Raw genomic sequence first — 57,146 nt, forward strand, 5'->3', positions numbered from 1 at the left:
GTCGCGTCCTGCACCGTCGTGGCGGGTCGCGCAGTTCCCCGCGCCCCATTCGGGCGGCGCCGGAGATTCCGGCGAGCTGAGCGCTGCGCTGGGCCTGTCGAGCCGTGCCATCGGTCGCGTCCTGCACCGTCGTGGCGGGTCGCGCAGTTCCCCGCGCCCCATTCGGGCGGCGCCGGAGATTCCGGCGAGCTGAGCGCTGCGCTGGGCCTGCCGGGCCGTGCCATCGGTCGCGTCCTGCACCGTCGTGGCGGGTCGCGCAGTTCCCCGCGCCCCATTCGGGCGAGGAGACCGAGCAGGCCACCGGGACCGCCGGCCCCCGGGCGCCCAAAAGCGGGAGACTGACCGGAGGCCCGCCAAGGCCGCCGGGGGCGGCCGGAGCTATCGGGGGCGCCAACGCCGACAGCCCACCATTGCCACCAGCCCCCAGGGCATCCGACAGCCGGAGACCGCCGGGGCGCCCGGGGCAGCCGGGGTCGCGGAGACCGCCAAGACCGGAGACGGTTCCTGAAACCCACCACGGCCGCCGGCCCGGGGTCGGGCCACCAGGCCACCAGGCCGGAGCGGACCGCCAGGCCGGACCCCGGGCCATCCAGGCCGGACCCCGGGCCGCCGGGCCGGAGCCGGGACCGCCGGGCCGGAGCCGGGCGGGTCGGGGGCCGGGCGTCGGCGGGGCTGGGGGCTTGGGGTGGGGTGGGGGAGATCGGGTGACAGCGGGGGTGGAATCGGAGGGTGACCGCGCGGGGGGAGCGGGGTTGAGGCGATTCGCAGAGGGATCGCCCATATGATACTCACTCATGGGAGATGCCCGAATTGCCCCGCGGCGAGCGGCCGCGTTCGCCGTCTGGTACCTGCGGGCCGTAGCGTTCGTCAACTTCCTCAGTGCGGTGTGGGTCTCCCTGGGGCAGGACGTACGGCGGCACAACCAGGAGAACCTCTTCACGCCGTACCTGCTGACCGCCGGCTTCGCCTCCGGGGTGTTCACCGCCTTCCTGGCGATCACCATGCGGCGGCGCAAGCGGGCCGCGTGGATCCTCAACCTCGCCCTGGCCGGCCCGTTCCTCGCCCTGTTCGTCCTCGCCATGTCGCTGGAGGAGGTCCGCCGGTACGCCCAGAACTGGGTCTCCCTCGGCCTCACCGCCGCGTTCGTCGCCGCGCTGCTCGTCGGGCGGCGGGAGTTCTACGCCAAGGGCGACCGGTCCAACCCGAAGCTCGCCGCCGCCGTCGCGGTCGTCGGCACGCTGGTCTGCTCACTGCTCGCCGCGCTGCTGGTGACGGTCACCAACCAGGATCCGGACGCCGCGCGTTCGACGTTCGCGGAGCGCTGGCACTACGGCGCGCTCCGGCTGGTCTCGGTGGCCGTGGACGAGTCCCGCTTCCCCGGCATCGACGCGCCGAACTGGGCCAACGTCGCCATCAACGTCCTGAGCACCGCGCTGGTGCTGGCTGTCTTCTACGCCGCGTTCCGCTCCCGGCGCGCCGTCGACCCGCTCACCGAGGACGACGAGACGCGGCTGCGGGCGCTGCTGGACCGGTACGGTGAGCGGGACTCGCTCGGATACTTCGCGCTGCGGCGGGAGAAGAGCGTGGTGTGGTCGCCGACGAAGAAGGCGGCCGTCGTCTACCGGCTCGTGGGCGGCGTCTCGCTGGCCTCGGGCGACCCGATCGGCGACCCCGAGGCGTGGCCCGGCGCCATCGAGCCGTGGCTCGCCGAGGCGCGCGCGCACGGGTGGATCCCGGCGGTGATGGGGGCGAGCGAGGAGGCCGGGACCGTGTACGCGCGGCACGGGCTCGACGCGCTGGAACTCGGCGACGAGGCCGTCGTCGAGGTGGCCGAGTTCACCCTCGACGGACGGGCCATGCGGACCGTGCGCCAGGCGTTCAACCGGGTCCGGCGCGCCGGGTACACGGTGCGCGTCCGGCGGCACGGGGACATCCCCGAGGACGAGATGGCGTACCTGATCGAGCGCGCGGACGACTGGCGGGACGGGGCGACCGAGCGCGGGTTCAGCATGGCGCTGGGGCGGCTGGGGGACCCGCGGGACGGGCGGTGCGTGATGCTCGAGTGCGCGGACGCCCAGGGGGAGCTGCGGGCGCTGCTGTCCTTCGTGCCGTGGGGGCCCAAGGGGCTGTCCCTCGATCTCATGCGGCGCGACCGCGACAGCGACAACGGGCTGATGGAGTTCATGGTGATCGAGCTGCTGCGCCGCGCCGGGGACATCGGCGTCACGCAGCTCTCGCTGAACTTCGCGATGTTCCGGTCCGTCTTCGAGCGCGGCTCGCGGCTCGGCGCGGGACCGGTGCTGCGGCTGTGGCGGTCGCTGCTCAGTTTCTTCTCGCGGTGGTGGCAGATCGAGTCGCTGTACCGCGCCAACGCCAAGTACCGGCCGGTGTGGGAGCCGCGGTTCCTGCTCTTCGAGAAGAGCGCGGACCTCCCGCGCATCGCGCTGGCGTCGGCACGCGCGGAGGGCTTCCTGGAGGCGCCGGGCCTGCCGAAGTGGCTGCACCGCAAGCACCTGGAGACACGCGGATGACGGCTCCCGCCCGCTGGGCCCGCGCCGAATGGGGACGGCTGTACGTCGCCGTACGCGAGCCGCTGCGGGAACGGCGCGGGCGGGCGGTGCCGATGACCGTGGGGGCGGTGTGCCTGACGGGACTGCTGCACTTCGCGCAGAACCGGTCGTGGGGGTACGGGCTGGTGCAGGACGCCGGGGCCGTGCGCGCCGCGGACCCGCTCTGGGCGGCCCTCCTGCGCACCCCCCTGTCGCTGTTCGTGCCGGCCCTCGACCTGCCCGCGTGGGGGGCGCTGGCACAGGTCCTGGTCGTGTTCGGGCTCGCGGAGATCTGCCTGGGCCGGTGGCGGACGCTCGTCGTCGCGTACGCCACCACGCTCGCCGGCACGCTGTACGCGCGCGTGGGCATCGCGCTCGGCCCCGGCGGCCCGCTGGGGCTGCCCCGCTCCGACGCCCAGGTCGTCGACACCGGCCCGTCGGCGGCGGTGGTCGGTCTCGCCGTGTTCCTGGGCAGGCGCTACGGCGCGCGCGTCACGGTCGGTGCGGTGGTGTGCGCGATAGTGCTGGAGGTCGCCCTGAAGGAGAACCTCGCCGGCAAGGAGCACCTCGCGGCGATCGCCGGGGCCCTGCTCCTCCCGCGCGGCCCCGCCTCCCCGCCGGAGCCGGAGCCGGAGCCTCAGCCCCAGCCGCGCGGTGCGGACGCCCGCGGTGTGCCGCGGTCACCGGCGCTCCAGGGCCCGGGTGGGCTCGGGGCCGGGTTTGCCGCCCAGCCAGTCCTGGAACGCCCGGCTCGGGCCCGCCCAGCGGCGGTCGTGGTGGTAGGCGCGCAGGAGGGCGCGGGCACGGGCGCGGGGACGGTCGCGGTAGAAGCGGCGGGCCCACGGGGAGCCGGGGCGCGCCAGCCGGACGAAGCCGATCACGCCGACGAAGGGCACGATCACGCTGAAGACCGCCATGCGGACCTTGCCCTTGAGCAGGACGGCCAGCGAGAACAGGAAGTCGATCACGACGGCCGTGATGACGGCGCCGCGATTGTTCAGCTCCTGCTGGCTCATGTCGTTGACGCCGAACGGCGCGAAGCCCGCGAGCACCAGCCCGACCACGGCCGCGGTGAGCACGACGACCTCGACGCTCTGGCGGCCCTCCTCGGTCCAGTAGACGTCCTGGAGATGCAGGATCAGCGCGAACTCGTCGAGGACCAGGCCCGCGCCGATGCCGAACAGCACCGCGCAGGCGGCCGCCCCGAAGCCGTACCGGCCGCTGGTGACCGCCCCGAAGCCGCCGACGACGGTGAGGACGACGCCGGGGACGACGTGGTGGATGTGCAGTCCGCCGGCCTTGACGTTGCCGAAGGGCCCCCGGCCCGCCCGGATGAGGCGGGTGATCGTCCGGGTGATCAGGAACGTCAGGACGAACGCGGTCAGGGCGAGGAGCAGCGGCAGCTTGCCGGGCTCGATGATGTTCCGCTCCCACCAATGTCCCATATGGGAACTTTATCCACGGCCGTCTCCCCCGCTCTCCCGACCGCCGGGTAACCTGCGCCGGTGTCCGCACCCTCCACCACTCCCGCCTGGCCGGACGGCCTCCGCTTCGCCTTCGGCACCCTCACCGCGCTACCGGTCCGGGTGACCCGCTGGGACCGGGACGCGGCGCGCGCCGGCATGCTGTGCGCCCCGGTCGCCGGGGCGGCCGTCGGAGTGGCCGCGGCCGCGGCCGGCGTGCTGCTGCTGCGGGTGGGCGCCGGCGCGCTGCTCGCCGCCGTCGCCTCCGCCGCCGTGCCCGCCGTCCTCACCCGCGGCCTGCACCTGGACGGTCTCGCGGACACCGCGGACGGGCTGGGCAGCGGGAAGCCCGCCGAGGACGCGCTGCGGATCATGAAGCAGTCGGACATCGGTCCGTTCGGAGTGATCACACTGGTCCTGGTCCTGCTCGCGCAGGTGGCGGCGCTGGCCCAGGTGTACGGCGGCTCGTGGGCCCGGGGCGCGCTCGCCGCCGCCGTCTCCGCGGCCGCGGCCCGGCTGGCGCTGACCCTGGCCGCGCGGACCGGCGTGCCGGCCGCGCGGCCGGAGGGGCTGGGGGCCGCGGTCGCCGGCGTGGTCCCGGTGCGCGGCGCGGCGGGCGCCGCCGCCGTGGTGACCGGCGCGGCAGCCGCGGCCGGCGCGTGCTTCGGGGCGTACGACGCCGTCCGCACGGCCCTCGCGGTGCTCGCCGCGGCCGGGGCGGGCGAACTCCTGCTGCGCCACTGCACGCGCCGCTTCGGCGGGGTGACCGGCGACGTCTTCGGGGCGCTCGCCGAGACGGCCGCGACGGTTTCGCTGCTGGTGCTGTGCCTGGGGCGCTAATCTCTTCCGCCGTACACGGACACGGGATCGTGATCGGGGGACGACTGTGCCGAAACTCCGTCGTGCCATGGCCTGGCTGATCGACTTCGCGCTGGTGGTCGCGGCGGCCACCGGGCTCGGCGTGCTCACCTTCAACCGGATCTCCGCGCTCGTCGCCGACGTGCCCGACCTCGCCACCCGCGGCGGCTTCGACCTGCTGACCGCGCGCGGGGACGTCATCGGCGCCTCGGAGGCCCTCGGGCTGTCGCTGTGGGGCAAGGCGGTGCTGTACGTGGAGGAGGCCTTCGGGCTGCTGGTCCTGGTCACGTTCCTCTACCAGTGGGGCTGCCTGGCCCTCGCGGGGCGCACCGTCGGCAAGGGCCTGCTCGGCCTGAAGGTCACCCCGTGCCTGCCCCGCCGCGCCGCGCTGCGCGCCGCCGTCACCACCGCCGCCGACGTCGCGGTCTACGCCGTCGCCTGCGTGCTGCTGATCGAGGGGCAGTTCGTGCTGTCGGTGCTGGTGTGGGCGGCGGCCGTCGGCGTCTTCCTGCTCAACGCGCTGCCCGTCCTCCTCCCGGGCCGCCGTTCCCTCGCCGACCGGATGGCCGGCACCGCGGTCACCGGGGCCGGTGCCCCGTCCCTCGCCGCCGCTCCCTGAGGGGCCGGCGCCACCCGTACCCACGGAGGCGGGAGCGCCCCGGTCGCGCGACGGATGTCCAGGAGCCCGCCCCCGGGTGAACAATCGCGGGAACGAGCGGGCCCGCGCACGCGCGTAGGCTCGTCCGGAGTGTTCGCCGCACCGGGGAAGACCCCGCCGAAGCCGCACCCTCGGGCCGAACCGGGGTCGGCTTCCGGGCCCGGCCGGCCCACACCGCTCGACCCCAGCAACTTCACATCGGAAGCGAGATTTCACCACCGTGACTGCTCTCACTCTCAGCACCGCCGCGGCGCCCGGCCTGCGGGCCGACGCGATCGTGATCGGTGTCGCCAAGGGCGCCGAAGGCCCGGTCGTCGCACCGGGCGCGGAGGCCGTGGACAAGGCCTACGACGGCAGACTCGCCGGCGTCCTGGACACCCTCGGTGCCACCGGCGCCGAGGGCGAGGTGACGAAGCTGCCGGCGCCGTCCGGCTTCAAGGCCCCGCTCGTGGTGGCGGTGGGCCTGGGCGCCGAGCCCGAGAAGGACGCCGGCTACGACGCGGAGGCGCTGCGCAAGGCCGCCGGCGTCGCCGCCCGCGCCCTCGCCGGCGCCCGGAAGGCCGCCTTCGCCCTGCCCGTCGCCGACGCCGGCGACGTCGGCGCGATCGGCGAGGGCGTGCTGCTCGGCGCGTACTCCTTCGACATGTACAAGGAGAACGGCAAGGACGCCAAGGGCAAGGGCAAGTCCAAGGCGCCGCTCGCCGAGGCCGCGCTGCTCGGCGCCCGGCCCCGCGACAGGGAGCACAAGGCGGCCGTCGTGCGCGCCACCGCCGTCTCCGAGGAGCTCAACCGCGCCCGCGACCTGATCAACATGCCGCCGAACGACCTCGACCCGGAGGCGTTCGCCGCGATCGCGCAGGCCGCGGCCAAGGAGCACGGCATCAAGGTGCAGGTGCTCGACGTGAAGGCGCTGGAGAAGGGCGGCTACGGCGGCATCCTCGGCGTCGGCGCGGGCTCGGCGGCGGGTCCGCGGCTGGTGAAGCTGTCGTACACCTCCGCCAAGGCCGCCAAGCACCTCGCCTTCGTCGGCAAGGGCATCACCTACGACTCGGGCGGCATCTCGCTGAAGCCGGCCGGCCACAACGAGACGATGAAGTGCGACATGAGCGGTGCGGCGGCGGTCTTCGCCGCCGTGGTCGCCGCCGCGCGGCTCGGCCTGGAGGTCAACGTCACCGGCTGGCTGGCGCTGGCCGAGAACATGCCGTCGGGTTCCGCCACCCGCCCCGGTGACGTGCTGCGCATGTACAGCGGCAAGACGGTCGAGGTCCTCAACACCGACGCCGAGGGCCGGCTGGTGCTCGCGGACGCCCTGTGGGCCGCGTCCGAGGAGAAGCCGGACGCCATCGTCGACGTCGCGACCCTGACCGGCGCGATGATGCTGGCGCTGGGCAGCCGGACGTTCGGGATCATGGCGAACGACGACGCGTTCCGCTCCGCGGTGCACGAGGCGGCCGAGGAGGTCGGCGAGCCGGCCTGGCCGATGCCGCTGCCGGAGCACCTGCGCAAGGGCATGGACTCCCCCACCGCCGACATCGCGAACATGGGCGAGCGGATGGGCGGCGGCCTGGTCGCGGGCCTGTTCCTGCGCGAGTTCGTGGGCGAGGGCATCACCTGGGCGCACCTGGACATCGCCGGTCCGGCCTTCAACGAGGGCGGCCCGTTCGGTTACACGCCCAAGGGCGGCACGGGCACGGCGGTGCGCACGCTGGTGCGGCTGGCCGAGCTGACGGCGGCCGGCGACCTCGGCTGACGAGCGCCGTGCGCGACGGGGCCCCGCACGCGGGTAGAGCGGGGCCCCGTCGCCCTGCGCTCGGCCGAACGTGGGACGTCTCACACCCCGGCCCGGCGTCTCGTCGGGTCCCGACAAGTGCGAAGATGGGGCACGGCAGGACAGGGCCCCCAACCACAGGGCCGAAGCAACAGCGGCCGGACACCAGCCGCCGACCGGTCAGCGACGACCGGCGTGGCGCACATGCATGGAGGACGTGACGTGGCGAACGACGCCAGCACCGTTTTCGACCTAGTGATCCTCGGCGGTGGTAGCGGTGGTTACGCCGCGGCCCTGCGCGGGGCGCAGCTGGGCCTGGACGTCGCCCTGATCGAGAAGGACAAGGTCGGCGGCACCTGCCTGCACCGGGGCTGCATCCCCACCAAGGCCCTGCTGCACGCGGGCGAGATCGCCGACCAGGCCCGCGAGAGCGAGCAGTTCGGCGTCAAGGCCACCTTCGAGGGCATCGACGTCCCGGCCGTGCACAAGTACAAGGACGGCGTCGTCGCCGGCCTGTACAAGGGCCTGCAGGGTCTGATCGCGTCCCGCAAGGTGACGTACATCGAGGGCGAGGGCCGGCTGTCCTCCCCCACCTCCGTCGACGTGAACGGCCAGCGCGTCCAGGGCCGCCACGTCCTGCTGGCGACCGGCTCCGTGCCGAAGTCGCTGCCCGGCCTGGAGATCGACGGCAACCGCATCATCTCCTCCGACCACGCCCTCGTCATGGACCGGGTGCCGAAGTCGGCGATCATCCTGGGCGGCGGTGTCATCGGCGTCGAGTTCGCCTCCGTGTGGAAGTCCTTCGGCGCGGACGTGACGGTCATCGAGGGCCTGAAGCACCTCGTCCCGGTCGAGGACGAGAACTCCTCCAAGCTCCTGGAGCGCGCGTTCCGCAAGCGCGGGATCAAGTTCAACCTCGGCACCTTCTTCCAGAAGGCCGAGTACACCCAGGACGGTGTCAAGGTCACCCTCGCCGACGGCAAGGAGTTCGAGGCCGAGGTGCTGCTGGTCGCCGTCGGCCGCGGCCCGGTCTCCGCCGGCCTCGGCTACGAGGAGCAGGGTGTCGCCATGGACCGCGGCTACGTCCTGGTCGACGAGTACATGCGCACCAACGTCCCGACCATCTCCGCGGTCGGCGACCTGGTCCCGACGCTCCAACTGGCGCACGTCGGCTTCGCCGAGGGCATCCTGGTGGCGGAGCGCCTGGCCGGTCTGAAGACCGTCCCGATCGACTACGACGGTGTCCCGCGGGTGACCTACTGCCACCCGGAGGTCGCCTCCGTCGGCATCACCGAGGCCAAGGCCAAGGAGATCTACGGCGCGGACAAGGTCGTCGCTCTCAAGTACAACCTGGCGGGCAACGGCAAGAGCAAGATCCTCAACACCGCGGGCGAGATCAAGCTCGTCCAGGTGAAGGACGGTGCCGTGGTCGGCGTCCACATGGTCGGCGACCGCATGGGCGAGCAGGTCGGCGAGGCCCAGCTGATCTACAACTGGGAGGCCCTGCCGGCCGAGGTGGCCCAGCTCATCCACGCCCACCCGACGCAGAACGAGGCGATGGGCGAGGCGCACCTGGCGCTCGCCGGCAAGCCGCTGCACTCGCACGACTGACCCTCGGTCGACGAACGCGACGACTCAGACTTCCGCAATTCGTTAGGAGCAACCGAAACCATGGCGGTTTCCGTAACCCTTCCGGCGCTCGGCGAGAGCGTCACCGAGGGCACCGTCACCCGCTGGCTGAAGGCCGAGGGTGAACACGTCGAGGCCGACGAGCCGCTGCTCGAGGTCTCGACGGACAAGGTCGACACCGAGATCCCCTCGCCCGCCGCCGGCATCCTGGCCTCCATCAAGGTCGCCGAGGACGAGACCGTCGAGGTCGGCGCCGAGCTGGCCGTCATCGACGACGGCACCGGCGCCCCCGCCGCGGCCCCCGCCCCGGCCGCCGAACAGGCCCCGGCCCCCGCTCCGGCCCCCGCTCCGGAGCCGGCCCCGCAGGCCGCGGCGCCGTCCACCGAGCAGGCCGCCCCCGCCCCGGCGCCCACCGCCGAGGCCGCCGCCGGCGCAGGCACCGCCGAGGGCACGGACGTCGTCCTGCCCGCGCTCGGCGAGTCCGTCACCGAGGGCACCGTCACCCGCTGGCTGAAGTCGGTCGGCGACTCCGTCGAGGCCGACGAGCCGCTGCTCGAGGTCTCCACGGACAAGGTCGACACCGAGATCCCGGCGCCCGCCTCCGGCGTGCTGCTCGAGATCGTCGTCGGCGAGGACGAGACCGCCGAGGTCGGCGCCAAGCTCGCCGTCATCGGCGCTCCGGGCGCTGCCCCCGCCGCCGCTCCGGCCCCGGCCGCCCCAGCCCCGGCGCCCGCCGCCGAGGCCCCGGCCGCCCCGGCCGCCCCGGCCCCGGCTCCGGCTGCCGCGGCCCCGGCCGCCCCCGCCGCTCCGGCCCCGGCGCCCGCGCCCGCCGCCCCGGCCCCGGCCCCGCAGGCCCCCACGGCTCCGGCCCCGCAGCAGGTCACCGCCCCGGCCCCCGAGCCGGTCCCGGCCGCTCCGGCGCCCGCGCCCGCTCCGGTCGCCCCGGCCCCGGCCCCGGCCGCGATCTCCGGTGACGACGGCGCCTACGTCACCCCGCTGGTGCGCAAGCTCGCCGCCGAGAACGGCGTCGACCTGTCCGCCGTCAAGGGCACCGGCGTCGGCGGCCGGATCCGCAAGCAGGACGTCATCGCCGCCGCCGAGGCCGCGAAGGCCGCCGCCGCCGCTCCGGCCCCGGCCGCCCCGGCCGCCCCGGCCGCCCCGGCCGCCAGGAAGGCGCCGGCCCTGGAGGCCTCGCCGCTGCGCGGCCAGACCGTCAAGATGCCGCGCATCCGCAAGGTCATCGGCGACAACATGGTCAAGGCCCTGCACGAGCAGGCGCAGCTGTCTTCGGTCGTCGAGGTCGACGTCACGCGCCTGATGCGGCTGCGCGCCCAGGCCAAGGACTCCTTCGCCGCGCGCGAGGGCGTCAAGCTCTCCCCGATGCCGTTCTTCGTCAAGGCCGCCGCGCAGGCGCTGAAGGCCCACCCGGTCATCAACGCCCGGATCAACGAGGCCGAGGGGACCATCACCTACTTCGACACCGAGAGCGTCGGTATCGCGGTGGACTCCGAGAAGGGCCTGATGACCCCGGTCATCAAGCACGCCGGCGACCTCAACATCGCGGGCATCGCCAAGGCCACGGCGGAGCTGGCGGGCAAGGTCCGCGCCAACAAGATCACCCCGGACGAGCTGTCCGGCGCGACCTTCACCATCTCCAACACCGGTTCGCGCGGCGCGCTGTTCGACACGATCATCGTGCCGCCGGGCCAGGTCGCGATCCTCGGCATCGGTGCCACGGTCAAGCGTCCGGCCGTCATCGAGACCGAGGAGGGCACGGTCATCGGCGTCCGCGACATGACCTACCTGACCCTCTCCTACGACCACCGTCTGGTGGACGGCGCCGACGCGGCCCGTTACCTGACCGCGGTCAAGGCGATCCTGGAGGCCGGCGAGTTCGAGGTCGAGCTCGGCCTCTGACCCCCGGGAACACCCTGGGACACCCCAGGAGTACGTACGACGCCCCCGTCCGGGCCTTCCGGGCGGGGGCGTCGCGCGTTCCCGGGGGCGGCCGGGGGGACACCGCTGTGTAAGTCTCGTCTCACCTGCGTCAAAGCGCCCTCGTGCGCCTCTCCCGAAGCCGTTTCCGGCCTTATTGTCTAATCGTCGAACGCACCCGGGGTTCCGCCCGCCGCCCGATCGCCGTCCCTCCACCCGGCCCTCGGGCCGCAGCACCGGTTCGGAGCCCTCTCCTAAGGAGCACTCATGACCGCGCCCGTCGTCCACTCGCTGCGCGAACAGATCCGCGAGCACATCGTGGAAGGGATCGTCAGCGGGCGCTGGCAGCCGGGCGAGCGGATCGTGGAGCGCCGTATCGCCACCGAGCTGGAGGTCAGCCAGACGCCGGTGCGGGAGGCGCTGCGGGAGCTGGAGTCGCTGCGGCTGATCGAGTCGGCGCCCAACAAGGGCGTGCGGGTGCGCAACCTGACGGCGGCCGACCTGGAGGAGAGCTACCCGGTGCGGGCCGGTCTGGAGGCGATCGCGGCGGAGCTCGCGGCCGACCGGCTGGCGGAGGACTGCTCGGCGCTGGAGCCGCACGTCGCCGCGCTGTACGAGGCCGACCGCAATTCCGACGGGACGGCCCAGGTGCGGCACACGGTGGCCTTCCACCGGGAGCTGGTGCGGGCGGCCGGCAACTCGGTGCTGCTGCACACCTGGGAGGGCCTGGGCATCGAGGTCTTCACGGCGCTGTCGATCCGGTGGCTGGGGACGGTGCAGCAGTCGTACGCCGAGGAGCACGAGGAGCTGGTGCAGGCGTTCCGGCGGCGTGACCCGAGGATCGCCGAGCTGGTGAAGGCGCACGTGCTGGGCTGCGCTCCGCGCGCCTGACTCGACCGAGCGGCAACGCGCTCACCTGCGGAAACGGCCCGCCGACCCACCTCAAAACACGGCACCGGGTGCCTGTTCGAACGGCACCCGGTGCCTACTTTCTCGTCATCAAGAGTTTTTGCCTGTCACCCTTTGATCGATCATCGATCAGGGGGATACAGTCGCGGTCGGGCTCGAACCCGAGCCCCGCGCCCTGTCCTGCCAAAGACCAAGGGCACCCCCGAACCCTTACCGATGAGGGCACCCCCTTCGACTGAGGAAGGCGGCGACATGACCGACCCCAACGCCATCCAGCCCAGCGAGCTCGACCAGCTCCCGGACCGCGACCCGGAGGAGACCGCCGAGTGGCAGGCCTCGCTGGACGCGGTCGCCAAGGCGGCCGGCCCGCACCGTGCCGCGTACCTGATGCGCCGCACGCTGGAGCGCGCGGAGGGCGCCGGCGTCGCGCTGCCCAAGCTCCTCGAGACCGACTACGTCAACACCATCCCCACCGCCGCCGAGCCCGCCGTGCCCGGTGACGAGGCGATGGAGGCCCGGATCACCGCGTGGAACCGCTGGAACGCGGCCGCCATGGTCACCCGGGGCTCGAAGCACGGCGTCGGCGGCCACATCGCCACCTTCGCCTCCGCGGCCTGGCTGTACGAGACCGGCTTCAACCACTTCTTCCGCGGCAAGGAGGGCGACGGCTCGGGCGACCAGCTCTACATCCAGGGCCACGCCTCCCCCGGCATCTACGCCCGCGCCTTCCTCGACGGCCGCCTGAGCGAGACGCACCTGGACAACTTCCGCCAGGAGGCCGGCGGCAACGGCCTGCCGTCCTACCCGCACCCGCGCCGCCTGCCGTGGCTGTGGGAGTTCCCGACGGTGTCGATGGGCCTCGGCCCGCTGTCGGCGATCTACCAGGCCCGCTTCAACCGCTACCTCACCGCCCGCGGCGTCAAGGACGTCTCCGCGTCCCACGTGTGGGCCTTCCTCGGCGACGGCGAGATGGACGAGCCCGAGTCGACGGCGGCCCTCGCGCTGGCCGCGCGCGAGCAGCTGGACAACCTGACCTTCGTCATCAACTGCAACCTGCAGCGCCTCGACGGCCCGGTCCGCGCCAACTTCAAGATCGTGCAGGAGCTGGAGGCCCAGTTCCGCGGCGCCGGCTGGAACGTGATCAAGACGCTGTGGGGCTCGGCCTGGGACGAGCTGTTCGCCCTGGACACCACCGGCGCGCTCGTCCGGCGGCTGCGTGAGGTGCCGGACGCGCAGGTGCAGACGTACCAGACCCGCGACGCGGCCTACATCCGCCAGGACTTCTTCGGCGCCGACCCGGCGCTCGCCGAGATGGCGAAGCTGCTGAGCGACGACAAGATCCTGGAGTGCTTCCACCTCTCCCGCGGCGGCCACGAGCCCCGCAAGGTGTACGCGGCCTACCAGGCGGCCGTCGAGCACAAGGGCGCCCCGACGGTCATCCTGGCCCAGACGGTCAAGGGCTTCACCCTCGGCGAGGGCTTCGCGTCGAAGAACGCCAACCACCAGATGAAGAAGCTGACGGTGGACGAGTTCAAGGCGATGCGCGACCTGCTCGACCTGCCGATCAAGGACAGCGACTTCACCGACGGCGTGGTCCCCTACGGCCACCCGGGCGCCGACTCCCCCGAGGTGCGCTACCTCCAGGAGCGCCGCGCGGCCCTCGGCGGCCCGGCCCCGGCCCGCCGGGTGCACCCGGTGGCGCCGCTGCCCGCCCCCGCCGAGAAGGTGTTCACGTCCTTCGACAAGGGCTCCGGCTCCCAGAACGTGGCCACCACCATGGCGTTCGTCCGCCTCATCAAGGACCTGGTCCGCGACAAGGAGACCGGCCGGCGCTGGGTGCCGATCGTCCCCGACGAGGCCCGCACCTTCGGCATGGAGAGCCTGTTCCCGTCCCTCGGGATCTACTCCCCCAAGGGCCAGACGTACGAGCCGGTCGACCGCGACCAGCTGATGTACTACAAGGAGGCCAAGAACGGCCAGATCCTCAACGAGGGGATCACCGAGGCCGGTTCGATGGCCGACTTCATCGCCGCCTCGACGTCGTACGCGACGCACGGCGAGGCGATGATCCCGTTCTACATCTTCTACTCGATGTTCGGCTGGCAGCGCACGGCCGACCAGATGTGGCAGCTCGGCGACCAGCTCGGCCGCGGCTTCCTGGTCGGCGCGACGGCGGGCCGCACCACGCTCACCGGCGAGGGCCTGCAGCACGCCGACGGCCACTCCCCGGTCATCGCCGCCACGAACCCGGCCGCGCTCAGCTACGACCCGGCGTTCGCCTACGAGATCGCGGTGATCGTCCGCGAGGGTCTGCGCCGGATGTACGGCGAGGCGAAGCCGGGCGAGGACCAGAACGTCTTCTACTACCTGACCGTCTACAACGAGCCGCTGCCGCAGCCGGCGAAGCCGTCCGACCCGGGCGTCGACGAGGGCATCGTCAAGGGCCTGTACCGCTTCAGCACGGCCGAGTCGGCCGGGTTCGCCCCGGCGGCCGACGCCCCGCGCATCCAGCTGCTGGGCTCCGGCACGGCGATCCACTGGGTCGTCCGGGCTCAGCGGATGCTCGCCGAGGAGTGGGGCGTGGCCGCCGACGTGTGGTCCGCGACCTCCTGGACGGAGCTGCGCCGCGACGCCCTGGACGCCGACGCGGCCCTGCTGCGCGGCGAGGAGCGGGTGCCGTACGTCCGCCGGGCGCTGCACGGCGCCGAGGGCCCGGTGCTCGCGGTCTCCGACTACATGCGCCAGGTACCGGACCAGATCGCGCAGTGGGTCGAGCAGGACTGGTCCTCGCTCGGCGCCGACGGCTTCGGCCTCTCCGACACCCGTGAGGCCGCCCGCCGCCACTTCGGCGTGGACGCCGAGTCGGTCGTCGTCGCGGCCCTGGCCCAGCTGGCCCGGCGCGGCGAGGTGAAGGCGACGGCAGTGCAGGAAGCGCGCGAGAAGTACGGCCTGTAGTACATCGGTAGTACAGGCCGAATACGGCGCCCAGCGACCCGTGGCCCCTGCCGTGCGGCCGGGTCCCCGCCCCGGCGGGGGCCCGGCCCTGTGCATGATGACCGTATGCGTGCTGCCCGGCTGATCAGAATGGTGCTGCTGCTGCAGTCCCGTCCCTCGATGACCGCCGCCGAGCTGGCGCGGGAGCTGGAGGTGTCGGAGCGGACGGTCACCCGGGACGCGCAGGCGCTGTCGGAGGCGGGCGTGCCGGTGTACGCGGACCGGGGACGGGCCGGCGGCTACCGGCTGATCGGCGGCTACCGCACCCGGCTGACCGGACTGGCGCGCGACGAGGCGGAGGCGCTGTTCCTGAGCGGTGTGCCCGGCGCGCTGCGGGAGATGGGGCTCCAGGACGCGGCCTCGGCGGCCCGGCTGAAGGTGTCCGCGGCCCTCGGGCCGTCCCTGCGGGACGCGCCGCGGACGGCCGCCCAGCGGTTCCACCTGGACGCGCCGAACTGGTTCACCGAGCCGGCGACGCCCGAGCTGCTGCCCGCCGTGGCGCGGGCGGTGTGGGACGACCGGCGGATCACCGCGCGCTACCGCGGCCGGGAGGCGGAGGTCGAGCGGGAGCTGGAGCCGTACGGCCTGGTGCTGAAGGCGGGGGTCTGGTACCTGTGCGCGCGGGTGGCGGCCGGCGGGCCCTGCCGCGTGTACCGCCTCGACCGGTTCACGGCGGTCGAGGCGGACGGCGAGCGCTTCGAGCGGGACGAGGACTTCGACCTGCCCGCCTTCTGGGAGGAGCGGGCCGAGCAGTTCGCCCGGTCGATCCTGCGGGCCGAGGTGGTGGTGCGGCTGTCCGGCGAGGGGATGCGCAGGCTGCCGTACGCCGTCGATCCGCAGGCCGCCCGGGAGGCGCTGGCCGCGGCGGGCGCGCCCGACGGCGACGGCTGGGTGACGGTGACCCTGCCGGTGGAGTCCGAGGAGGTCGCCCACACCCAGCTCACGGCGCTGGGGCCGGAGGCGGAGGTGCTGGCGCCGGCGGCGCTGCGGGCGCGTCTCGCCGACGACGCGGCCCGGCTCGCCCTCCTGTACGGGGCGCGGCGGTCCGCCGCACTCCGCGTGCGCCCCGCCCGCCCAGGGCCGATGCTGGACCCGTGATGGACGAGACGGAGTTCTGGGAGCTGGTGGACGCCACCCGGGATGCCGCCGAGGGCGACCCCGAGGAGCAGGCCGAGCTGCTGGTGGAGCGTCTGCTGCGGCTCGACCCGGAGCTGGTGCTGGACTTCGCCCGTCACTTCGAGGCCCGCTACAACCGGGCGTACACCTGGGACCTGTGGGGCGCCGCCTGGGTGCTGCTGGACGGCGCGAGCGACGACGCCTTCGACTTCTTCCGCTGCTGGCTGATCGGTCAGGGCCGCGAGGTGTACGAGGGCGCGGTGCACGACCCGGACGCGCTGGCGGACCTGCTGGAGGACTTCGACGAGGAGGTCGACGGCGACGGCGAGGAGCTCGGCTACGCCGCGGACGAGGCGTACGAGCAGCTCACCGGCACCGTCGCGCCCGACCTGGGCATCCCTCCCGCGCCGCTCGAACCGGCGGGCGCCCCCGTCGACTTCGAGAACGAGCGGGCGCTGGCGGAGCGGTATCCCCGGCTGTGGGAGCGCTTCAGGGACTGACCGCACGGACGAGCAGCCGCTCCAGGAGGCGGACTCCCCGTCTCACCGGTGGCGTCCAGCAGCCGGCGAACGCGGTCGGGTCCGACGGCGCTCCCGGGCGAGGGCCGCACGGTGACCGTGTCCGGCGTGGACTTCCGCAGGCGCCGCGCGGCACGCCCAGCGCCGTCCGGCCCGCCTCCCGCAGCTTCCGCAGCTTCCGCAGCCGCTCCCCGCTTCCCCGCGGCCCGCGCGGGCGGCCGCGATCAGCCCGTTGGGACTGGGCTGGTGCACGCCACGCGCCACGGGCGCCCCTGCCGCTGAAGGACGCACGGACGTGCTGAGCGCGCCGACCGCACCGACGGCTCCGGCCGCTCAGGCGGCGGTGCGGCGGCGGCCCGTCGGTTCCGAGGGGAGGTACGCCTGCGTCTCGGCCGCCACCGCGTGGTGCAGCGGCGCCTTGTTGGCCTGGTCGAGCGCGGACGCCGTGGCGGCGGCCGGGCCGACGACGACGGCCGCGACCGCGCAGACCACCGTCCAGAAACGTCCCCTGCTGCTGATGTCGCTCATGTTCCCCACCTCCGGTCGGCTTGTGGTCACGACCGTAGACGGGCGGGATCTGCGTGCCCTGCGCGTCGGCTGTGGCCTCGCTGTGGGTGTGACGAGCGGCCCTGCAGCCGCGCCGCCAGCTCCCTGATCTCCGGCAGGCGGGCGGACAGCGCGGCGCCCGGGCAGCTCGTCCGGTAGCCGTCGTCGTGGCCGGCGATCGCGGGCAGCGCGGCGGAGGCGCCGGCGGGATAGCGGCTGAGGCCGCTGCTGGAGATCAGGTGGACGACGGTGCGCGGATCGACGCCGGCCAGGCCCAGCTTCCAGGCGGCGACGGCGGCGATCGCGTCGGTCATGGCCTTCGGGACGGTCATGCCGGCCGTGAAGGTGCCGATGGCGGCGACGCCGGCCGTGCGGTGGTTGAAGCCCTGGGTGTGGGCGCCGACGACGGGACGGTCGACGCCTCCGGCGCGGCCCTCGTAGATGGTGCCGCAGCGGTCGACGAGGAAGTTGTAGCCGATGTCGTCCCATCCCCGGACACCGGTCTGCTCCTCGTAGATGCGGCGGATGACGCGGGGCGCGTCGGCGCACGCGTACCCGTTGGGCGAGTCGGTGTGGTGGACGACGACGGCGATGACCTCGTCGGCGTAGCGCGGGGGCGGCTGGGGGTGCAGCCGCGCGGGGCCGAGCCAGACCGAGCGGGGCACGATGGGCGGCCGTGCGGCCGGGGGCTGGGCGGGGCGGGTCGCGGGGGCGGGCCGGGGGCGGTGGACGGCGGCCGGCCGGCCGGCGTCGCTCACGAACAGCGCCAGCACGAGGACGGCGGCCAGCGCGGGCAGGCAGACGAGCGTCACCCGCGTGGAGTGGGGCAGCCGGCGTATGCGCGCCACGGTTCGCCTGCGCGCCCTGCGCGCTCTTCGTAAGGCCGGTCGGAAGACACGCATGGTCCCACTGTCGGGCCGATCCCCCCGGTCCGCGATGTGTGGTGTGCCACCCGGTGGAACCATCGTCCCGGTCCGCGACGTTTTTTCGGATACACGCACGCGTGGCCCGGTTCCGGGCGCCGCACGCGCGGGTGACTGATCACCGGGCCCGTCCCGTCCGTACTGAGGGGTCCGAGAGAAAGGCGGCCTGGTGGACCTGCTCGACATCCTCCTGTTGCTGGTGGTCGCGGCCTACGCGGTGTCCGGTTACCGGCGCGGGCTGGTGGCCGGCTGCGTCTCGCTGGCCGGGTTCGTCGGCGGCGCGGTCGTCGGTGTGTGGGTGCTGCCGTCGGTGATGGGCCTGGTGACGCCGGGGACCACCCGGGCGACCGTGACCGCGGTGCTGACCGTGCTGGTGCCGGCCGTGCTGGGGCACGAGCTGGCGGGCAGGCTGGCGCTGCTGCTGCGCCGCGAGCTGGACCGGGGGCCGCTGCGGGTGGCGGACGGGGTCGGCGGGGCCGCGGCCAACACGGTGGCGGTGCTGATCGTGGCGTGGGTGGCGGCGAGCGTGCTGGGCGCGTCGTCGTCGCCGGTGGTCACGACGGCGATCCGGGACTCGGCGCTGCTCGGCACGGTGCAGGAGGCGATGCCGCAGACCACGCCGGCGTGGTTCTCGCGGGCGACGTCGGCGCTGGACCGGGCGGGCTTCCCGCAGGTCTTCAACCCCTTCGAGAACGAGTCGACGGCGCGGGTGGCCGACCCCTCCGGCGACAGCGTCACGGCGAGCGCGACGAACGCGGCGAAGCTGAGCACCGTGAAGATCGAGGGCGTCTCCGGGGACCAGGGCCGGGAGGGCAGCGGGTTCGTGTACGCCCGGGAGCACGTGATGACCAACGCCCACGTGGTGGCCGGGATCGACGCCCCGAGCGTGCGGGTGGGCGGGGTCGGGCCGTCGTACGAGGCGCGGGTGGTGCTGTTCGACCCCGAGCGGGACGTGGCCGTGCTGTACGTGCCGGGGCTGACCGCCCCCGTGCTCCGCTTCGACGACGGCGCGGCGCGCGGGGACTCGGCGGTGGTGGCCGGATATCCGCAGGACGGCGACCTGAACCTGCAGGCGGCGACGGTGGCGAACCGGGTGCGCGCGACCGGCCGGGACATCTACAACGAGTCCACGGTGACACGGGAGATCTACGCGATCCGCTCCACCGTCCGCCCCGGCAACTCCGGCGGCCCGCTGCTGACCACCGACGGCCGGGTCTACGGCGTCGTCTTCGCCCGCTCCACCTCCGACGACGCGACGGGCTACGTCCTGACGGCCACCGAGGTGGCCTCCGACGCCGGGCGCGCGGCCACGGCGACGGCGCCGGTGGACACGGGCGACCTGGTCAGTTCCTGAGGGCGCTCAGGAACCGACGGCCGCGGGAGCCCGGAGGCAGGAACCCGGGGTCACAGGAAGCGGCCCATGAGGACGTCGTCGACGTACGCGCCGTCCAGGCAGAACTCCTCCGGCTGTACGCCCTCGACGACGAAGCCCTCGGACTCGTACAGCTTGCGGGCGGCGGTGTTGTGGCCCAGTACCCGCAGGGTGATGCGGCGGGCGCCGCGGTCCCGGGCCTCTTCGACGGCGGCGCGCAGCAGCGCCCGGCCGACGCCCCTGCCGCGGGCCTCCTCGGCCACCGCCAGCCCGCGGATCTGCCGGACGTGCGCGTTGGACGCCAGTTCGGTGGGGAAGCCGAGGCGGACGTAGCCCACGACACGGCCGTCGGTCTCGGCGACCAGGTGGTCGCCGGGGCCCGCGGTCTCCCGGAAGAAGGGCTCGTACGGCTCCCGCGGGGGCAGGGTGACCGCGTGCAGGGGGGACCAGGTCGCCCGGTCGAGCAGGGACAGGGCGTCCTCGTCGGCGTACGTGGCGTGGCGTATGTGTGTGGCGGACATGACGGTCACTCTATGAGGAGGGCCCCGGAACCGGACCGGGGCCGGAAACGCCCGTACAGGATGGGGATCATGGAGAGTTCACGAATTGCGGTGGCCGGCGCCTCGGGTCTGATCGGCTCGGCGCTGGTGCGGTCCCTGCGGGCCGACGGGCACGAGGTGGTGCGGCTGGTCCGCCGGGCGGCGCGGGAGCGGGACGAGGTGCGCTGGAACCCCGAGGAGGGGTACGTGGACGTGGCCGGGCTCGCCGGGTGCGACGCGGTGGTCAACCTCGCGGGCGCCGGGGTGGGCGACCGGCGGTGGACGGAGGAGTACAAGCGGACGGTCCGCGACAGCCGGGTGCGCGGCACCTCGACGCTGGCGGAGGCGGTCGCCGCGCTGGAGCGCAGGCCGCGGGTGTTCGTGAACGGCAGCGCGATCGGCTTCTACGGCGACACCGGCGACCGCGCGGTCGACGAGAGCGCGCCGCCCGGGGAGGGCTTCCTGCCCGCGCTGTGCGTGGAGTGGGAGGGCGCGGCGGCACCCGCCCAGGAGGCGGGCGTGCGTACGGTGTTCGCGCGGACGGGGCTGGTGGTGGCCCGTTCCGGCGGGGCCTGGGCCCGGCTGTTCCCGCTGTTCAAGGCGGGGCTCGGCGGGCGGATGGGCGACGGGCGGCAGTACTGGTCGTACATCTCGCTGCACGACGAGGTGGCCGCCCTGCGGCATCTGATCGACACCGACGGCCTGTCCGGGCCGGTCAACCTGACCGCCCCCCATCCGCGGACCAACCGGGAGATCACCGCGGCGATGGGGCGCGTGCTGCACCGGCCGACGCTGCTGCCGGTGCCGGCGCCGGTGCTGCGGACGGTGCTCGGCGAGATGGCCGGGGACGTGCTGGGCAGCGCGCGGGTGCTGCCGGCCCGGCTGCTGGCGTCGGGATTCGCGTTCGCTTTCCCGGACATCGAGGAGTCGATCAGGGCGGCGGAAACGCAGCCGTAGCACCCACCGGGCGCGGCGACGGCCGGGCACGACGACCATCGAGCGGCGCCCGCCGAGCCCGGCGACGGCGGAGCACGGCGTCCGCCGGGCACGACGACGGCCGGGCACGACGGCGGCCGGGCACGACGACGGCCGGGCACGACGACGACCGGGCACGACGACGGCCGGGCACGACGACAGCGGAGCACGGCGTCGGTCAGGCACGGCGACGGCCGGGCGCGGCGACAGCCGGGCACGACGACGGCCGAGCACGGCGTCCGCCGGGCACGACGACGGCCGGGCACGGCGACAGCGGAGCACGGCGTCGGTCAGGCACGACGACGGCCGGGCACGGCGACGGCGCACGACGACCATCGAGCCCTGCACCCGCCGAGCCCGGCGACGGCGGAGCGCGGCGAGTGCCGGGGCACGACCGCATGCGACCGGTGTGCGACCGTGCCCTGTCCGTGCGCGACTGCCGACGGTCGGTCACGGCCCTAACCTCGACCCGAACTCGGGTATTCCCGGAGCCTGTCGGGGGCATCACGTCTCCACCGGCCGCGCAACCTCGAGGAGGGGCACGTGCTTGAGCCCATGTACCGGGCGGACGTCGTCATCGTGGGAGCCGGGGTCGCCGGGCTCTCCGCGGCGCACCGGCTGACCAGCGTAGGAGTGACGACCACGGTCCTGGAGGCCGGCCCGTGCGCCGGCGGCCGCATGGCCACGGAGAAGGTCGACGGGTTCCGGCTCGACCGCGTCGGACAGCTGCTGTCCACGGCCTATCCCGAACTACGTCTGACACCCGGTCTCGACGGGCTGGTCCTGCGGCCCTTCGCCCCGGGTGTCCTGCTGCACAGCGACGGGCGCAGGCACCGCGCCGGACTTCCCGCGACCACGGGGGGCGCACGGGGCGCACTCCACGCGGTGCGCGCGCTGGCGAGCACCCCCTCCCGGAGCGCTCCCCGGTCCGGCGCCCCGCTGGGCACCGCCGTAGACCAGGCCCGCCTGGGCACCGCCCTGGCACGCCTGGCCGCCACCCGCGCCGAACGGCTGCTGGCCCGGCCGGAGCTGCCCGCCGGGCAGGCCCTGGCGGCCCGCGGCCTGCCCGCCCGCACGATCGACGGGTTCCTGCGCCCGCTGCTCGCCGCGCTGCTGTGCGACCCGGAGCTGACCACGTCCAGCAGGGTCGCCGACCTCGCACTGCGCGCGTACGCGAGCGGGCGGCTGTGCCTGCCGGAGGGCGGCGCCGAGGCGCTGCCGGAGCTGCTCGCCCGGGGGCTGCCGCCGGGCACCGTGCACACCGGCGTCCGGGTCACCTCCGTCTCCACGAACGGTGTGACCACCGCCGAGCACGGCGAGATCCGCTGCCGGGCGGTGCTGCTGGCGACCGACGCGCGGGCCGCCGCGGAGCTGCTGCCCGGTCTGCGCGTGCCGGACTTCCACCCGGTGACGGTGGTGCACCACGCGACCGACGAGCCGCCCGGCACGGGCGCCTTCCTGCTGCTCGACGCGGACCGGAGCGGCCCGGTCGCGCACACCGCGGTGGTCAGCCGGGTCGATCCCTCCCGCGCGCCCGCGGGCCGCACCCTGGTCTCCTCGACGGTCCTCGGCCCAACCGAGCCGGAGCTGGACACGGCCGTGCGCATGCACCTGGCCCGGCTGTACGGCACCTCGACGGCGCGCTGGGAGACCCTCGCCGTGCACCACACCGCCGAGGCCGTGCCGGCCATGCGGCCCCCGCACGACCTGCGGCGGCCGGTACGCCTGCTGGCGGGCCTGTACGTGTGCGGCGACCACCGCGACACCAGCACGGTGCAGGGCGCCCTGCACTCCGGCCACCGGGCCGCCGCGGCGATCCTGGCCGACCTGGGCGCGGGCTCGATGCACCGGGCCGAACCGCCGGGCACCACGCTGCGGGAGGCTGCCTGAGGCGCCGGTCCGCGACGGGGCCGGCCCGAGGCAGGGCCGGTCCGAGGCAGAGCCGCTCCGAGGCAGAGCCGCTCCGAGGCAGGGCCGCTCCGAGGCGCGACCCGCCCGGGGCGGGGCCGGCCCGAGGTGGGGCCGGCCCGAGGTGGGGCTGGCCCGAGGCACGACCCGCCAGAGGCGGGGCCGGTCTACTGCAGTGCCGCGATTTTGTCGCGGTAGCCCCGCACCGGCGCCGCGTCCTTGTACGGCTCGAGCCGGCGCTCGAAGTCCTTGACGTACTCGACCGCCCGGACCGACCGCATCTCCGCGGACTGCGCGGCGGCCTCCACGCCGAGCCGGCAGGCCTCGTCGAGTTCGCCGAGGCCGAGCCGGGCGGAGGCGAGCACGACACGGCTGAACAGGCGGCTGCGCGCGTAGGAGGGCGCGCGCAGTTGCAGGGAGCGCTCGGCGTGCTGCGCGGCCGCGCGGAACTGCTGCAGGTCCCGGTGGCAGTGCCCGAACTCGTCGGCGAGCTGCGCCTCGTCGAAGGAGCGCGCCCAGGACGGGACCTCGTCGCCGGGGCGGGCCGTCTCCAGGGCGCGTTCGGCGCGCACCAGCGAGGCGGTGCAGTTGCGCACCTCGCCGAGCACGCCGTGTCCGCGCGCCTCGGCCGCGTGCAGCAGCGCCTGCACGAGCGGCGGGGCGCCGGTGCCGACGCCCTGCTGGGCCACCCGCGCGAGCTGCACGGCCTCGCGGCCGTGGCCCAGGTAGACGGCCTGCCGGCTCATGGTGACCAGGACGTAGCTGCCGTAGGCCCGGTCCCCGGCGGCCTGGGCGAGCCGCAGCGCCTGCACGAAGTAGCGCTGGGCGAGCCCGTGCGCGGCGATGTCGTACGACGTCCAGCCCGCGAGCCGGGTCAGGTCGGCGGTGGCGGCGAACAGGCGGCGGCCGGTCTGCTCGCCGTAGCTGCCGCGCAGCATCGGCTCGCACTCGTGCTCCAGGTAGCGCACCAGGGCCTGCCGGGCGTGGCCGCCGCCGTACATGTGGTCGAGGGCGCGGAACAGGTCGGCGACCGAGCGCAGCGCGGCGATGTCGCCGGCGGTGACCTTCTGGCCGGGTGCGCGTTCGGCGCCGCGCTGGCGGGGCACCACGGGACGGCCCTGGGCGGGGACGGTGGGGGTCCGGCCCGCCCGGGCGGCCTCGACGGCGGGGGACGGCTGCTCGCCGCGGGCGACGCGGTCGTCGGCGCGGCCGATCAGCCAGTCCCGGCTGGGCACCACGAGCCCCGCCGCGGTGAACGCGATCCTGCGCAGCTCGGCGTGGCTGCCGGAGTCCTTGCGCCACAGCCCGCTGACGATGTCGACGGCCTCCTCCGGGGTGCCGGCGAACTCCAGCCCCGCGTAGACCGGCGCGCAGGCGTCCAGGCCGAGGTCCTGGGCGGTGAGGCGGCGGCCGAGACGTCGGGTGAAGACCTCGGCGATGAGGGCGGGGGTGGTGCCGCGGGGCTGCTGGCCGCGCAGCCACCGGGTGACGGAGGTCTTGTCGTATCTGAGATCCAGGCCGTGTTCCAGGCCGAGCTGGTCCACCCGGCGGGCGAGACCCGCGTTGGAGAAGCCCGCTTCTGCGATGAGCGCGGCGAGCTGTCGGTTGGGAGTGCGCTGCGCGGGTCGTTCCGTCATCTGCGGTGCGGTCTCCTGCCTTTCGGGCCCCCAGCGGCCTCGAAGGAGTCCGTGGTGCCCGGATTGCCTGTGAGCAGCCCTTATGGCCTGGTGAACGGCGCGAATGTAGCGGAGCGTGAGCGCCCGGTCGCACATTTCGACCTTCATTCATCCGATCGTGTGAGGATTGACCGTGGAGCTGACGCGGTCCGGGCGGACGTACAGTGGCGTGGGCGCATGTCATGCCTTACGGATTCGAGGGAGGCGCTTGCCGTGAGCGAGTTGCGGTTCGTCCAGATGGGGTTCGGCGCACAGGCGGTCGAGTACCGGCAGGCGTGGGACGAACAGCGCCGGGTGCACGCGGCGCGCTTCGCGGACGAGATCCCCGACACCGTCCTGCTCCTGGAGCACCCGCCGGTCTACACCGCCGGCCGGCGCACCGCGGACGACGAGCGCCCCCTGGACGGCACCCCGGTCGTCGACGTCGACCGCGGCGGCAAGATCACCTGGCACGGCCCGGGCCAGCTGGTGGGCTACCCGATCCTGAAGCTGCCGCGTCCGGTGGACGTGGTGGCGCACGTACGCCGGCTCGAGGAGGCCCTGATCCGCACCTGCGCGGAGTTCGGCCTGGAGACCACCCGGGTCGAGGGCCGCAGCGGCGTGTGGGTGCTCGGCGACCCGGTGGAGCGGCGCCCCGCGCTCGGCGGGCTGTCGCTGGACTTCGACCCCCGGCTGCACGACGAGGAGTTCGACCCGCGGCTCAACGGCCCCGAGTACGCACCCTCCAACGCCGGCCAGCGCCGCGAGGACCGCAAGATCGCCGCGATCGGCATCCGGGTCGCCAAGGGCGTCACCATGCACGGCTTCGCCCTGAACGTGAACCCGGACAACCGCTGGTTCGACAAGATCATCCCGTGCGGGATCCGGGACGCGGGGGTCGCCTCGCTGGCCGGCGAGCTGGGCCGGGACGTCACGATCGACGAGGTGCTGCCGGTGGCGCAGCGGCACCTGAGGGACGTCCTGGAGAGCGCGGAGCCGAAGCCGCGGGAGATCGAGCGCGCTTCCGCGTAAGGGGAACGGGCCCCCACTGCCGGGGGTCGGCCCGGCCGGAAGGCCGTACACATCACGGGCGTACCCTGGTGTACGCCGAGGAATCGAAAGCTACAGGGAGCCGCTGTGTCCGCAGTCACCCCCGACGGACGCAAGATGCTGCGCCTGGAGGTCCGCAACAGCCAGACCCCCATCGAGCGCAAGCCCGAGTGGATCAAGACCCGGGCGAAAATGGGCCCCGAGTACACCAAGATGCAGAACCTCGTGAAGAGCGAGGGCCTGCACACGGTCTGCCAGGAAGCGGGCTGCCCGAACATCTACGAGTGCTGGGAGGACCGCGAGGCGACCTTCCTCATCGGCGGCGACCAGTGCACCCGGCGCTGCGACTTCTGCCAGATCGACACCGGCAAGCCCGAGGCGCTCGACCGTGACGAGCCGCGCCGCGTCGGCGAGTCCGTGGTCACCATGGACCTGAACTACGCCACCATCACCGGCGTCGCCCGCGACGACCTCGAGGACGGCGGTGCCTGGCTGTACGCCGAGACCGTGCGGCAGATCCACGAGCAGACCGCCGGCCGCGAGGGCGGGCGCACCAAGGTCGAGCTGCTGGCCCCCGACTTCAACGCGGTCCCCGAGCAGCTCCAGGAGGTCTTCTCCTCCCGGCCCGAGGTCTTCGCGCACAACGTCGAGACGGTCCCGCGGATCTTCAAGCGGATCCGCCCCGGCTTCCGCTACGAGCGCTCGCTGAAGGTCATCACGGCCGCCCGCGACTACGGCCTGGTCACCAAGTCCAACCTCATCCTCGGCATGGGCGAGACCCGCGAGGAGGTCAGCGACGCGCTGCGGCAGCTCCACGACGCCGGCTGCGAGCTGGTCACCATCACGCAGTACCTGCGCCCGTCCGTGCGCCACCACCCGGTGGAGCGCTGGGTCAAGCCGCAGGAGTTCGTCGAGCTGAAGGAGGAGGCCGAGCAGATCGGCTTCTCCGGGGTCATGTCCGGCCCGCTGGTGCGCTCCTCCTACCGCGCCGGGCGGCTGTACCGGATGGCCGTGGAGCTGCGCCAGTCGGCCGCTCCGCAGAGCGGGGACGCGCACGTCGCCCCGCAGGCCGTGTGACCTGCCTGACACTTCGTCAGCCGGCGCGCCCCGAACGGCGTGCGCCAAGCGTGTGAATTCGCGCACAAGATCCTACCGACCGGTAGCGACCGGATCGGCGCGGTCCCGGCCGTCCTCGCAGATGAGGGCTTCGGCCGGGGCCGCGTCGGCGTTCACCGCCCGCTCATCACCGCACATCGGCGCTTCATGGGCGTTTGACCGGTCAGTCACGCCCTGGTAACACCGAACAGTGACCCTGGAATCACGCCACGTACATCCGCACCCGGAGCCGTACCGAGGGGGACCTCCACCATGCAGGCAGCGCCGCCCGTCCGGGCAACCGTCATTCCGTCCTTCACCGACGCCCTGCGCGCCGTCGAGTCGCTGCTGATGAGCGGCGGCCAGCGCACCGCCCGCCGCAACGCCTGGACCTCCGTCCTGGAGGACCGCCGCCGAGCCAAGGACCGGGTCGAGGCCCAGCGCGTCCTCGAACAGACCGCCACCGCGATGCGCCTGCGCGCCCCTGCCGCGACCGAGAGCCCGCGCGGCTGAGCGACCGGGCCGAGCGGCCAGGCTGAGCGGGCCGGGCCGAGCGGCCAGGCCGAGCAGCCGAGCGGCCGAGCGGCTGAGCGGCCGGAGTGCATGAGGGGCCTCCCCGATCCTCCCGCGCCCCTTCCCCACCGGCACCGCCGTCGTCGACGCTCCCGGGGCCACGTAGACTTCGTGGCATGGCGAGGAAGGAAACCGCAGCGGACGCTGCGAACACCGGGCGACTGAAGCAGATCGCCCTGACTTACAAGATGACCCGCAGGGCCGACAAGAAGATCGGTCTTGTACTCGCGGCTGTCGGCATCATCACCTTCGGTGTCTTCCTCGCGATCGGTTTCTTGATCGGTCACCCCATCTATCTCGGGATCCTGGGCTTCCTGCTCGCTTTCCTCGCGACGGCGATCGTGTTCGGGCGCCGGGCCGAGCGAGCGGCCTTCGGGCAGATGGAGGGCCAGCCGGGCGCCGCTGCGGCCGTGCTCGACAACATCGGCCGGGGCTGGACGACGACCCCCGCGGTGGCGATGAACCGCAGCCAGGACGTGGTGCACCGGGCCGTCGGCAAGGCCGGCATCGTCCTGGTCGCCGAGGGCAACCCGAACCGGGTCAAGAGCCTGCTGGCCGCCGAGAAGAAGAAGATGAACCGCATCGTCGCGGACGTGCCGGTGCACGACGTGATCGTCGGCTCGGGCGAGGGCCAGGTCGAGCTGAAGAAGCTGCGGACCACGATGCTGAAGTTCCCGCGGGTGCTCACCGGCCCCCAGGTCACCGCGACCAACGACCGGCTGCGCGCGCTCGGCGACCTGATGAGCAACATGCCGCTGCCGAAGGGGCCGATGCCGCGGGGCATGAAGCTCCCGAAGGGCGGCCCGAAGGCCCGCTGAGCGCTCCGCCGGATGCGCCGCGTCGTGCCGTCAGCCGACTGCGGCGCCGTCGCGGCCGGTCGCGCAGTTCCCCGCGCCCCTTCGGGGCGTCAGTCGCAGCGCATACGACGGGGGCCGCCCGGAGTGATCCGGGCGGCCCCCGTCGTATGCGCCGGTGCCTCAGATCCGGACCTCGACCGTGCGAGCCAGGCGGTCGTGCAGGCCGCGGCCGTCGCGGTCCCAGATCAGGGCGGGGACCGCCAGGCACAGCAGCGCCGTGCGCAGCAGCGCGCGCAGCGGTTGCACACGGCCGGTGTCCTGCGCGACGACCCGGAGACCGAACAGGCGCTTTCCGGGAGTGAAGCCGACCGTGCCGACCGTCAGCGCGCCCAGCACGAAGAAGACGAGCAGCGCCCAGTTGCCGGTCGACCGGTCGTAGCCATGGGTGATGAGGCCGTATGCGATCAGCAGGCACAGGCCCCAGTCGACGGCCAGGGCGCCCAGGCGCCGTCCCGGGCGGGCGATCGAGCCCGGCCCCTCCTCCGGCAGGCCGAGTTGCTCGCCGCGGTATCCGAAGTCGACTCCGGCGTCCTCGGCGGCCGCGCGGGGGCCCGAGAGCCAGGATCCGATCGCTTCCCTCTTGTCCACGCGTCCACCGTACTGCCCGCGTTTCGCGATCCGGACAGGCGGGGTCGGAGCAGCCCGCGTCCGGTTAACTTGTGCGAAACAAATGGGTCACGCCTGAGAAATCACCCGTATCTAGTGTCGAGGGCACCGTGTGCCACCGCACTGGCCGCACGAAGGAACTACCACCCCGGCAGGACGGTCGGGAGTAGGAGGAGCTGGATGTTCCAGAACGCCGACGAGGCCAAGAAGTTCATCGCGGACGAGGACGTCAAGTTCATCGACGTCCGCTTCTGCGACCTGCCGGGCGTCATGCAGCACTTCTCGCTGCCTGCCGAGGCGTTCGACCCCGACGACGAGCAGGCGTTCGACGGTTCGTCGATCCGTGGCTTCCAGGCCATCCACGAGTCCGACATGGCGCTGCGCCCCGACCTGTCGACCGCGCGGCTGGACCCCTTCCGCCGCGACAAGACGCTCAACATCAACTTCTTCATCCACGACCCGATCACGGGCGAGCAGTACTCCCGTGACCCGCGCAACGTGGCGAAGAAGGCCGAGGCATACCTGGCCTCCACCGGTATCGCGGACACCGCGTACTTCGGTCCGGAGGCCGAGTTCTACGTCTTCGACAACGTGCGCTTCAAGACGTCCGAGAACGAGTCCTTCTACCACATCGACTCCGAGGCGGGCGCCTGGAACACCGGCGCCCTCGAGGACAACCGTGGTTACAAGGTCCGCTACAAGGGCGGCTACTTCCCGGTCCCGCCGGTCGACCACTTCGCCGACCTGCGCGCCGAGATCTCCCTGGAGCTGGCCAAGGCCGGCCTGCAGGTCGAGCGCCAGCACCACGAGGTCGGCACCGCCGGCCAGGCCGAGATCAACTACAAGTTCAACACGCTGCTCGCCGCCGCCGACGACCTCCAGCTCTTCAAGTACATCGTGAAGAACGTCGCCTGGCGCAACGGCAAGACCGCGACCTTCATGCCGAAGCCGATCTTCGGCGACAACGGCTCGGGCATGCACGTGCACCAGTCGCTGTGGAGCAACGGCGAGCCGCTGTTCTACGACGAGCAGGGCTACGCCGGCCTGTCGGACACCGCCCGCTACTACATCGGCGGCATCCTCAAGCACGCCCCGTCGCTGCTGGCCTTCACCAACCCGACGGTGAACTCGTACCACCGCCTGGTGCCGGGCTTCGAGGCGCCGGTGAACCTGGTGTACTCGCAGCGCAACCGCTCCGCGGCCATGCGCATCCCGATCACGGGCTCGAACCCGAAGGCCAAGCGCGTCGAGTTCCGCGCGCCCGACGCCTCCGGCAACCCGTACCTGGCCTTCGCGGCGCTGCTGCTCGCGGGCCTGGACGGCATCAAGAACAAGATCGAGCCGGCCGAGCCGATCGACAAGGACCTGTACGAGCTGGCTCCCGAGGAGCACGCGAACGTCGCCCAGGTCCCGACCTCGCTCCCGGCCGTCCTCGACTCGCTGGAGCGCGACCACGAGTTCCTGCTCGCCGGTGACGTGTTCACCTCCGACCTGATCGAGACGTGGATCGACTTCAAGCGCGCGAACGAGATCGCTCCGCTGCAGCTGCGTCCGCACCCGCACGAGTTCGAGCTGTACTTCGACGTGTGACAGGCGGGGTGATCCGGCGCTGATCGGACTTGCGCCGACGAGCACCGGATCGCCCTCCTGACCCGCGGAAACAGCCGCGAACAGTCGCGAACAGTCGTGGCAGAGGCCCAGCCGCTCACTACGGTGAGCGGCTGGGCCTTTGTGTTCTTCGCCTTTCGGCCGCCGGTGAGAATGGGGCGACGGCGAGGTGCGCGGAGCGAACGGCGGTGGCAGGTGTCGAGTGTGGCGGGCGACGGACGTCCGGTGACGTTGCAGGAGATCGCACAGCGGCTGGGGCTGCATGTCTCGACGGTTTCCCGGGTGCTGAACGGTCCGGCCCGGGAGCAGGGGCGCGCGGCGTCCGGCGAGACGGCCCGGCGGATCAAGGAGCTCGCCGACGAACTGGGCTACCGGCCCAACCCGCACGCCACCAGTCTGCGCACCCGGCGCGGCAATCTCATCGGCGTACTGTTCCCGCGGCTGGCGGAGATCGTGGTGGCGACCATCTACGAGGGGGTGGAGGAGGAGGCGACCGAGCACGGGTTCTCCACGTTCGTCACCAACACCCACGACGATCCGGCCGTGCAGCGCGACCGGATCGCGATGATGCTGGGCCGCCGGGTGGACGGGCTGATCATCGGTGACGCGCATCTGGACGGATCCGCGCTGGCCGGTCCGCCGCTCGAGCAGGTCCCCTTCGTCCTCGTCAACCGCCGGACCGGCACCGACCTCCCCGCCGTGACCTGCGACGACCATCTGGGCGGGCGGCTGGTGGCCGAGCACTTCCTGGCCCTGGGACACCGGCGCGTCGCCGTCATCGCCGGTGAGCCGTTCGCCAGCACCGGAGCCGACCGCACCGCCGGCTTCACCGACCGCTACCGCGAAGCCGGACTGCCCCTGCCCGCCCACCGCGTCCGCCACTGCCGCTTCGACACCACCGGCGGACATCGCGCCGCCACGGAGCTGCTCAGCCGCCCCGACCGGCCGACCGCGGTCTTCGCCGTCAACGACCTCGCCGCGATCGGCGCCGTCGGCGCCGCCCGGGATCTGGGCCTGCGCCTGGGTGAGGACCTGGCCCTGGCCGGCTACAACGACACCCCGCTCGCCGCCGAACTGCCCGTCCCCCTCACCAGCGTCCGCTCGCCCATGGCCGACCTCGGCCGGATCGCCGTACGCCGGCTGCTGCGGCTGATCGCCGGGGACGGTGCCACGTCCGAGCGGCTGCGCCCCGAACTGGTGACCCGCGCCTCCACCGGCTCTCCGGTCGGACCGGCCCTCGGCTGAGGCGCGGTGGGCGCCGTCCGCCCTCCGGGTCACCCCCCGCGCCGGCGCATTCCCCACGCCGCGCCGAGCCCCGCGGCCATCAGGGCCATCGCCGCCTCGACGCCCGTCTCCAGGGCGCGGCCCACCGCGGGAGTGCCGGTGCGGCGGCCCAGCGCGGGGGCGACCTCGCCGCGCGGATCGACGGTGACGGTCACCGCACGGCCCACCGCCAGGCGCCGCGCGCCGGTGTCCAGCCGGCCGGCCGGAGCCCCGCCGGGCAGCTTCAGGTCGTACGAGTAGGCGGCAGCGTCCAGGGCGCCCCTCTCGTACTCCGCCGTCACCACCGCCCGTTCCACCCGGCCCCGGTCGTGGAGGGCTTCCTGGTGCAGCACGTGCAGGCGCAGCATCGGCATCAGGCAGACCAGCGTGGCGAACAGCGCCGCCGTCCACATCCGTCGGCCGATGCCGAAGACGGCGAAGCCCGCCGCCGCGGCCACCAGGAGCCACCACACCACGAGCCGGTCATCGCGCTGGTCGTACGCCAGTCCGGCGAGCCCGCGCCCCGCGCACCGGAGCCCGACCGCGGCGACCGCACCCGCCATCACCCCCGACAGGACCACCGCCGCCCGTTCGCGCTCCCGCCCGACGGGTTTCACGAGCCGGACCCGGACAGCAGGTACGGCAGCGACACGGCCACGACGACCGCCGTGATCAGCGCGAGGATCCCGACGGTGAGCAGGAGCGTCAGCAGGTGGGGGTGCGCGAGGGAGAACGGCAGCCGCACGCCGGGATGGGCGGCCCGCAGGTCACGTGCCGTGCTCTGCCGGTCGGACCGGACGTCGATGACCACCCCCGCGGGCCGCAGCACCCTGTCCTGCAGATAACGCCAGTCCCAGTGCTCCAGACGCAGCAGCAGCGGAGCCTCCCCCTCGGCCCCGGAGACCACCAGCAGCACGCTCTGCCCGATGAACCCGCGCACCCCGTGGGCCACGGCTTCCACGGGCCGCACCGACGTGGACCGTCCGCGGCGGTCGGTGACGGTGAGTCTGCCGTCCGCGTACGTGAGCCGCTGGTTGCGCGACCGCTGCCGGACGTAGAGCCCCAGCCAGCCGGCGGCCGCGAGCACCAGCAGGACGACGATGAGCACGCCTCCCAGAACGCCGATGCCGTCGCGGTCGGTCCTGAGGACCACCCTGAGCGCCGCGCCCAGGAGGATCAGGGCACTCCCCGGAGCGGCGACGGCGAGGCGCCGGCAGGCGGGCAGTTCCCGCAGCGGTACGGGACGCAAAACCGTTGCGTGCGTGGCGTGTTCGGCCATCTCTCCCCCTTCAAGGATCCAAGCAGGATGCCCAACCCAAACGTTTGGGTCAACAGTGAACCCAAACGTTTGGCCTGTTTGTTCGCGCAAGGTGCCGTGCGTTCGACGAGCCGACGTGTCGCCGCCGTCGTATCCTTTCGTGCACAGCTGTTCGACAGCAGGTGACGGGGAGATACGGGGATGTCGGGACAGGACGACTTCCAGCGGGACTTCCAGCGGGAGTTCGACCTCCGCTGGGCGGACGAGGCCGAGCACAAGGAACCGTCGGCGCGGGCGCGGATGCTGGCCGCCCGGTGGAAGCACGACCCGCCCGGACCGCAGCCCTTCCGGGCCGGCCCGGACGCGGCGGGACCGCGCCGGTCGTCGTGGGTGTCGACGGCGATCGTGCTGGGCTGCGTCGCCGGGATCGTCCTGCTGCTGGGCTGGGCGCGGTTCCGGGCCCCGTACTGACCCGTTCCCGCAGGGACTCTCACTCAGCCTTCGCACAGGGACCTTTTGCGGCTCCCGGGGCCGATCGGGACCGTTTCATTGCGGCGGCCGGGTGCACACTTGCAGTGGGGCGAGTGCCCGACTGCGGGTTGACTGCGGGGTGATCCAAGATGCAGAGCCGCTTCCGGAGCGACCGACGGCTGACCGTGCGGATGACGGTCACGATGTTCCTGCTCGGGCTGTTGTACGTGGTCTTCGTCGCCGCGCTGATCGCGCTGCTGAAGTCCTGGGTGCTGGTCGTCGTGATCGCGGCCGCGCTGCTGGCCGCCCAGTACTGGTTCTCCGACCGGATCGCGCTGTTCGCCATGCACGGGCGGGTCGTGGAGCGGGAGGAGTACCCGGAACTGCACGGCGTGGTCGACCGGCTGTGCGCCATGGCGGACATGCCGAAGCCGGTGGTCGCCGTCTCCGATATGGACATGCCGAACGCGTTCGCGACCGGCCGCAATCCCGACAACGCCGTCGTCTGCGTGACGACCGGACTGCTGCGCCGCCTGGAGCCCGCCGAGCTGGAGGGCGTGCTCGCGCACGAGCTGTCGCACGTCGCGCACAAGGACGTCGCCGTGATCACGATCGCGTCGTTCCTCGGCGTGATCGCCGGGCTGATGGTCCGGTTCGCCTTCTACTCGTCGATGTTCCGCGGGCGCAAGGACCAGAACACCGTCGCCGTGCTCGCGGCCGTGATGGCCGTGTCCGCGGTCGTGTACGCGATCAGCTTCCTGCTCATACGGGCCCTGTCGCGGTACCGGGAGCTGGCGGCGGACCGGGCGGCGGCCCTGCTGACCGGGCGGCCCTCGGCGCTGGCGTCGGCGCTGACCAAGGTCACCGGGGACATCGCGCGGATCCCGACCAGGGACCTGCGCACCGCCCAGGCCTTCAACGCCTTCTACTTCACGCCCGCCACCGGCCGGGAGCCCGGCATCGAGCGGTACTTCTCCACCCACCCGCCCCTGCAGCAGCGGCTCGACCAGCTCGGGCGGATCTCCGCCGAACTGGGTGAGGCCGCCACCCCCGGAAAGGCGTGAGCATGGGTCTGCTGGACATCATCCTCGGCCGTACGAAACCGGTACCGCCGGACCTGGACCGGCTGTTCGGTCTGCCGTCGGCGGCCGTGACCCTGGAGGTCGCGGCCGGTTTCACGCCGACCGGCACCGGCGCGGTGTGCTTCGCCACGGTCGAGGGCGCGGCGTTCGAGCAGACGCACCGCGAGATCGAGGAGCTGCTCGACGCGGACGCCGGCCGGCAGGGGTCCCCCGGCGCGAGCGAGGCCGGGAACGCAGCGGGCTCCCCGGTGGAGCTGGTGCGCGACGAGTACGGCTACTCGTGGCTGGTCTCCCGCCGCTCCCCCGAGCAGCTGTCGGAGCTGGTCACGGACCTGCACGCGGTGAACACCTCGCTGGAGTCCAACGGCTTCGGCCCGCAGCTGCTGTGTTCCCTCGTCTCCTTCCGCGGCGAGGCAGACCGGCGGCTGGCGCTGGTCTACCTCTACAAGCGCGGCACGTTCTATCCGCTGTGCACGCAACCTGGCCGGCACAAACGCGACAACGCGTTTGAGCTGCAGGTGGCCTCGCTCCTGGAGAACGACCTCCGCATCGAGAAGGACCTCAACCGCTGGTTCCCCCTCTGGGACGCTCCCGGAATGGTCGGCTGAGGCCGCAGGGTCGTCTGCTCGGCACAAGCTGTTCCTTGATCACAGCCCTGGTATGCGCCGCTCTAGGGGCGGACGTAAGGCCGGGTCAGGATTTCCATGTTGTGGCCGTCCGGGTCGTCGAAGTAGGCGCCGCGACCACCGAACAGCCGGTTGATCCGGCCGGCTTCGGTGTGGCCGGGGTCCGCGTAGTAGGTGACCCCGACCGCCTCCAGGCGGGCGATCATGGCGTCGAACTGCTCGTCGGGCACCAGGAAGGCGTAGTGCTGGGGCTGGATCGGCTCGTCCCTTTTCTCGTAGTAGTCGAGCGTCACGCCGTTGCCGAGGTCGACGGGCAGGAACGGCCCGAACGGGGCGCCGGCCTCCAGGCCCAGGATCGCGGCGATGAACTCGGCGGACAGGTGCCGGTCGCTTGCGTAGACGGCGGTGTGGTTCAGCTGCACACCGGCCGCCGGCAGCTCGGATTCATGCGGGTACTGCTGGTCAGAGGACATCGGTGGTGTGTCTCCGGTCTCGGGATCCGCTGTGATGAGGCGCCGCACATGGGCGCCGGGAGCAAAGACGCGGAGAAGGGGGCGGGCCTCTCGCCCGCCTCGCGCTCACGCCGAGGCCGGGAACCTCACTCGTGCGTGGCCCATGGCCGACCCGGCAGTCACCCGACCGACTTTAGTGACCGTCACAGGCTGGGGCAACGCCGTTCTCGGCCGTGCCCCGGCCGGAGTCCAAGCCGCCGTTGGGAGAACCCGGCGCTGCGACGGAGGCCGCGAGCCGTTTGACGTCCCACTCGAAGGGGCCGGGGAAGGTCTCGTCGAAGTCGTTGGTGGTCGTTGAGCGTGGTGACGGGCTTTTGGCCGGCGTGGGGATGGGGGTGATCGGGGGTGGGTGGGTCGCGGGAGTTGGCGGCGCCGTTCGTCGTCCCCGGCCCGTCGGGTGTGGCGGTCCGGGAAGGGCGTACGAACGCCGGGCGCCCGCCCGGAGGGGGACGCCCGGCGTCATGAGGTCACCGGGTGTAGCGCATCAGCGCGCGCACCATGTGGCACGTCGTGTCCGACGGCGGGTGGACGCCGATCGTCTCGGCGGTGCTGCGGATCGTCTCGTTGCGGGCCTGGTTCGGCACGTAGACGCCTGAGTCGAGCAGGGCGATGGCGAGCCGCATCGCCTTCAGGCGGCGGTTGTGCGAGACGTACCACTCCCGCGGACGGCCCGGCGGCAACGGGCGCTTCTCCACGGGCTCGTAGGGCAGGTCGAGCAGGACGGGGCGCTTGGCGGTCGACTGGGTGGGCAGCGGCTTCGGCTTCAGTGCGGCAGCGGGCACAGGCATCCTCCTGTCGCGGTCGGGGCGACGACCGGGGACCTCGGCGCCCCCGGCCCAACCCTCGAACACTGGTACCAGTTTACCGCCCGGCACTGACAAAAGCCCCTGGCCACAAGGGCTTTCAGGGGGCTGGTAGACGGTGCGGAGGCGGGTCTCCGCGTACCGTGGGCGGCATGGAGATCTGGATTAATCCGGCCTGTTCGAAGTGCCGCAGCGCGATCGGGCTGCTCGACGCGGAGGGCGCCGACTACACCGTCCGCCGCTATCTGGAGGACGTTCCCGGCGAGGACGAGATCAGGGACGTGCTCGCCCGCCTCGGCCTCGAACCGTGGGACATCACACGCACCCAGGAGGCCGAGGCCAAGGAGCTCGGGCTGAAGGACTGGGCCCGGGACGACGCCTCCCGCGACCGCTGGATCGCGGCGCTCGCCGAGCACCCCCGGCTGATCCAGCGCCCGATCATCACCGCGGACGACGGCACGGCGGTCGTCGCCCGCACGGAGGAAGCCGTACGGGACGCTCTGTCCCGTTAGTCAACGGTGCTACGGGCGGTGAGAGTTGACGGTGTGTCGCCTGTCACCCTCCGCGGCCGCCGTGAGCCTCGATGATCCGTACACCCAGTGGGTGGTCGGACAAGAGCGCCCGCGCAGGAGGCGGCGGTGCACCCGGCTCGTGGTGGGCCGCGCGGTGGGCGCCGTGCTCGCCGCCGTCGCGGCCGGGCTCGTGCTGTACTCCGCCGATGCGCACGAGGTCCCGGCGCCGGACGCAAGCGGCGTCCGCATCGCCGGGCGCCGCCACGCTCCCCTCCGGCGCCCCGTCCGCCCTGCCCTCGCTGCTCGCGCTCCCCGTGGTCCGGCCCGAGCAGGCGTTCCCGGAGCGCGCCGTGCGCCTGGCCGACGGCTCCCGGTACGAGCGGATGGACCTGGCCACCACGACCCGGTGCGCGGACGGCAAGTCGCAGGCGCCGGCGTCCCTGGCGACGCGCGGGCCCGGTTCGGCGGGTGTCTTCCGGCGGCCGGCGACCGTGCGGTCCGTGGTGTTCGCCAACGGGCAGTGGGGCGACGGCTCCGAGACGCGGGAGGCGCAGCTCACCGCGGAGACCGAGGGGCTGCTGAAGTACGTCGACGACAAGGTGGCGGCGTACGAGGAGGGCCGGGAGGCCGGGCAGTGAGCCGGCCGCAAGTCCCTTGTGAAAGAGATTACTTCGGCGATCCGCGCGTTCGCTGAGCAGTTCCGTTCGGTATCCCGTACATAGCGCCGTACGCTCCCCTATCTCTCAGGAGGCGCGCATGTCGCGCAGGAGAACGCTCGGTACGAGGAAGAAGGCCGCGCTGCTGGTGAGCGCGGCGGCGGTGGCGGGAGGCGGTGCCTTCGTCATGGCGAGCACCTCGAACGCCGCTCAGCCGCAGTCCCCGCGGACGCTGTCCGCCGCGGACTCGGCCGTCTGCCAGGGGCTCGCCACCGCCCTCGGCAACAACCAGAGGTTCATCGACGGCCAACGGGCCGCTCCGGACGCCCAGTCGGCGGCCCGGATCGCCAACCGCGAGGCGGTCATCGAGCAGATCAAGGTCCAGCAGAAGGCGTCCGGTTGCGTGGTGGGGGAGTCGGCTCAGGGCTCCCAGCCGAAGCAGCCGACTCAGCCGACTCAGCGGACACAGCCGACCCGGAACGGACAGCAGGAACAGAACGGACAGCAGGTCTGCAACGGCTCCACCGTCACCCTCTCCGGCGAGGGCGGCGCGCCGGCCGCGTCCAGTGACCGGTTCCCGGCCGGAACGACGCTGAAGGTCACCAACCTGGACAACAACAAGTCCACGACGGTGAAGGTCACTTCGGTGTCCGGCAGCTGCGTGCTGCTGAACGACGCGGCCTTCGAGCAGGTGCGGGAGCCCGGCAAGTTCCTGATCCGCCGGGCGCTGATCGAGAAGGTGGGGTGAGGCTCAGGGCCGCAGGAACCCGGTGAGGCGGTGACCCAGTTCGGCGGGGGCCGACTGCGGCAGCGCGTGGTGGGACGTCTCCGGCAGGACGACGGTCTCGACGCGCGGCAGCAGCGCCTCCGCCGACGCGGCCACCCGCCGGATGTCGTGGGCCTTGCTGTTCCCGGCCAGGACCAGCAGGACCGGCACGTCGAGCCCGCGCAGGGCATCCGGGTCCGGGCGCGGGCCGGTCACCGGCTTCGACACGGAGGGGAAGCCGGCGGCCGCCTCCTGGAGGCGGAGGCAGTCGGGGTCGAGGGTCCCCCGGCTTCGCCCGCCCACCGGGAACGGCCCGCGTCCCGGTCTCCCACTCCAGGAAGGCCCGGACGCGCCGCGGCATGGGCCGCAGCAGCATCGGCAGGGCGCGCAGCAGGTACGCCGTCCGGTACCCGGCGAAGCACGGCGTGGGGTCCAGCAGGACCAGCCGGCGCACCCGCGCGGGCGCGGCCAGGGCGTGATGCAGGGCGATCCAGGCGCCGTAGGAGTGGCCGGCGAGGTCGGTCTCCCGGACGCCCAGGCCGTCGAGGACCGCGTCCAGCCAGGCCGTCAGGTCGGCGACCGTGCGGGGACGGCGGTTCCCGGACGGGGTGCCGCGGCCGGGGGCGCCGACCAGGTCGACGGCGTGGACGCGGTGGGTGCGGGAGAGGCCGGTGGCCTGGGCGCACCAGGACACGGAGGTCGCTCCCCCGCCGCCGGGCAGCAGGACGAGCGGGGGCCGTCGTGCGGGCCGCACGACGTCACGCGGGCCCCGCCGAAGGGCGTGGGGACGGTCGCCGCCTCGCGGTCCGCGGGCCACTTGGCCAGCACCTTGTCGTACGCCGCCAGGAATCCGTCCATGTCGTAGGCGCCGTCGTACGTGCCGTCGTACGTGCCGTCGTACATGCCGTCGTCGGCGCCGCGACCGCTCATGGGCCTCACCCACCATGTCGCCGAGAATCATCTCGCCGAGCGAGATACTCGCTGAACGAGCGATAGTGGAGGAGAGGCCATGCGGCCCGAGGAACCCGGGATGGAGACCGTCCACCTGCTGCGCGCCGTGACCGTCGCGCTCGACCGGCACAGCGCCCGGTTCGCGAACCGCAACGGCATGCATCCGACGGACCTGCGCGCGCTGATCGCCCTCATGGACGCCTCGCGCGCGGGCGAGGAGATGACGGCCGGCCGGCTCGGCGCCGCGCTCGGGCTGAACTCGGCCGGGACGACGGCGCTGGTGGACCGGCTGGAGCGGGCCGGGCATGTGCGGCGGGTGCGCGCCGCGACGGACCGGCGCAAGGTGCTCGTCGAGGTGGACGAGCGGGCGGTGGGGCTCGGCTGGGACCACTTCGGGCCGCTCATCGGGCGCGTGGTGGAGCTGGTGCGCGGCTACGACGAACGGGAGCGGGCCGCGATCCGGGGGTTCCTGGAAGGAGTGCTGGCCGCGGCGGCCGGGGACGACGCCTGACCGGCGCACGCCCACCCGAAGCCCTCGTACCCGCCCAGGGCCCTCAGCCCCGCCCGGGGCCGCTCATGCCCGCCCAGGGGCACGCTCATTCCCATCGCATACGAGCCGGCCGGCCCCCGGCGCTCACGACTGCGAACGACGTGCCCTCGCCCCCTCCGCGTCCTCACACCGTGAATCCGGACACACCACGACCAGGTAACACGGGGTTCACCGTCGGGCAACGGACGGGAAATCGCCCGTTGACAGGCTCCCGGCATCACACCGCGGCGCTCCGGTGCCGCAGCGCCGCGGCACCCGCAAGTGCGCCCAGACCCACCCCGAAGGATGTGGCCCGTGAGCTTCAAGGCTGAGTACATCTGGATCGACGGCACCGAGCCGACGGCCAAGCTGCGTTCGAAGACCAAGATCCTCACGGACTCGGACAAGGGCGCCACGGCTGCCGAGCTGCCGATCTGGGGCTTCGACGGGTCCTCCACCAACCAGGCCGAGGGCCACGCCTCGGACTGTGTGCTCAAGCCGGTCTTCTCCTGTCCGGACCCGATCCGCGGCGGCGACGACCTCCTGGTGCTGTGCGAGGTCCTGAACATCGACCTCACCCCGCACCCCAGCAACACCCGGGCCGCGCTCGTGGAGGTGGCGGAGAAGTTCGCCGCCCAGGAGCCGATCTTCGGCATCGAGCAGGAGTACACGTTCTTCCAGGACGGCTACCCGCTCGGCTTCCCCAAGGGCGGCTTCCCGGCCCCGCAGGGCGGCTACTACTGCGGTGTCGGCGCGGACGAGATCTTCGGCCGTGACGTCGTCGAGGCGCACCTGGACAACTGTCTGAAGGCGGGCCTCGGCATCTCCGGCATCAACGCCGAGGTCATGCCGGGCCAGTGGGAGTTCCAGGTGGGCCCGCTGGCCCCGCTGGAGGTCTCGGACCAGCTGTGGGTGGCCCGCTGGCTGCTCTACCGCACCGCCGAGGACTTCGCCGTCTCCGCCACCCTCGACCCCAAGCCGGTCAAGGGCGACTGGAACGGCGCCGGCGCGCACACCAACTTCTCCACCAAGGCGATGCGCGAGGGCTACGACGCGATCATCACCGCGTGCGAGTCGCTCGGCGAGGGCTCCAAGCCGCTCGACCACGTCAAGAACTACGGCGCCGGCATCGACGACCGCCTGACCGGCCTGCACGAGACCGCCCCGTGGGACAAGTACTCCTACGGCGTGTCGAACCGCGGCGCCTCGGTCCGCATCCCGTGGCAGGTCGAGAAGGACGGCAAGGGCTACATCGAGGACCGCCGTCCGAACGCCAACGTCGACCCGTACGTCGTGACGCGCCTGCTCGTGGACACCTGCTGCACCGCGCTGGAGAAGGCCGGCCAGGTCTGATCCCCGCCGCCCGGCTCCGAGAGGGCGCCCGCCGTGACGGCGGGCGCCCTCTCGCGTCGCGTCCCGGCCCCGGCGGCAGCGGTGTGCGCGGCGCGGCTTGTGCGACTCCGGCTCGTGCGGCGCCGGCTTCCGGCCGGGAAAGCGTCCAAGCAGTGAGAGGAGGGTCCTGCCGGGGGCCGGTGTCTGCTTCAATGGGCCCATGGCCAGCTTCCAGAAGTGCACCGCGACGGGTCGCCATGACCTCGAGCCCTTCTGGCCCTCCCGTCAGCACCACGACTTCGACCGGGTGTGTTGCCGCGCGACGAACGCGCCGGCCCTCTGAAGCCGTATCACCACCCGGCCCCAGGCCAGCGCGCAACGGCGTACGTCCCTCGACGAACCTCTCGCGCGAAAAGAGCTGACCTCTCATGGCGACCCTGCGTTCCCTGTCCACCGCCCCGCTCCACTCCCCCTCCGCTCCCTCCTCCCCCTCGTCACCGGCCCCCCGGCAGCGGCTGCGCGCCGTGGACCGGGACGAGGTGATCGACGTCACGGAGTTCCTGCCGCCGGGCGCCACCTGGCTGCCCGCGCCCCCGCACACCCTGCCCACGCTGCCGGGCCGGCCGCCGATGGTGGGCTACCTCGTCCTGATCCCGGCCGACCACCCCCACCCGACCCTCGCCCCGGCCGAAGCCGCCGCCGAAGCCGCCGAGCCGCTCGTCAGGATCGACCCCGTGGAGCGCACCGCGGCCGTCGACGGCCGTGAACTCGACCTCACCTACCTGGAGTTCGAGCTGCTCGCGCACCTCGTGGCGCACCCGAACCGGGTGCACACCCGCGACCAGCTGGTCACCACGGTGTGGGGGTACGGGCACGTCGGCGACGGCCGCACGGTCGACGTGCACATCGCCCGGCTGCGCCGCAAGCTGGGCGCCGAGCACCGGCAGGCGATCCGGACGGTCCGCCGGGTCGGCTACAAGTACACGCCGCCGACGGGCCGCTGATCCTCTGCTGACGGCAGATCCGCCTTCCGTCCCGCCGCCGCACCGGGCACAGTCGCCGGTATGAGACTTCTGGTGCTGGGTGGGACGGAGTTCGCCGGACGGGCCGTCGTCCGGGCTGCGCTCGGGCGCGGCTGGGAGGTGACGGTCTTCCACCGGGGACGGCACGAACCGCCGGACGGGGCAAGGTCGTTGCTGGGCGACCGCACCGCGCCCGGCGGGCTCGCCGCCCTGGCGGAGGGCACCTGGGACGCCGTCGTCGACACCTGGTCGGCGGCGCCCCGGCGGGTGCGCGACACGGCGCGGCTGCTGCGGGGCCGCGCCGGCCGGTACGCGTACGTCTCCAGCTGCTCGGTGTACACCTGGGCCCCGCCCGCCGGATTCGCCGAGGACGCGCCGCTGGTCGAGGGCGCCCGCGCCGACGCGGACACCACCGACTACGCCCGCGACAAGCGCGGCGGCGAACTGGCCGCGGTGGAGGGCTTCGGTGCCGACCGCGCCCTGCTGGTCCGGGCCGGGCTGCTGCTCGGCCCGCACGAGAACGTCGGCCGGCTGCCGTGGTGGCTGAACCGGATCGCCCGCGGCGGCCCCGTCCTCGCCCCGGGACCGCGGGAGCTGCCCCTGCAGTACGTCGACGTGCGCGACCTGGCCGACTGGATCGTCGGCGGCCTCGAACGCGGGCTGAGCGGACCGTACAACCTGATGAGCCCGCAGGGGCACGCCACGATGGGCGAGCTCCTCCAGGCGTGCGTGGAGGTCACCGGTGCGGCGGCCGAGCTGCGCTGGACGGATCCGGAGCTGATCCTGGCCGCGGGCATCGAGCCGTGGACCCAGCTGCCGGTGTGGGTGCCGCCGGGCAGCGACCTGCACGACGCGCTGCACGCCGCGGACGTGTCCCGGGCGGTGGCCGCGGGCCTGTCCTGCCGTCCCGTCCGGGAGACCGTCGCCGACACCTGGGCCTGGCTCCAGGACATCGGCGGCACGGCGCCGGTACGCCCGGGCCGGCCCGCCGTGGGACTCGCCCCGGAACTGGAGGCACGGGTGCTGGCCGGAGCGGTGGACGTACCTGGCACCACCTCGGGGGAGGTGGCTTAGGGACCAGTACCCCACCCCGTGGATCCTGGCCGGCGTGCGCGCCCCGGCAGACACGCGCGGGAGGCTCGCGGCCGAGTGGTGCGGATTGCGGGTGCGGTTTGCGGGGTGCGGGGTGCAGGTTGCGGGGTGCGGGGTGCAGGTTGCGGATACCGGCCGCACACCGGCCGCTCCCCGCGGACGCCGGTCCCTGGGCGCGCGCGTCCGGGACGGAACGGGCGATCGCGAACACACCTCCGACACCTCCGCCGAACCGGGCCCTGAGGTGTCGGACGACGACGATCGGCGCGTGCCGGCCGTACCGTCCCTTCTCGACCGCGACCGCTGAACACGACCGGTGAACTTCTGACAACCGCCCGTGTTATTGCGGCAGTTGAAACCACTGTCCCGGACGGAACACACAATATTTTGCGGGTCGGGTGAACACCCCTGGGACCCCTTGCGTATGTGAGGGAGCCGCTTCACTCCTGTCGGGCGCCTCGAGCTGCCCCGCAAGGAAGTCAGAGGAGTTCCATGGGACGCAACACACGAAAACGCCGTACGCCGCTGGCCACCAAGGCCATTGCCGCATCGGCGGCCCTAGCGCTCGGTGGGGGCGGGCTGATCTGGGCGAACTTCTACGCCTCGGCTCATGAGTCGAACTCGGCGCAGAACACCACGAAGGCCGCCACCGGGCAGGTGGCGACCATCTCGTGCCCGGACGTGGGCCAGAAGCTGACGAACGTGCCGGCCCGGGCCCAGCAAGGTGTGGCCACGGAGCTGGCGAACCTCGACAAGCAGATCACCGAGGCCTACGCGCGCCTCGCCTCCACGCGCCAGGCACAGACCAACGACGCGAACTTCGTGCAGAACGCGATCGTCGGACCGCTGAAGGAGAAGCGCGCCGCGACCATCGACCGCATCCGGATCGACATCCAGCGGGTCGGCGGCTCCTTCGACAGCTCGCTGGCACAGCTCGCCGCGTGCACCACCCTGACCGCCGACCAGGCCGCCAACCAGACCACGGCGGGCGGCCAGCAGAACGGCGGCCAGCAGCAAGGCGGCCAGCAGCAGGGCGGTCAGCAGCAGAACGGCGGCCAGCAACAGGGCGGGCAGCAGCAGAACGGCGGTCAGCAGCAGGGCGGTCAGCAGCAGAACGGCGGTCAGCAGCAGGGCAGCAACGGGCAGGCCGGCAACGGTCCGACCGCCGCCGACTTCGTGGACATCACGAAGGTCCAGCCGAACGTCGCCGCGAAACCGCGCAAGACCGCCAACGCCTCGACCGGCACCTTCACCACCCGGTGCGGCGTGAACGCGAACAAGAACTTCAACACCGACAACGTCATCGTGGCGCCGGGCGTGGCCAACGGCGCGCACCACCTGCACGACTACGTCGGCAACCAGAAGGTCAACGCGTTCTCCAACAACCAGACGTTCCTGCAGGGCGGCACCAGCTGCCAGAACAAGAACGACCTGTCGTCGTACTACTGGCCGGTGGTCCGTGTGCAGGACGGCACGCAGGACTTCGACCAGAACAAGGACGGCGGTGGCAAGGAAGGCAACGTCGGCAAGATCCTGACCCCGGTGTCGGCCCAGATCAAGTACGTGGGCAGCCCAACCAGCAAGGTCGTCGCGATGCCGCAGTTCCTGCGCATCATCACCGGTGACGCCAAGACCACCACCAACGGCCTGGCGAACGCCAACGCCCACTGGAGCTGCACCGGCTTCGAGAACAAGGTCCAGCTGACGACGCAGTACCCGATCTGCCCGCAGGGCAGCAAGGTGGTGCGTACGTTCGCCTTCCAGAGCTGCTGGGACGGGCAGAACGTCGACAGCGCCAACCACCGCACGCACGTCGCCTTCGCCGACGCCAACGGCAACTGCGGCAACGGCTTCAAGGCGATCCCGCAGCTGACGATGCGCCTGACGTACAACATCACACCGCCGACCATCCAGAACGGCGTGGTGAAGAACGCGTACGCGGTGGACGGCTTCCCGGACCAGCTGCACAAGGCGGCCACCGACCACGACGACTTCATCAGCATCACGACCGGCGGCCTGGCGAACAAGATCGCCAACTGCGTCAACAGCGGACAGCGCTGCCAGTGACGAGGCACCGGCCGAGGCACCGGCCGAGGCACTGGCCCGGGCACTGACCGGGGTACCGACGAGCGGGCGGTGGGAATCTCCCACCGCCCGCTCCGTCGTGCCGGGGGCGCCGCTCAGCCGTCGTGGCCGCCGCCGTGCCCGGAGTGGTCGGCGCCCACCTCCACGTCGCCGCCCAGCGTCCCGCGCAGCTTCTCGACCACCCCGTCGTCGCCGACGGCGACCCACTTGCGGCCGACGAGGTAGTGGCCGCCGTAGTCCTTGGCGTCGTTGAGCCATTCGCGCTGCCCGCGGTCGGTGGCGAAGGTGGCGAGCACGAACCTGCCGTCGGAGACCTTGCAGATGGCCTGGCGGATCTCGTCGGCGTCCGTCTGGATGTCCGGCTTGCACTTCACCCGGGCGGCCAGGCTCTCCAGGCTGCCGCTGGCGGCGGCCGGCACCTTGGCGGCCGCGGCGCCGTCGCCCGAGCAGCCCGCCAGCGCCACCACGGCCGCGGCGCCGGCCACCGCGAGCATCGGTCGGGTCAACCTCATCTGTTCCTCCGGTCCCGTCGCGGCCCCGGCGAGGGGCCCGTCCCCTTCCATACGGCTGCGGGGCGCGGGGCGCTCAAATCCCGCGCGAGTACGGGTACGGGCGTGCGAAGCTGTGGCCCATGGACCAGGACTGGGAAGAGCGCGTGGCCGCCGCCTGGGCGACCTTCGAGGACTACGCCGAGGACGACGCGGCCGCCTTCCGGGCGGTGATCGACGAGCTGGTCGCCGAACTGCCCGCCGACAGCCCGCTCGGGCCGTTCGAGCGGGCCTGCGCCTGGGACTCCACCGGTCACTCGGACCGGGCCGTGCCGCTGTACCGGGAGGCGCTCGCCCGCGGGCTGGACGAGGTCAGCCGCTACAAGGGCAGGCGGACCAGGATCCAGCTCGCCAGTTCGCTGCGCAACACCGGACGGCCCGAGGCGGGCGTCGAGCTGCTGACGCCCGAACTGGACGCCGAGTCGGACGAGTTGGACGACGCGGTGCGGGCGACTCTCGCGCTGTGCCTGTCCGCGCTCGGCCGGGACCGCGAGGGCCTGTCCCTCGTCCTCGGCGCGCTCGCCCGGCATCTGCCGCGCTACCAGCGGTCCATGGCGAACTACGCGCGGCTGCTTGTGGAGCCCGGGGCCTGAGTCACCCGGGTGGCGGTGACCATCGGACGATTCGCTCGTTCTGCTGGACGTGCAGTCACAGGATGCCGCCCCGCCCACCGCACCGTCCCTCTCCAACCCGTCCGTCGACGTCGACCGGGCCGAAGCCGCGCTCGTCGAGCACTACCCGCGGCTGGTCCGGCTCGCCTACCTGGTGCTGCCGCCGAGCCTGGGCCGCAACCGGCGCGTGGTCACGGCGCACGCCCTCGCCCAGCGCGCCCTGCCGCGACGCCGGGCGCGGGCGGCCGCGGTCCCGGCCCAGAACGGGGGCGCCCACGCCCGGTCGCGGTCGAGAGCGGGCGACGGCCGCGAGAGCGACTCCGGTTACGCCTATGTCCGCTGCCAGGTGCTGCGCACGGCGCTGGAGGCGGGCCTGCCGCTGAAGCGGGCGGCGTGGCCGAAGCGGTCCCAACTGCCGCCGCTGCTGCCCCTGGTGTGGGGCCTGCGGCTGTTCCCGCACTCCGGCGGCGCCGACGAACTCGCCCTGGACCAGCGGCTCTCCGCCCTGTCCGGGCCGGCCCGCGCCGCCTATGTGCTGCGCGGCCTGGAGCGGCTCGCCGACGACCGGGTCCGCCGGGTCCTGGCCGCCGCCGGCGTCGACGACGCGGACGCGGCGCTGCGGGAGGCCGACGGTGTGCCGGCCCGGTACGCGCTGCTGGACTCCCCCGAGTTCGACCCGTGTTCGCTGCAGGCCCGGCCCACCGACCTGGTGCGGCGCAGGCAGCACACGCGGGCCGCGCTCGCCGCGGCCGCCGCGCTCGCCGTGTGCGGGGCGCTGTTCGGGCTGCCCGACGGCGGCTGGAGCCCCGACGGCCCGGCGGCGCCCGGGTACGCGCGCAACCCGGCCGCCGAGACCGCCCTCGACCCGGCCCGGCTCACCAGGGTCTCCCCCACCGCCTGGGAGTCCGCGAGCCGCACCGACTTCTCCGTCTGGCCCGCGCGCGGCGACCTCACCGGCGACAAGGCCCTGCTGCGCCGCGCCCTCGCCGTGTGGGCGCGCCCCGGCGGGACCGTCCAGGTCTCCGCGACCCCCGGCACCCCGTCCGGCGGCCCGGCCGGACCGCCCCAACTGCTGTACGCCGGGACCGTGGACAGCGCGCACGTGGTGATCCTCTACGACGGTCTGCGCATCGTCCGCTACGCCGAGCCGAAGGACGGCGACCGGGGTGCCGCGCTCGACTTCGCGCGGGTCGACGGCGCCGGACGGGACGAGGCGAGCGCCCTGGTCCTGGGCCGCTCCGACGGCAACGTCCGCTATCTGACGGCGCCCTGGGTGAAGAAGGCGGCCGAGCGGGACCTGCTGGAGCCGGACGCCGCCGCGCTCGGTCTGGGCCTGACCGGCGGCGTCACCGGGCCGCTGGCCGGCCCCGCCCTGCAGACGACCGGCCGCTGCTCGTCGTGGCGCGTGCTGGAGGTGACCGACAACGCCGGCACGCGGCTGCTGACCGACCTCGGCGAACTGGTCCCGGCCCGGCTGACCACGGGCCGCCCCGGCTCGGGCGAGGAGACGGACGGGACGCGGGCCCTGCGCGCGTGGGCGCCGTACGCCTGCTCGCTGGCCGCGATGCGCTCCGCGGGCGTGCGTGACGTCAACGCCTGGGCGTACGCCCGGCAGCCGCTGCCCGACGCGAGCGGGGCGGCGGACTGGGTGTGCACGCGGGCGGAGACCTGGCGGGGCGGCGGCACGCGGGTGCTGGCCCAGTTCCACACCCCGGGCGGGCGGTTCGGGGCGGTGGCGGCGAAGGCCGACGACGTCCCGGCGTGCGGGCCGCGGGATCCGCACGTGCTGGCCGGGGTGTTGTGGAAGTCGCGGGCGGGAAACTGGTACCTGCTGGCTGCGGGTAGCCCGGGCACGTCCTCGGTCGGCGCGACGGGCGGGGTCCGGGCGACCGCGCCGGGCAACCTGCTGACGGCGCCGGCCGCTCAAGGGGCCCGGGCGGAACTGCGGGGAACCCTGGAGGACGGGCGGAGGGTCAGCGGACTCGGCTGAACGCCGTGGCCCCGCCCGCGGCATGTCGTGGACCCGCCGTGATCGTCCGGTGCGGAACATGTGAACATCTTTGGTCGCTGCGGCCCGTTCGGGGCCGGATTCGATCGGTAAGGTGTGCGCATGACTACCGGGGTACGCCGCAGAATGGGAGTCGAGGAACGGCGGCAGCAGTTGATCGGCGTCGCCCTCGAACTGTTCAGCCAACGCTCGCCCGACGACGTCTCCATCGACGAGATAGCGTCCGCCGCCGGCATCTCGCGCCCGCTGGTGTACCACTACTTCCCCGGCAAACTCAGCCTGTACGAGGCCGCGTTGAGGCGTGCCGCGGACGATCTCGCGGGCCGGTTCGTGGAGCCGCGCCAAGGCCCGCTGGGGGCGCGGCTGCTGCGGGTGATGCGCCGCTTCTTCGACTTCGTGGAGGAGCACGGCCCCGGCTTCTCGGCGCTGATGCGCGGCGGTCCGGCCGTCGGCTCGTCGGCGACGAACGCGCTCATCGTCTCCGTGCGGCAGGCCGCGTACGACCAGATCCTGTCGCATCTCGGCGTCGAGGAGGCGCCCCCGCGACTGGAACTGGTCGTCCGCTCCTGGATCTCGCTCGCCGAGTCGACGGCGCTGATCTGGCTGGACGGCCGGCGCATCCCGCGCGCCGAGCTGGAGGTGCAGCTCGTGCACGACTTCGCCGCGCTGGCCGCGGTGAGCGCCGTCCACGACGAGGAGACGGGCGCGCTGCTGCGCCGCACCCTGAAGGACGAGCCGGGCGACGGCCCGTTCAGCGACCTGGCCGCACGGCTGATCGCGCTGGCGTCCTGACCCCGCCTGATCAAGGTGGCCTAGCGCTCGAACTTCCGGTAGGACGGGTCGAGGTCGCGGATCTCGGCGGAGGCGTGCAGCACCGGGCCGCCGTCGGCCACGTGCTTCCTCAGCAGCTCCAGCACCGCCTCGGTCAGCCTCGCCTTCGTCTCGTCGGTGCGGCCGGCGAGCAGTCCGATGGTGACGTGCACGACGGCGTGACCGCGCTCGCCGGGATCGTCGTAGCCGAACGCGGTGAGCGTGGACGGGCGGAACTGCGTCTTGCAGGCCTCCGGCTTCGCGGCCGCCGTCTCGACGACCGCGGCGTGCAGGTCCCGGGCGAAGCCCTCCCGGTCGAAGGCGGACCCGAGGAAGTCCGAGTGGTCGACGGTGATCTGCGGCATGGGGGCTCCTGTCTGGGTCGTCGGCGGATTCACCCTAGCCGCAGGGCCAGCATCGCGATGTCGTCCTCCCGGTCGTGACCGAAACTGGTCAGGAGCGTGTCGCACAGGGCGTCCAGGCCGGGCAGGGACCCGGCGGCGGCCGCCCGCAGCTGCTCCATGGAGACCGACAGGTCGGTGCCGCGGGTCTCGATCAGGCCGTCGGTGACCATCAGGAGCCGGTCGGTGCGTTCCAGCCGTACCTCGGTGGGCGGCGGATGGGGCACGCCCAGGCCCAGCAGCGGGCCCGCGGCCTCGACGTAGTCGGCGCCGCCGGAGTCCCGGACGATCAGCGGCGGGATGTGGCCCGCGTTGGCGACGCGGGTGCGCCCGGTGTCCGGGTCGATCAACGCCAGGCAGACGGTGGCCGTGACCTCGGGGTGGTAGTGCCGGAGCATCCGGTCCAGCCGTCCGGCGAGCACGGCCGGGTCGCTCTCCTCCACGCAGTAGGCGCGCAGCGCGTGCCGGATCTCCACCATGACGGTGGCCGCCTCCAGCGAGTGCCCGACGACGTCGCCGACCACGGCGAGCACGCCCTCCCCGGTGCGCAGGACGGCGTAGAAGTCACCGCCGATCTCCGTCTGCCGGGACGCGGGCACGTACCGCACGGCGACGTCGACGCCGGGCAGCGGCGGCAGCCGGTGCGGCTGGGGCAGGAAACTGTGCTGGAGGGTGAGGGCGACGTGCCGTTCGACTTGGTACATCAGCAGCGGCTCCGCGGCCAGGGCGGTGGCCTGCGCCAGCCGGGCCACCAGCGACTCGTCCTCCGGATTCAGCCGGCGCATGCCCCGGGTGGGCGTGGCCAGGCACACCGGTGCCCTGCCCTCTTCGGTGAGCACCAGCGCGAGGCGGGCGTCGTGCCGCACGCCGGGCCGGAAGAACCCGGCGGGCCACAGCGGCGCCGGGACCGTGGTGAGCTGCACCCCGGCCTGCCCGCGGGTGAGCCGCCTGAGCAGCGCGGCCACCGCCCGGTGGGCGTCCTCGTCCGGCAGCGCGAGCGAGGTGCGGTCGCGGGACAGGCCGCGGTACAGCTCGTCGTCGGTGCCGAGGACGAAGACGGCGGCGGGGGTGCCGGTCAGCCGGGCGGTGCCCTCGGCCGCGGCGTCGGCGAGTTCCGGCAGGGAACGCGCGGTCTGCACGGTGACGACCGCCTCCGACAGCAGCGTCAGCCGCCGCAGGACCGCCTGGTCGTCGGCGCGCAGCCGCGCGGCGCGCACCGCGGAGCGGACCACCGCCTCGATCTCCTCCGGCTCGGCCGGCACCGTCAGATACGCCTCGCCGCCCGCGTCGAGCACGCGGTGGCGGTCGCCCGGGGCCAGGGCGGAGGCCGAGAAGTGCACGACGGGCAGGCCGGCCATGCGCGGCCGTGCCTTGAGCCGGCGGCACAGCTCGAAACCGCTCATGTCCGGCAGGCCCACGTCGACCAGGGCCACGTCGGGCAGGATGCCCTTGCGCAGCCGTACGTCGAGTTCGTCGAGCGCCTCGCCGGCCGTGGCGGCCGGGACGACCCGGTGGCCGGCGCGCCGCAGCACGCGGCCCAGGTCGTACCGGCCGGCGGCCGCGTCCTCCACGACCAGCACGGTCATGTCGCCCGGCTTGCCGTCGACGTCCATATCAGCCCCTGGACAGCACGGGTGGGGCAGACCGCTGCGGCCTGCCCCACCAAGGTAGTGCCCGAGCGCTAGGTGCGGGAGAAGACCGCCACCGTCCTGGCCGGAACGGTGAACGTCCCCGACTTCCGCTCGTAGGAGGCGGACTTGACGACCGGGTCCGACCCGGCGCGCTGCACCGGGTGCAGCCGGTAGGCCGTGCCCGCGAGGGCGTCGACCCGCTGCGTGCTCTGCTTCGGCGTCGCGTTGAACACGACGACGAGGTCCCCCAGTTCCATGGTGATCACGCCCGGCGTCTCGTCCTTCCCCGACAGCGGGAAGGAGAGCTTCGACTGCACCTGGTTGGTGGTGGCGAGGGAGAAGACGCTCTCCGTCGTGCGGATCCGCAGCAGGTCCCGGTAGGCGGCCGAGGCCCCGTCGATCTGCGGGCAGCCCACCTTCACCGTGCTCAGCAGTGGCTTCGCGTACGGCCACTTGGAGGCGTTGTCGGCCGCCGGGGGCAGCCCGCGGCCGAAGCCGTTGCCGTCGGCGCAGTTCCAGTGGACGGCGTTGAACCAGTCGCCGCTGTCGTAGGAGTTGCGGTCCAGCGACTTCGAGCGCAGCAGGTCGGTGCCGGCCTGGGACAGCGACGGGCCCTGGGAGAGGGTGGCCGTCGCCATCGCCAGGACCTGCATCCGGGCCCGGTCGGCGGGGCTCGTCGACGCGGGCAGCTTGTAGGTCAGCGCGTCGAACAGGGACTCGTTGTCGTGTGCGTCGGCGTAGGCGAGGGCGTCGCCGGGCGCGTCCGCGTAGCCGGCGGGCGCGCCGCCGTAGTCGACCTGCGCGCCGGTGACCTCCTTGCCGCCGGTGTCGGTGAAGCGGTACTTCGCGAGGTTGCCGGAAAGACCGACCTTGATCAGGTCCTGGTAGTGCAGCAGGCGGGCCTTCTGCTCGGCCGGGGTGCCGTTGGCGGTGGAGGAGTTGGGGTCGGTGTAGAGGCCGGAGGCGAAGCCCTGGACGCCGGGGTCGGCGTCGAAGGGGCTGCCGCCGCGCACCGCGTCACGGGCCCGGTCGGAGAAGGTGGCGATGCCGGTGCCGGCCATGTTCTTCTGGGTGGCCTGCACGAAGCGGGCGTCGTCGGCGACCTCGCCGAAGTTCCAGCCCTCGCCGTACAGGATGATCTTCTTGCCGTCGACGCCGTCCTTCGCGGGCGTCAGCGCGTCCAGGGCCTTGCGCACGGCCAGGATGTTGGCCTTCGGGTGGTGGCCCATGAGGTCGAAGCGGAAGCCGTCGACCTTGTACTCCTTGGCCCAGGTGACGACCGAGTCGACGACCAGCTTGCCCATCATGGCGTTCTCGGGGGCGGTGTTGGCGCAGCAGGTGCTGTTCGCCACCGAGCCGTCGGCGAGGAGCCGCTGGTAGTAGCCGGGCACCACCTTGTCCAGGACGGAGGTGTCCGCCTGGCCGCTGGCGGCGGTGTGGTTGTAGACGACGTCCATCACGACCCGGAGGCCGTCCTCGTTGAGCGCCTTGACCATCCTGCGGAACTGGACCGTGCGGGCCGTGCCGTCCGGGTCGGTGGCGTAGGAGCCCTCGGGGACCGTGTAGTGGTACGGGTCGTAGCCCCAGTTGTAGGCGTCCTTCGCGGCGATCTTCGACACGCACGCCTGCTGCTTGTCGGAGTCGGCCGGGTAGGAGGCCAGGTCGCAGTCGGTGGTCGCCTGGTCGGCCTTCCGCTCGGGGACCGTCGCGATGTCGAACGCCGGCAGCAGGTGGACGTAGGAGGTGCCGGACTTGGCGAGCTTGCGCAGGTGCTTCGAGCCGTCGCTGTCCTTGTCGGTGAAGGCCAGGTAGGTGCCGGGGTGGGCCGAGGTGCGGTCCGCGACGGAGAAGTCGCGGATGTGCAGTTCCTGGATCTGCGCGTCCCTGAGCGGTACGGCGGCGGGCTTGGTGTACGTCGACCAGCCGCTCGGGGCGAGGGACCGGTCGTCGAGGTCGACGACCAGGCTGCGCTCGGAGTTCGCGGTGAGGGCCAGCGAGTAGGGGTCGGTGACCTTGTTGGTGACGACCTTGCGGACGCTGGGCGCCCACACCTCGACCACGTACCGGTAGGGCTTGCCCTTCCAGGACGCCGGGCCGGTGACGGACCAGACGCCGGTGGCGGCGTCGCGCTTCATGGGGACGGCGGTGCCGGCCAGGTCCAGCTTCACGGACCGGGCGGTCGGCGCCCACACGGACAGGGTGGGCCGGCCGTGGTGGAAGACCGGGCCGAGCTTCGCCGCCGTCGCGTCGTACAGGTCGTCGAGCACGCCGGCGATCTGCACGCCGGTCGCCGCGAGCACCGCGCCGTTGGCCGCGCGCTGGGAGGCGACGACCTGGCCGCGCAGGGCCTCGCGGACCCGGTCGCGGTCGCGCGGGTCGACGGAGAAGGCGGTGTAGTTCTTCAGGTGCGGGAACTTCGCCTTCTGGGCGTCGGTGAGGGTGGTCCGGGTCAGTCGCAGCCAGCGCTCGTCGTCGCTGGTGAGGGCGCCGTCCTTCACCGTGATCGAGCCGTCGTGGGAGTAGACCAGCTGGGTGGAGGCGGCGGCGTCGGACCCGTTCCAGGCGACGGTGTTCCGGTCGATCCAGACCGCCTTGGAGGTGGTCAGGTCGAGCGCGGCCGCGCTGCCCGCGGGCTGCGGCAGGAGGTACTTCTCCTGGCCGTTCAACAGCCACACCTCGTGACCGTTGGTCTTGAGGTCCAGGGACTGGTCGGCGGGCAGGTCCTTCTCGTCGCCCTTGTGGAGGATGTAGCTGAGGCTGGTGGCGCCGTCGCTGAGCGGCACCTCGAAGACCGCACCATAGGCATCAGTCTTCACCGGCTTCAGCGGGTTCGACCACTCGGTGGGGTTCGCGGCGCCCGTCCACACGTGCAGGCCCCAGCCGTCGTAGTCACCGTCGGCGCGGTGGTAGTGCAGCACCGCCTTGGTGGTGTCCTGGGCGGGGTAGTCGGGCCGCTCGGTCTGTACGTCGGCCTTGCCCTGCTCGATCCAGACCTCACCCGTCTTGGTGACGTCGATGGACCGGTCGGCGGAGACGTCCTTGTTGCCGTCCTTGTCGATGACGAGGAACCCGACGCTGGATGCGCCCGGCTTCAGCTTGACGTAGGCGAAGGCGCCGTAGGCGTCGCGGCCGGTGAAGGGGTGGCTGTCCGGCCAGTTCGTGGCCTCGCCGTCGGCGAGGTCGCCCCAGGCGTACAGGCCCCAGTCGGCGTAGTCGCCGTCGGCGCGCTTGTAGTGGACGACCGCGTAGTCGCGGGAGGAGGCGGTGGGGACCTCCTCGGCGGGCGGGGTGCCGGTGGTGCTGCTCGCCGTGGCGCTCGCGGTGTGCCCGGCCGAGTCGATCACGACGGCCTTGTAGCGCAGGGCCGTGCCGGCCGGTACGTCCTTGCCGATGACCTGCGTGACCTTGTAGGGGGCGTGGTCGGCGGAGCCGAGGACCTTCCAGGGGCCGTTGCCGGTCTGGGCGGCGAAGACGACCCGGTTGAGCCGGCCGCCGTCGGTGTCGGCGCCGATCTCGACGGTGCCGGTGGCGCCGGCCGCCGGGGCGGTCAGGGTGACGGTCGGCTTCGTGACCGGGGCGGCGAGCCGGCCGGCGGCCTTCAGCACGATCGCCGAGCCGGCCGGGACGGTGACGGTGATCTTCTTGTCGGCGTCCGAGGTGACCGTGGCGTCGGTGCCGTAGAGGCCGGTGAACCGCATCGCGGCGGAGCCGGTCGGGAAGGTCGCCGTCTTCGCCTCGGCGGCGTTGTTGAAGGCGACGACGTACTCGGTGCCGGTCTTGGCGGCGGTGCGGGAGAAGGCGTAGACGCCGGCGCCGTCGGCCGCGTAGCGCTCGGTCTGCACGCCGTCGGCGAGCGCCGGGTTGGCCTTGCGGAGCTTGGACAGCGCCGCGATCTGCCGGTACAGCGGGGCGGTGGTGTCGTAGGCGTCGCTCGCGTGGGTGCGGTCGGTGCCGATCTCGTCGTCGTCGAGGTAGTCGGCGACCTTCGAGGCGAACATCGTCTGGCGGGCGTCCTTGTCGCCGCCGGAGCCGGTGAAGCCCTGCTCGTCGCCGTAGTAGACGACCGGGTTGCCGCGGCTGAGGAACATCAGCTCGTTGGCCAGTTCGTCCTTCTTCAGCAGCTCGGCGTCGGTGGCCTTCGGGTTGTCCTGGTTCAGGAAGTAGCCGATGCGGCCCATGTCGTGGTTGCCGAGGAAGGTGACCTGCTCGTAGGCGTTGGCCTTGTCGGTCGTGTACTTGTAGTCGTCGCCGAAGACGGAGGCGAGCTTGCGCGCGCTGCCGCCCTGGGAGGCGTACTGGCGGGCCGCCTCCTGGAAGGGGAAGTCGAGGGTGGCGTCGAGGCGGCCCTGGGTGACGTAGGGCGAGGTGATGGAGGTGTCGGCCGAGTAGACCTCGCCGAACATGAAGAAGTCGTCCCGGCCCCGCTTCTTGGCGTAGGCGTCGAGGGCGGTGGCCCACTGGGTCCAGAAGTCCATGTCGACGTGCTTGACGGTGTCGATGCGGAAGCCGTCGATGTCGAAGTCGCGCACCCAGCGCTGGTAGATCTTCTCCATCCCCTTGACGACCTCGGGACGCTCGGTCCACAGGTCGTCGAGCCCGGAGAAGTCGCCGTAGGTCGTCGACTCGCCCGCGTACGTGGAGTCGCCCCGGTTGTGGTACATCGTGGGGTCGTTGAGCCAGGACGGGACCTTGTCCGCGCCGGTGGCCTTCGGGGTGCGCGGGAAGGAGTCGGCGTCGACCACGGGGAAGCCGTGGGTGCCGTCCGCGTAGTCGGCGTCGTCGAAGGGCTCGCCGTCCTTCGTCAGGTACGGGAAAGCGCCCTTGGAAAGGTAGTTGTAGGACTTCTCCTCGTAGTCGACGACGTCGGCGGTGTGGTTGGTGATGACGTCGAAGAAGACCTTCATGCCCTTGGCGTGGGCCTTGTCGATGAGGGTCTCGAGGTCGGCGTTGCTGCCGAAGTGCGGGTCGACCTGGGTGAAGTCGGTGATCCAGTAACCGTGGTAGCCGGCCGACGCGTTGTCACCGGTGCCCTGCACGGGCCGGTTCTTGAAGATCGGGGCCATCCAGATGGCGGTGGTGCCCAGACCCTTGATGTAGTCGAGCTTCTTCGTCAGGCCCTTGAGGTCGCCGCCCTGGTAGAAGCCCTTGTCGGTGGGGTCGTAGCCGGTGGACAGGCGGCTGCCGGTCAGGCCGCCCTTGTCGTTGGCGGTGTCGCCGTTGGCGAAACGGTCCGGCATGACGAAGTAGAACTGCTCCCGGGTGTCGTCGTGCCGGGCGGGCTCGGCGGCGAGCTTCGCGTCGGACGGCGGCGGGGGCGGGGTGTCGGCCCTGGCGGCGAGGGGCTGGACGAGTGCTGCGGCCAGTGCGGTCACGGTGACCGCAGCGACTCGTCCGGCGTGCGCGGTACGGCGCCTCGACGGCGTCGGCCATCTCGGTATCACAGACGTGGACTCCTTGCGCTTACGGCTCTGTTGGCGCTTACGGCTCTGGTGGGTCCGATTCCGCGCGACCGTATCGCCGTCGAAACGCTTACAGCAAGAGTCCTGAAAGAACTGGTAAGAACTTTCAACCACGCACGCGGGTGGATCAGCAGCTCGACTTGCCCGCGTAGATGGCCAGGGCGGTGTTCGCGCCCAGGGTGGCGGTGAACTGACCGCTGCCGTTCACCGTCACGGTCGTGTTGTTCTGCACGTTGCAGTACGTGCCCGCGGGCAGCGAGGTCTGATAGGTCCGGCTGAGCGCGCTCGACTCGTGGTTGATGGCGACGTAGCCCTTGGCGCCCCGCCCGAAGGCGATCGCGTCGCCGCCGTTGTCCCACCAGTTGGTCACCGACTCGCCCCGCACCGCGTTGCGGAAGGCGACCATGGACTTGATCTCCGGCCAGGCGTGCTGGCACTTCCAGCCGTCCTGCCAGCAGGCGTTCACCTGGCCGCCATTGGGCGGACCGGCGTCCGTGTCGGACCACTCGTAGCCGGAGTTGACGTCCGGGGCGCCGTAGGGCCAGGCGAGCATGAACACGTTGGCCAGGGTGTAGTTGGCGCCGTCCTTGTAGTTCAGGGTGGAGCCGTTGCGC

The 57,146-nt window shown here is 72.9% G+C and carries 48 protein-coding genes and 3 pseudogenes (1 of these 51 cut by a window edge); 34 read left to right on the forward strand and 17 right to left on the reverse strand.

The window, feature by feature from the left end; all coding sequences use genetic code 11:
- Positions 1–794: 794 nt before the first annotated feature.
- Together AB0G63_RS21015 and AB0G63_RS21020 are read left to right on the forward strand one after the other, a co-directional pair.
- Complete coding sequence (locus AB0G63_RS21015; protein WP_360752266.1) at positions 795–2,531, forward strand: phosphatidylglycerol lysyltransferase domain-containing protein; 1,737 nt, start codon at positions 795–797, stop codon at positions 2,529–2,531.
- A pseudogene (locus AB0G63_RS21020) lies at positions 2,528–3,130 on the forward strand (hypothetical protein); the annotation flags it as partial. The gene AB0G63_RS21015 and the pseudogene AB0G63_RS21020, both read left to right, overlap by 4 nt.
- Before the next feature lie 99 nt (positions 3,131–3,229).
- Here the strand turns inward: AB0G63_RS21020 and AB0G63_RS21025 are convergent.
- The gene (locus AB0G63_RS21025; protein ID WP_360752269.1) at positions 3,230–3,994 is read right to left on the reverse strand and encodes a hypothetical protein; all 765 of its coding nucleotides are present in this window, start codon (positions 3,992–3,994) and stop codon (positions 3,230–3,232) included.
- 60 nt (positions 3,995–4,054) lie between these two features.
- Here AB0G63_RS21025 and AB0G63_RS21030 point away from each other — a divergent pair, with 60 nt between their 5' ends.
- The 9 genes from AB0G63_RS21030 (at position 4,055) to AB0G63_RS21070 (ending at position 16,379) form a co-directional block, all read left to right on the forward strand.
- Positions 4,055–4,852: an adenosylcobinamide-GDP ribazoletransferase gene (locus tag AB0G63_RS21030; RefSeq protein ID WP_360752271.1), complete on the forward strand. Its 798-nt coding sequence runs from the start codon at positions 4,055–4,057 to the stop codon at positions 4,850–4,852.
- 67 nt (positions 4,853–4,919) lie between these two features.
- A complete protein-coding gene (locus AB0G63_RS21035; RefSeq protein ID WP_360752273.1) occupies positions 4,920–5,489 on the forward strand; it encodes an RDD family protein in 570 nt (189 codons plus the stop codon).
- A gap of 259 nt (positions 5,490–5,748) precedes the next feature.
- On the forward strand, positions 5,749–7,278 hold the full coding sequence (locus tag AB0G63_RS21040; RefSeq protein ID WP_360752276.1) for a leucyl aminopeptidase: 1,530 nt from the start codon (positions 5,749–5,751) through the stop codon (positions 7,276–7,278).
- A gap of 240 nt (positions 7,279–7,518) precedes the next feature.
- Positions 7,519–8,907 carry a dihydrolipoyl dehydrogenase gene (gene lpdA / locus AB0G63_RS21045; RefSeq protein WP_360752279.1) on the forward strand — a complete coding sequence of 463 codons (1,389 nt, stop codon included), beginning with the start codon at positions 7,519–7,521 and terminating at the stop codon, positions 8,905–8,907.
- A gap of 60 nt (positions 8,908–8,967) precedes the next feature.
- Complete coding sequence (gene sucB, locus AB0G63_RS21050; RefSeq protein WP_360752281.1) at positions 8,968–10,842, forward strand: 2-oxoglutarate dehydrogenase, E2 component, dihydrolipoamide succinyltransferase; 1,875 nt, start codon at positions 8,968–8,970, stop codon at positions 10,840–10,842.
- A 285-nt stretch (positions 10,843–11,127) separates the two neighbouring features.
- A complete protein-coding gene (locus tag AB0G63_RS21055; RefSeq protein WP_360752284.1) occupies positions 11,128–11,751 on the forward strand; it encodes a GntR family transcriptional regulator in 624 nt (207 codons plus the stop codon).
- A 270-nt stretch (positions 11,752–12,021) separates the two neighbouring features.
- Complete coding sequence (gene aceE / locus AB0G63_RS21060) at positions 12,022–14,724, forward strand: pyruvate dehydrogenase (acetyl-transferring), homodimeric type (protein WP_360752286.1); 2,703 nt, start codon at positions 12,022–12,024, stop codon at positions 14,722–14,724.
- A gap of 105 nt (positions 14,725–14,829) precedes the next feature.
- Positions 14,830–15,861 (forward strand): WYL domain-containing protein, encoded by a 1,032-nt coding sequence (locus AB0G63_RS21065; protein ID WP_360752289.1) that lies wholly within the window; start codon positions 14,830–14,832, stop codon positions 15,859–15,861.
- Positions 15,861–16,379 (forward strand): DUF4240 domain-containing protein, encoded by a 519-nt coding sequence (locus AB0G63_RS21070; protein WP_360752412.1) that lies wholly within the window; start codon positions 15,861–15,863, stop codon positions 16,377–16,379. The genes AB0G63_RS21065 and AB0G63_RS21070 overlap by 1 nt, the downstream gene beginning before the upstream one ends.
- Positions 16,380–16,730: 351 nt before the next feature.
- On the opposite strand, the gene AB0G63_RS21075 is transcribed toward AB0G63_RS21070, so the two are convergent.
- On the reverse strand, positions 16,731–16,925 hold the full coding sequence (locus AB0G63_RS21075; RefSeq protein ID WP_360752291.1) for a hypothetical protein: 195 nt from the start codon (positions 16,923–16,925) through the stop codon (positions 16,731–16,733).
- A 26-nt stretch (positions 16,926–16,951) separates the two neighbouring features.
- Positions 16,952–17,791: a peptidoglycan recognition protein gene (locus AB0G63_RS21080; RefSeq protein ID WP_360752293.1), complete on the reverse strand. Its 840-nt coding sequence runs from the start codon at positions 17,789–17,791 to the stop codon at positions 16,952–16,954.
- 244 nt (positions 17,792–18,035) lie between these two features.
- Between AB0G63_RS21080 and AB0G63_RS21085 the strand changes: the two genes are divergently transcribed.
- Positions 18,036–19,220 (forward strand): MarP family serine protease, encoded by a 1,185-nt coding sequence (locus tag AB0G63_RS21085; RefSeq protein ID WP_360752295.1) that lies wholly within the window; start codon positions 18,036–18,038, stop codon positions 19,218–19,220.
- A 50-nt stretch (positions 19,221–19,270) separates the two neighbouring features.
- On the opposite strand, the gene AB0G63_RS21090 is transcribed toward AB0G63_RS21085, so the two are convergent.
- Positions 19,271–19,759 (reverse strand): GNAT family N-acetyltransferase, encoded by a 489-nt coding sequence (locus AB0G63_RS21090; RefSeq protein ID WP_360752298.1) that lies wholly within the window; start codon positions 19,757–19,759, stop codon positions 19,271–19,273.
- A gap of 69 nt (positions 19,760–19,828) precedes the next feature.
- On the opposite strand from AB0G63_RS21090, the gene AB0G63_RS21095 reads away from it, so the two are divergent.
- Positions 19,829–20,734 (forward strand): TIGR01777 family oxidoreductase, encoded by a 906-nt coding sequence (locus AB0G63_RS21095; RefSeq protein ID WP_360752301.1) that lies wholly within the window; start codon positions 19,829–19,831, stop codon positions 20,732–20,734.
- Between the two features lie 561 nt (positions 20,735–21,295).
- Entirely contained in the window at positions 21,296–22,642 is a 1,347-nt protein-coding gene (locus AB0G63_RS21100) for an NAD(P)/FAD-dependent oxidoreductase (protein WP_360752304.1), read from the forward strand.
- Positions 22,643–22,827: 185 nt separating this feature from the next.
- Here AB0G63_RS21100 and AB0G63_RS21105 read toward each other — a convergent pair whose 3' ends face one another.
- Positions 22,828–24,297, reverse strand: a complete 1,470-nt coding sequence (locus AB0G63_RS21105; protein ID WP_360752307.1) for a regulator — start codon at positions 24,295–24,297, stop codon at positions 22,828–22,830.
- A 252-nt stretch (positions 24,298–24,549) separates the two neighbouring features.
- On the opposite strand from AB0G63_RS21105, the gene lipB reads away from it, so the two are divergent.
- The 4 genes from lipB to AB0G63_RS21125 all read left to right on the forward strand — a co-directional run bounded on the left by lipB (position 24,550) and on the right by AB0G63_RS21125 (position 27,851).
- Positions 24,550–25,347: a lipoyl(octanoyl) transferase LipB gene (lipB, locus tag AB0G63_RS21110; RefSeq protein WP_360752310.1), complete on the forward strand. Its 798-nt coding sequence runs from the start codon at positions 24,550–24,552 to the stop codon at positions 25,345–25,347.
- Positions 25,348–25,452: 105 nt separating this feature from the next.
- Positions 25,453–26,442, forward strand: coding sequence for a lipoyl synthase (lipA, locus tag AB0G63_RS21115; protein ID WP_360752313.1), 990 nt, complete (start codon positions 25,453–25,455; stop codon positions 26,440–26,442).
- Between the two features lie 291 nt (positions 26,443–26,733).
- Positions 26,734–26,973, forward strand: a complete 240-nt coding sequence (locus AB0G63_RS21120; protein WP_360752316.1) for a hypothetical protein — start codon at positions 26,734–26,736, stop codon at positions 26,971–26,973.
- A 176-nt stretch (positions 26,974–27,149) separates the two neighbouring features.
- Positions 27,150–27,851, forward strand: coding sequence for a DUF4191 domain-containing protein (locus AB0G63_RS21125; protein WP_360752319.1), 702 nt, complete (start codon positions 27,150–27,152; stop codon positions 27,849–27,851).
- Between the two features lie 159 nt (positions 27,852–28,010).
- Here AB0G63_RS21125 and AB0G63_RS21130 read toward each other — a convergent pair whose 3' ends face one another.
- Entirely contained in the window at positions 28,011–28,478 is a 468-nt protein-coding gene (locus AB0G63_RS21130) for an RDD family protein (protein ID WP_360752323.1), read from the reverse strand.
- Positions 28,479–28,676: 198 nt separating this feature from the next.
- Here AB0G63_RS21130 and glnA point away from each other — a divergent pair, with 198 nt between their 5' ends.
- Together glnA and AB0G63_RS21140 are read left to right on the forward strand one after the other, a co-directional pair.
- Complete coding sequence (glnA, locus tag AB0G63_RS21135; RefSeq protein WP_360752325.1) at positions 28,677–30,086, forward strand: type I glutamate--ammonia ligase; 1,410 nt, start codon at positions 28,677–28,679, stop codon at positions 30,084–30,086.
- Between the two features lie 171 nt (positions 30,087–30,257).
- Positions 30,258–31,349, forward strand: coding sequence for a substrate-binding domain-containing protein (locus AB0G63_RS21140; RefSeq protein ID WP_360752328.1), 1,092 nt, complete (start codon positions 30,258–30,260; stop codon positions 31,347–31,349).
- A 29-nt stretch (positions 31,350–31,378) separates the two neighbouring features.
- Here the strand turns inward: AB0G63_RS21140 and AB0G63_RS21145 are convergent, their stop codons facing one another.
- Together AB0G63_RS21145 and AB0G63_RS21150 are read right to left on the reverse strand one after the other, a co-directional pair.
- Positions 31,379–31,984, reverse strand: a complete 606-nt coding sequence (locus tag AB0G63_RS21145) for a hypothetical protein (RefSeq protein ID WP_360752331.1) — start codon at positions 31,982–31,984, stop codon at positions 31,379–31,381.
- Positions 31,981–32,646: a hypothetical protein gene (locus tag AB0G63_RS21150; RefSeq protein WP_360752333.1), complete on the reverse strand. Its 666-nt coding sequence runs from the start codon at positions 32,644–32,646 to the stop codon at positions 31,981–31,983. The genes AB0G63_RS21145 and AB0G63_RS21150 overlap by 4 nt, the downstream gene beginning before the upstream one ends.
- 180 nt (positions 32,647–32,826) lie before the next feature.
- Between AB0G63_RS21150 and AB0G63_RS21155 the strand changes: the two genes are divergently transcribed.
- From AB0G63_RS21155 to AB0G63_RS21165, 3 genes are all read left to right on the forward strand, one after another.
- A complete protein-coding gene (locus AB0G63_RS21155) occupies positions 32,827–33,096 on the forward strand; it encodes a hypothetical protein (protein ID WP_360752335.1) in 270 nt (89 codons plus the stop codon).
- 149 nt (positions 33,097–33,245) lie between these two features.
- Complete coding sequence (gene htpX / locus AB0G63_RS21160; RefSeq protein WP_360752338.1) at positions 33,246–34,160, forward strand: zinc metalloprotease HtpX; 915 nt, start codon at positions 33,246–33,248, stop codon at positions 34,158–34,160.
- A gap of 2 nt (positions 34,161–34,162) precedes the next feature.
- A complete protein-coding gene (locus AB0G63_RS21165; protein WP_360752340.1) occupies positions 34,163–34,786 on the forward strand; it encodes a hypothetical protein in 624 nt (207 codons plus the stop codon).
- 62 nt (positions 34,787–34,848) lie between these two features.
- Here AB0G63_RS21165 and AB0G63_RS21170 read toward each other — a convergent pair whose 3' ends face one another.
- From AB0G63_RS21170 to AB0G63_RS21180, 3 genes and pseudogenes are all read right to left on the reverse strand, one after another.
- Entirely contained in the window at positions 34,849–35,277 is a 429-nt protein-coding gene (locus AB0G63_RS21170) for a VOC family protein (RefSeq protein WP_360752343.1), read from the reverse strand.
- Between the two features lie 256 nt (positions 35,278–35,533).
- Positions 35,534–35,602: pseudogene (locus tag AB0G63_RS21175) on the reverse strand (DUF2252 family protein); the annotation flags it as partial.
- 181 nt (positions 35,603–35,783) lie between these two features.
- On the reverse strand, positions 35,784–36,098 hold the full coding sequence (locus tag AB0G63_RS21180) for a hypothetical protein (protein ID WP_360752346.1): 315 nt from the start codon (positions 36,096–36,098) through the stop codon (positions 35,784–35,786).
- A gap of 173 nt (positions 36,099–36,271) precedes the next feature.
- On the opposite strand from AB0G63_RS21180, the gene AB0G63_RS21185 reads away from it, so the two are divergent.
- The 3 genes from AB0G63_RS21185 (at position 36,272) to AB0G63_RS21195 (ending at position 38,035) form a co-directional block, all read left to right on the forward strand.
- Positions 36,272–36,631, forward strand: coding sequence for an arsenate reductase family protein (locus tag AB0G63_RS21185; RefSeq protein WP_324783843.1), 360 nt, complete (start codon positions 36,272–36,274; stop codon positions 36,629–36,631).
- A 206-nt stretch (positions 36,632–36,837) separates the two neighbouring features.
- Positions 36,838–37,269, forward strand: coding sequence for a hypothetical protein (locus AB0G63_RS21190; protein ID WP_360752350.1), 432 nt, complete (start codon positions 36,838–36,840; stop codon positions 37,267–37,269).
- 118 nt (positions 37,270–37,387) lie between these two features.
- Positions 37,388–38,035: a hypothetical protein gene (locus AB0G63_RS21195; RefSeq protein ID WP_360752353.1), complete on the forward strand. Its 648-nt coding sequence runs from the start codon at positions 37,388–37,390 to the stop codon at positions 38,033–38,035.
- Positions 38,036–38,038: 3 nt separating this feature from the next.
- Here the strand turns inward: AB0G63_RS21195 and AB0G63_RS21200 are convergent.
- Positions 38,039–38,911, reverse strand: a pseudogene (locus tag AB0G63_RS21200) (alpha/beta hydrolase).
- A 151-nt stretch (positions 38,912–39,062) separates the two neighbouring features.
- On the opposite strand from AB0G63_RS21200, the gene AB0G63_RS21205 reads away from it, so the two are divergent.
- The 5 genes from AB0G63_RS21205 (at position 39,063) to AB0G63_RS21225 (ending at position 45,046) form a co-directional block, all read left to right on the forward strand.
- Positions 39,063–39,515: a helix-turn-helix domain-containing protein gene (locus tag AB0G63_RS21205; protein WP_360752355.1), complete on the forward strand. Its 453-nt coding sequence runs from the start codon at positions 39,063–39,065 to the stop codon at positions 39,513–39,515.
- Positions 39,516–39,848: 333 nt separating this feature from the next.
- Positions 39,849–40,886: a glutamine synthetase gene (glnII, locus tag AB0G63_RS21210; RefSeq protein WP_360752359.1), complete on the forward strand. Its 1,038-nt coding sequence runs from the start codon at positions 39,849–39,851 to the stop codon at positions 40,884–40,886.
- A gap of 407 nt (positions 40,887–41,293) precedes the next feature.
- Positions 41,294–41,869, forward strand: coding sequence for a winged helix-turn-helix domain-containing protein (locus tag AB0G63_RS21215; RefSeq protein WP_360752362.1), 576 nt, complete (start codon positions 41,294–41,296; stop codon positions 41,867–41,869).
- Positions 41,870–41,929: 60 nt separating this feature from the next.
- Positions 41,930–42,961 (forward strand): NAD-dependent epimerase/dehydratase family protein, encoded by a 1,032-nt coding sequence (locus tag AB0G63_RS21220; RefSeq protein ID WP_360752365.1) that lies wholly within the window; start codon positions 41,930–41,932, stop codon positions 42,959–42,961.
- A 510-nt stretch (positions 42,962–43,471) separates the two neighbouring features.
- Positions 43,472–45,046 carry a DUF1996 domain-containing protein gene (locus AB0G63_RS21225; protein WP_360752368.1) on the forward strand — a complete coding sequence of 525 codons (1,575 nt, stop codon included), beginning with the start codon at positions 43,472–43,474 and terminating at the stop codon, positions 45,044–45,046.
- A 113-nt stretch (positions 45,047–45,159) separates the two neighbouring features.
- On the opposite strand, the gene AB0G63_RS21230 is transcribed toward AB0G63_RS21225, so the two are convergent.
- The gene (locus AB0G63_RS21230) at positions 45,160–45,576 is read right to left on the reverse strand and encodes a hypothetical protein (RefSeq protein ID WP_360752371.1); all 417 of its coding nucleotides are present in this window, start codon (positions 45,574–45,576) and stop codon (positions 45,160–45,162) included.
- A 119-nt stretch (positions 45,577–45,695) separates the two neighbouring features.
- Between AB0G63_RS21230 and AB0G63_RS21235 the strand changes: the two genes are divergently transcribed.
- The 3 genes from AB0G63_RS21235 to AB0G63_RS21245 all read left to right on the forward strand — a co-directional run bounded on the left by AB0G63_RS21235 (position 45,696) and on the right by AB0G63_RS21245 (position 49,023).
- Positions 45,696–46,205, forward strand: a complete 510-nt coding sequence (locus tag AB0G63_RS21235; RefSeq protein WP_360752373.1) for a tetratricopeptide repeat protein — start codon at positions 45,696–45,698, stop codon at positions 46,203–46,205.
- A gap of 49 nt (positions 46,206–46,254) precedes the next feature.
- The gene (locus tag AB0G63_RS21240; RefSeq protein ID WP_360752375.1) at positions 46,255–48,213 is read left to right on the forward strand and encodes a hypothetical protein; all 1,959 of its coding nucleotides are present in this window, start codon (positions 46,255–46,257) and stop codon (positions 48,211–48,213) included.
- 120 nt (positions 48,214–48,333) lie between these two features.
- Positions 48,334–49,023, forward strand: a complete 690-nt coding sequence (locus AB0G63_RS21245) for a TetR/AcrR family transcriptional regulator (RefSeq protein ID WP_360752378.1) — start codon at positions 48,334–48,336, stop codon at positions 49,021–49,023.
- Between the two features lie 20 nt (positions 49,024–49,043).
- On the opposite strand, the gene AB0G63_RS21250 is transcribed toward AB0G63_RS21245, so the two are convergent.
- The 4 genes from AB0G63_RS21250 to AB0G63_RS21265 all read right to left on the reverse strand — a co-directional run.
- Positions 49,044–49,406 carry an isomerase gene (locus tag AB0G63_RS21250; RefSeq protein WP_360752381.1) on the reverse strand — a complete coding sequence of 121 codons (363 nt, stop codon included), beginning with the start codon at positions 49,404–49,406 and terminating at the stop codon, positions 49,044–49,046.
- Positions 49,407–49,435: 29 nt separating this feature from the next.
- Positions 49,436–51,055, reverse strand: a complete 1,620-nt coding sequence (locus tag AB0G63_RS21255; protein WP_360752383.1) for a fused response regulator/phosphatase — start codon at positions 51,053–51,055, stop codon at positions 49,436–49,438.
- Positions 51,056–51,123: 68 nt separating this feature from the next.
- Complete coding sequence (gene pulA / locus AB0G63_RS21260; RefSeq protein ID WP_360752384.1) at positions 51,124–56,514, reverse strand: pullulanase-type alpha-1,6-glucosidase; 5,391 nt, start codon at positions 56,512–56,514, stop codon at positions 51,124–51,126.
- Between the two features lie 145 nt (positions 56,515–56,659).
- Positions 56,660–57,146, reverse strand: the final stretch of a protein-coding gene (locus AB0G63_RS21265) for an alpha-amylase family protein (RefSeq protein ID WP_360752415.1). The gene runs 833 nt beyond the window's last position; 487 of the gene's 1,320 nt are visible here — the last part of the coding sequence; its start codon lies beyond the right edge, outside the window; its stop codon occupies positions 56,660–56,662.

It is taken from the genome of Streptomyces sp. NPDC020996, from assembly GCF_040641355.1.
GTDB lineage: Bacteria > Actinomycetota > Actinomycetes > Streptomycetales > Streptomycetaceae > Streptomyces.

Coding starts and splice junctions, on each gene's coding strand:
- AB0G63_RS21230 (WP_360752371.1), bottom strand. CDS start 45,576: ATGAGGTTGACCCGACCGATGCTCGCGGTGGCCGGCGCCGCGGCCGTG.
- AB0G63_RS21140 (WP_360752328.1), top strand. CDS start 30,258: ATGGGGCGACGGCGAGGTGCGCGGAGCGAACGGCGGTGGCAGGTGTCG.
- AB0G63_RS21015 (WP_360752266.1), top strand. CDS start 795: ATGGGAGATGCCCGAATTGCCCCGCGGCGAGCGGCCGCGTTCGCCGTC.
- AB0G63_RS21125 (WP_360752319.1), top strand. CDS start 27,150: ATGGCGAGGAAGGAAACCGCAGCGGACGCTGCGAACACCGGGCGACTG.
- htpX (WP_360752338.1), top strand. CDS start 33,246: ATGCAGAGCCGCTTCCGGAGCGACCGACGGCTGACCGTGCGGATGACG.
- glnA (WP_360752325.1), top strand. CDS start 28,677: ATGTTCCAGAACGCCGACGAGGCCAAGAAGTTCATCGCGGACGAGGAC.
- AB0G63_RS21055 (WP_360752284.1), top strand. CDS start 11,128: ATGACCGCGCCCGTCGTCCACTCGCTGCGCGAACAGATCCGCGAGCAC.
- AB0G63_RS21220 (WP_360752365.1), top strand. CDS start 41,930: ATGAGACTTCTGGTGCTGGGTGGGACGGAGTTCGCCGGACGGGCCGTC.
- AB0G63_RS21195 (WP_360752353.1), top strand. CDS start 37,388: ATGTCGCGCAGGAGAACGCTCGGTACGAGGAAGAAGGCCGCGCTGCTG.
- aceE (WP_360752286.1), top strand. CDS start 12,022: ATGACCGACCCCAACGCCATCCAGCCCAGCGAGCTCGACCAGCTCCCG.
- AB0G63_RS21245 (WP_360752378.1), top strand. CDS start 48,334: ATGACTACCGGGGTACGCCGCAGAATGGGAGTCGAGGAACGGCGGCAG.
- AB0G63_RS21025 (WP_360752269.1), bottom strand. CDS start 3,994: ATGGGACATTGGTGGGAGCGGAACATCATCGAGCCCGGCAAGCTGCCG.
- AB0G63_RS21255 (WP_360752383.1), bottom strand. CDS start 51,055: ATGGACGTCGACGGCAAGCCGGGCGACATGACCGTGCTGGTCGTGGAG.
- AB0G63_RS21205 (WP_360752355.1), top strand. CDS start 39,063: ATGCGGCCCGAGGAACCCGGGATGGAGACCGTCCACCTGCTGCGCGCC.
- AB0G63_RS21095 (WP_360752301.1), top strand. CDS start 19,829: ATGGAGAGTTCACGAATTGCGGTGGCCGGCGCCTCGGGTCTGATCGGC.
- AB0G63_RS21105 (WP_360752307.1), bottom strand. CDS start 24,297: ATGACGGAACGACCCGCGCAGCGCACTCCCAACCGACAGCTCGCCGCG.
- AB0G63_RS21075 (WP_360752291.1), bottom strand. CDS start 16,925: ATGAGCGACATCAGCAGCAGGGGACGTTTCTGGACGGTGGTCTGCGCG.
- AB0G63_RS21035 (WP_360752273.1), top strand. CDS start 4,920: ATGGCCTGGCTGATCGACTTCGCGCTGGTGGTCGCGGCGGCCACCGGG.
- AB0G63_RS21165 (WP_360752340.1), top strand. CDS start 34,163: ATGGGTCTGCTGGACATCATCCTCGGCCGTACGAAACCGGTACCGCCG.
- AB0G63_RS21190 (WP_360752350.1), top strand. CDS start 36,838: ATGCGCACGAGGTCCCGGCGCCGGACGCAAGCGGCGTCCGCATCGCCG.
- AB0G63_RS21215 (WP_360752362.1), top strand. CDS start 41,294: ATGGCGACCCTGCGTTCCCTGTCCACCGCCCCGCTCCACTCCCCCTCC.
- AB0G63_RS21185 (WP_324783843.1), top strand. CDS start 36,272: ATGGAGATCTGGATTAATCCGGCCTGTTCGAAGTGCCGCAGCGCGATC.
- AB0G63_RS21090 (WP_360752298.1), bottom strand. CDS start 19,759: ATGTCCGCCACACACATACGCCACGCCACGTACGCCGACGAGGACGCC.
- AB0G63_RS21235 (WP_360752373.1), top strand. CDS start 45,696: ATGGACCAGGACTGGGAAGAGCGCGTGGCCGCCGCCTGGGCGACCTTC.
- AB0G63_RS21225 (WP_360752368.1), top strand. CDS start 43,472: ATGGGACGCAACACACGAAAACGCCGTACGCCGCTGGCCACCAAGGCC.
- sucB (WP_360752281.1), top strand. CDS start 8,968: ATGGCGGTTTCCGTAACCCTTCCGGCGCTCGGCGAGAGCGTCACCGAG.
- AB0G63_RS21155 (WP_360752335.1), top strand. CDS start 32,827: ATGTCGGGACAGGACGACTTCCAGCGGGACTTCCAGCGGGAGTTCGAC.
- AB0G63_RS21170 (WP_360752343.1), bottom strand. CDS start 35,277: ATGTCCTCTGACCAGCAGTACCCGCATGAATCCGAGCTGCCGGCGGCC.
- AB0G63_RS21250 (WP_360752381.1), bottom strand. CDS start 49,406: ATGCCGCAGATCACCGTCGACCACTCGGACTTCCTCGGGTCCGCCTTC.
- AB0G63_RS21120 (WP_360752316.1), top strand. CDS start 26,734: ATGCAGGCAGCGCCGCCCGTCCGGGCAACCGTCATTCCGTCCTTCACC.
- AB0G63_RS21150 (WP_360752333.1), bottom strand. CDS start 32,646: ATGGCCGAACACGCCACGCACGCAACGGTTTTGCGTCCCGTACCGCTG.
- AB0G63_RS21070 (WP_360752412.1), top strand. CDS start 15,861: ATGGACGAGACGGAGTTCTGGGAGCTGGTGGACGCCACCCGGGATGCC.
- AB0G63_RS21065 (WP_360752289.1), top strand. CDS start 14,830: ATGCGTGCTGCCCGGCTGATCAGAATGGTGCTGCTGCTGCAGTCCCGT.